Genomic DNA, 57671 nt, shown 5'->3' on the forward strand with positions numbered 1-57671 from the left:
GAACTAAAAGAAGAATTATTACAATATTTATATTACTATAATCACGAAAGACCACATCAGGGAATTGATGGAAAAAAGCCAATTGAAATGATAAATCCGTTACCGAAATAAGTGACTTTTACAATTTCGACGAAGGAGAAATCTTAGCAAGTAACTCCGCAACGAGAATCCAATCTTTGTCGAGCTTCTCGTGGAGATTTCTCCTTCGTCGAAATGACAAAACAAGCGTTGATTGGAATCTGTCACCAAGTGACAACAAATTGCTGAAGGATTTTGTTTAATTTAGAAGTTTAAATTTTCGAATCATGAAAAACGAAGAATTACAAGCCATAGCCTCTCAATTAAAACATCCAACAGGAGAAAAAGGAATCGAAATGGCCAATATGATGAACGAAACGAACATCAATATGACCAAACATTCGATTCAAAATCTGAATATTTCAAAAGAAAATAGAATTCTAGAATTAGGTCACGGAAACGCTGGGCACGTAGAATTTCTATTCGAACAAGCAGAAAAAATTAAATACTACGGACTGGAAATGTCGGAACTGATGTTTCAGGAAGCGCGTCAGATCAACCGAAATTTTGTTTCTCAAAAACAAGCTTTCTTTTCTCTTTATGATGGGAATACAATTCCGTTTGAGGATGGATTATTCGATAAAATATTTACTGTAAATACAATCTATTTTTGGCAGAAACCCGAAGAATTGCTTTCAGAGATTTACAGAGTTTTAAAACCAAATGGAAATTTCTGTTTGACATTTGCAGAAGAAGATTTTATGAAAAAACTGCCGTTTACGCAATTCGAATTTGAATTGTATAGTACAGAAAAAGCGCAGGAGTTGATCAAAAAATCAGATTTTAAAATCGTCTATACAGAAACACAGACTGAAAAAGTAAAAAGCAAAACCGGCGACTTGGTTGATAGAGCTTTTACAACTATTGTTCTGGAGAAGTAGTTGAAATTTTAAACACATAGAAACATAGATTTTTCTTAATTTTAGTTGAGAAGAATTAAAAGAAAAATACATTTTTCACACATAGCTATGTTTGTTTTAAATAAGTGAAACGCCTTTATAGACAAAGAGAACGTTTCTATGTGTTAAAAAATAAAGGTTGCTGAATTCTAAACCCTTGTATCATTATGGAAGTTAAGAAAATCAATTTTTTACAGAGTTACAGCAGCATTTTATGGCTTCTTGGCGGAATTATAACTGGAAGTATTTTTGGATTGGTTTTCGGAGAAAAAGTTTTAATTATAAAACCACTTGGGGATATTTTTCTAAACTTACTTTTTACAGCCATTATTCCCCTTATCTTTTTTACAATTGGTTCTTCGATAGCGAATCTGGAAAGAACGGAGAAATTAGGGAAACTGTTTATCATCATGATTCTAGTTTTTCTAGGGACAATTTTGATATCAGCAATTGTAATGATCTGCGCTGTTTATCTTTTTCCAATTCATGAAGATATTGCTATTGCCAAAGTTCCGTTTGAAGAAGTAGCATCAGGATCAGCAGGAGATCAGATTGCAAAACTGCTTACAGCAAATGATTTCTTTGAATTATTATCTCGAAAAAGCATGCTAGCCTTGATCATTTTCTCCTTTTTAGTCGGTTTTTCCACTTTACAGTCAGGAGAAAAAGGAAATGCTTTCAAAAGTTTTCTAGATTCAGGAAACGAGGTAATGAAACAGCTTCTGAACATCATAATGAAATTTGCACCAATTGGTTTAGGAGCTTATTTTGCTTATCAAGTTGGCGTTTTTGGACCGCAATTGTTGGGAGTTTATGCAAAACCGATGGCAGTTTATTATGCAGCTTGTGTTTTCTATTTCTTTGTGTTCTTTAGCTTATATGCTTTTGTCTCTGGCGGGAAAAGAGCTTTTAAAGTTTTCTGGAGTAATAATATAGCACCGTCATTAACAGCAGTAGGAACTTGTAGCAGTATTGCGACTATTCCAGCCAATTTAGCTGCAGCAGAAAAAATGGGAATTCCGGCTCACGTACGTAATTTGGTAATTCCGCTTGGAGCACCTTTGCATAAAGATGGATCGAGTATGTCGTCCATCTTAAAAATAACTTTTTTGTTTGCCATGTTTGGTAAAGATTTTTCAGATCCGATGACGATTCTTTTAGCACTCGGGATTACAGTTGTAGTTTCAATTGTCGAAGGAGGAATTCCAAACGGAGGTTATATTGGAGAAATTTTAGCCATTACGGTTTATGGTTTTCCGATGGAGCAAGCTTTGCCAGTGGCTATGATCTTGGGGACATTGGTTGACCCAATTGCTACGTTATTAAACGCCAATGGAGATGTAATCTGTTCTATGATGGTTTCGAGATTCTCTGAAAAGACGAAGTGGTAGCTGTTCTTTAAAACAATCAAAATTTTTATTAATCTTCCTTATCCGCGCAATCTGCGCGACATAACTAATACAACAAACTTATGAATTCAAAATTACAGCATGATCTCAACGATTTTGAGAATATCTTAGAAAAAACAAAACAGCACGGAATTGGTTTTCTGAATAATATCGAAAATATTCCAACGTCTAATACCTATTCAATAGATCCTAAAACGGAGCTAAACGATTTAGGTTTAGGATCTATTGAAGCTTTGAAGGAGTTTAATGAAAGATTAGCTCCATTGATGGTTTCTTCGCCAGGGCCGAGATATTGGGGATTTGTTACTGGCGGCTCAACACCTGCGTCTATTGTAGGCGATTGGCTAGCGACTGTGTATGATCAGAATACTCAAGCTGTAAAGGCACAAGGAGGAGCATCGGCATTAATAGAGTTTGAAACCATCAATTTATTATTGCAATTGTTAGAACTTCCTGATTCATTTTTAGGCGGATTCGTTACTGGCGCTACTATGTCAAATTTTACATCTCTTGGTGTTGCCAGACAATGGTTTGGTAAGCAATTCGGGAAAGATTTCGCTAAAGACGGAATTTCAGAAACTGTCAATATTCTAACAGCAACGCCGCATTCTTCTTCTATAAAATGTTTATCGCTTTTAGGAATTGGAAGCCAAAATTATACAACTGTAAAAACAATCGAAGGAAATCGTGAAGCTCTTGATATTGCTGATTTGGAAGAAAATATAAAGAAGTTAGAAGGAAAACCTTTCATCTTGATTTCTAGTGCAGGAACTGTAAATACTGCCGATTTTGACGATTTTGAAGCAATTGCTGCATTAAAAGAAAAGTACAATTTCTGGTGGCATATTGATGGCGCTTTCGGTGGATTTGCAGCGGTTTCAGATAAATATAATCATTTGGTAAAAGGTTGGGAAGGGGCAGACAGTATTACGATCGATTGTCATAAGTGGCTCAATGTACCTTATGAAAGTGCTTTTTATTTAGTTAAAAAAGACCATATAAATCTGCAGATTGAAACATTCCAAAATTCTAATGCACCATATTTAGCTAATCCGCTGGAGAATTTTAATTACTTGAATGTTCTTCCTGAAAATTCACGTCGTTTGCGTGCGTTGCCTGTATGGTTTTCGCTTAAAGCTTATGGGAAAGAAGGCTTTAGAGATATTGTCGAAAATAGTACAGCATTGGCTTTGCATTTTGGAAATGCTCTAATAGAAAATGATTTTGAGCTGTTGGCACCAATTCGTTTAAATAATGTCTGCTTTACACTCAAAGGAGAACACAATCAAGAAAAAGTAAGTCAGTTTTTATCTGTTTTGAATGATACAGGAAAGGTATTTATGACACCAACGGTTTATCAAGGTAAAAAAGGAATCAGGGCTTCTTTTGTTAACTGGAGAACTACAGAAGATGATGTCAAACTTGTAATTGAGGAAATGCGAGAAGTCCTTTCAGAGTTATAAACTTTATAAAAGTAGAAGAGCCTGTTTGAAGGAACAGGCTCTTGACTAACACAAAAAAAACAAAAAACAAGGTATTTAAAGAACGAAATTTTAAATTCGGTATGTAAATGCAATTGTCGCAATACGATTATCTAACTCATATCTTTTATCAATAGTAGTTTGAGCAACTGCAGATTTAATAGTAAAATTGTTGGTATTGAAAACATCGGTAAAATTGAGTTTGATGTTTCCTTTTTTGGCTAATATTTGTTTTGAAATCCCAATGCTGAAATCAAAGAAGCTATCTCTCTGGTAAATTCCAAGATTTGATTTGGACTGATATTGTGCATTTCCTTCCGCTTTCAGAGTTTCAGTTATAGCAAAAGAATTTTGCACGCTTACATTCAAAGTCATCATAGGATCGATTGTATTGCTGTTTAAAATGTCTCCCATAAATTTATTTTCAAAAACATTGAATAAAGTGTTTACAGACCACCATTTGTTTAGCTCAGACGTATTGGTAATATTGATCCCATAATTGTATGATTTATCAACATTTATTTGCGTTGTGACAGTGGTGTTAGTGTCAGGATTGTAATTGTACACTTCCGTGAAAACGTCTTTGGTGCTATTAAAATAAAGAGAAGCCATAAAATTGCTTTTCCATGCATAACCAATTTCCATAGCATGAGTAATCTCTGGAATCAAGTTCGGATTTCCTTGTGAATAGTTGAACGAGTCATCATAAAAACGAAATGGATTCAAATCAAACTGGCTTGGTCTATTAATTCTTTTACTGTAAGATGCATGTGCAGAATGATTACTCGTGAATTCATACTTTAAGGAAAGACTCGGGAACCATTTCAAATAATCATCTTTGTGTTCTTCATTCAATGTTTTCTGATCAATATTGATTGCGGTGTATTCACTTCTTAAACCTGCTTGAATGTTTAATTTTTCTAACTGATATTTGTAGTTGGCGTAAGCCGCGTAAATCTGTTCATTATATTCAAAATGATTGGTCGAATTAAAATCGATAAGCCATTCCTTATTTTCATAGTATTCGTAAACAGATGGATTATCATTATTTTTAATGCTGGCTTTGAAACCCCATTCAATAGATTGTTTTTCCTTGAATGGATTTACAAAATCAAGTTTTCCAGTAAAAACTTTTAACTGAGAAGGGATGTAACCACGTCGGTCATTTACAACAGTAGCATTTGCTGTATTATCTGCGCTTTGAAATTGGTTCGATCTAAACTTTGATGTTTCGTATTCAAAGTCAAAAGACATGTTTTTTCCTTCTGTATTAAATTTATGAACTCCAGAAAAAGCATACGTATAATCATTCCATTTTTCTTTGCTATCGTTATAAGTCAAAGCATCAAAAATGGGCTGATTTGAAGTATTAAATACTGTATTTGTTCCATCAGCCATATTTTCATATCGTCCGATTTTGGCATCTACATAAAATTCCAAATTTGTTTTAGGGGAAACCTCATATTGTGTTCCGATCTTGAAATTATTAGAAGTTAAAGGTTCATCTGTAATTGATGTTTGGTGGTTTTTAGATATAATTTCCTGATGCGTAAGATCTGTATATTGAGTCTGATCGAATTTTTTATGTTCTTCTTCGCCTCTAAAAGTATAGCTGTAATTTCCGAAAACGCCCCACTTGTCCTTATTATAATTTAAGTTGAAGCCAGAATTGGTTCTGTTTTTTCGCCCTCTTCCATAACTCGCAAAAGCAGTGCCTTTTAAGCCCGAAGCATTTGGTTTTTTGAGGATAATATTAATGATGCCCGCTTTTCCTGCTGCATCATATTTAGAAGAAGGATTGGTAATTACTTCAATTTGTTTGATGTTGGAAGAGGTTGTAGCCTTTAGATAATTCGCCAATTCTTTTTGAGAAAGCTGTGTCAGTTTACCGTTTATCATTACAGCAACACCTTGCTGTCCGCGAATAGACAAATCGCCATCCTGAGACACGACAACGCCTGGCGCACGAGATAAGACGTCAAGCGCGGTCCCGCCTTCAGAAACGATGCTGTTTTCTACATTGAAAACAAGACGATCCGATTTTTGAGTATAAAGTACTTTCTTTTTAGTAATCACGATTTCATCTAAAGCATTTATAGCTGTTTCAACAATACTATCTGTTTCTTTTTCTTCTGTCTGTGAATATCCATATACCGAAAAAGCAAGCATCATGGAGGTTATAATTTTTTTCATGCTGTTTTAATTTGACCGATTCTAATCTTGTTTTTTATCAGATTTATTGAAGAACAATTCGTTCCAATTCTTCTGAAAACTTTTTTTGAAGGTTTAACGCTTGATTTAAAACAACTGAAATGCGTTTTTTAAGGATATGGAGTATATGTAACATACTGTGGCATTTAAAATTTGATATGCCAAATATATAACTATTTATAATAAGTCTAAATAAAAATAGAATTAATTTTTCTAGTTTTAACGTAATTTCTTGATTATAAGAAGTGAATAAATAAAAAAAGCGGTTTGTTTTATTTAAAACAAACCGCTTTTCTAACTGTTAACCGTGACTGCGACTGAAAACTTACTTAGTAATTTCTCTAAAAACAGCTTCCAGATTTTTATTTTTCTGATTCAATTGTAATGTTTTTAAACCATTTTCGTTCGCAAAGTCAAAAATAGCTGGGCGCATATCTTTATCTGTAACAAAAGTCAACTCCCATGTCATGTCATGCGTATTAATGTAAGAAGAGATGTTTTCAAGTTTAGCCAAAAGCTGTTCTTCAACTTTGTAATCAAACTCTACTTCAATAACTTGCTCTTTATCTGCAGTAACTAAATGATCTAATTTATTGTCTGCAACAATTTGTCCTTTGTCAATAATTATGACACGATCGCAAATTGCTTCCACTTCCTGCATAATATGTGTAGATAAAAAAACAGTTTTATTTTTCCCCGCATTTTTAATCACATTTCGAATTTCCATTAACTGATTCGGATCCAGTCCTGTAGTTGGTTCATCTAAAATTAAGACTTCTGGATCATGAAGTAGAGCGTTTGCCAAACCAACGCGTTGGCGATATCCTTTAGAAAGCTGCCCAATCTTTTTATGGCTTTCTGGTGTCAGTCCTGTCAGTTGAATTACCTCTTCGATTCTTGATTTGGGGACTTTATAAACATCGGCATTAAATGCCAAATATTCACGAACATACAAATCTAAATACAAAGGATTGTGCTCTGGCAAGTACCCAATTGAGCGTTGTACTTCTTTTGCGTTTGTCATGACATCGTGACCATTTACAAGGGCTGAGCCACTATCGGCAAGTAAATAAGTGGTCAAAATTTTCATCAAAGTAGATTTTCCAGCTCCGTTAGGACCAAGAAATCCCACGATTTCCCCTTTCTCAATTTTAAAAGAAATTTCATTTAAAGCTTTTTGCTCTCCGTAACTTTTTGATATACTGTTTACTTCTATCGACATGACTTTTTATTTGTTACAAAAGTAAACAGAAATAGTCTCTATTGCTAAAAATTTGTCTCCTAAAGTGATTATAAAAAAAACAGCAGCACCAGTATTTCACGGCATCGTTATTGTTAAAGGAATGCTAAAATTACAATAAAACCCAAATCATGAAAAAATTTTTAGTGATGGCTGCTTTAGCTATCTGCAGTTTTGCAAACGCACAAAAAGGAACAGTATTAGTTGGTGGAAACATCTCTTATTCTTCTGAAACAAGAGATTACGGTAATGCTGAAAGAAAATCAAACGAATTTGCTTTTTCTCCAAAAGTAGGTTACCAATTTCACGAAAACTGGACAGTTGGAGGTGAGTTTACAGTTGCTTCTTCAAAAGATGATCAAGGTGTAAATGAATACAAAACTAATACTTCTAGATTTGGTGCATTCGTTCGTTACACTATGCCATTAAGCCAAACTTTCTCAGTATTCGCAGATTTAGGAGCTGGTTTCCAAAACAGAACTGAAAAAGATTACATCGGAGCAAACTACTCAAAAGCTAAAGGAGATGGAATGTACATTGGTGTAGTTCCAGCTCTTTTCATTAACATGAAAAAAGGTTTTGGTCTTAACTTTAGCATTGGAGGTTTAGGATACGAAACATTAAATTATGACAACAACGGTCCAGATGTAAGCAAATTTAATTTCAACTTTGGTAAAACAGCAAGTATTGGAATTTCTAAAAACTTCTAATCTTTAGTTTTATATTCAATTTCAGAGAGCGCTCCAAACGGAGCGCTTTTTTTTATAACCATTTCTTGTTGTTATTTTAATTTCTAAGCTATTTAAGTTGAGTTGTTTTTAATTAATCGTTAAGAAAATAACTACAGTTATGTATTGGTATTTTAATTGTTTGTTGTATGTGAAATCTTAATAAATATCACAAATGAAAAAAATGCTACTTATTCTTGCATTAGCTATGGTTAGCTTTGCAAATGCCCAAAAGGGAACAATTTTAGTTGGAGGAAATATTGGTTATACTTCTTCAAATAGAGATTTTCTAACATCAAATGAAAAATACCGTGATTTTGGTTTTTCTCCTAAAGTAGGTTACCAGTTTCATGATAATTGGACTGTCGGAGGAGAATTCTCGATTGGTTCTTCGAGAACTGAAATTGAAGGTAGAATGACTGGAAAAGCAAATAATTTTAAAGCGGGTGCTTTTTTACGTTATTCTGTTCCTTTGACTGAAACTTTTTCGGTATTTGCTGATTTAGGTGCTGGTTTTCAAAATCAAAAAAGAACTGTCACTTCAGTAGACGCAGAGAACGAATTCAAAGGAGATGGTTTTTACACGGCTATTATTCCGTCTCTTTTTATTAATATGAAAAAAGGTTTTGGATTAAATTTTAGTATTGGAGGTATTGGTTATCAAACTTGGAGTTTTGATAATGAAGGACAAAAAAATAAGGAGTTTAATTTCAATTTTGGAAAAACAGTAAACATCGGAATTTCTAAAAACTTCTAGGTTTAAGTTTTAGCTAAACATGAAAAAGCGCTCCAATTGGGGCGCTTTTTTTTGCTAAAGTTCTTCTGAAAATTAAACTTGAGGTTTAGCCCCGATAGAAGCGGTATCCTTTTTCTGGCTTCTTTAGCCAGGAAAAGATATAGCGTATAGCGGGACAGAAGCTGTTTTGAAAACTAAAATTTTCTGCTTCTAAAAAATAATACCAGCAAAATGTAGCCGAACCGAATCATAACTAATATTCGGCCTCATTTGCTGGCATAAAAAACAAAAATATATTCTAGGTAAAACTATTAAGTAACAGGATTTTCTACTGCAGCTCTCATTTCCTGAGCTGCATTTACCATTTCGATTAAAGCTTTTTTAGTTTCATCCCAATGACGGGTTTTTAAACCGCAATCTGGATTTACCCAAAGCTGGTCAACAGGAATTACAGCAGAAGCTTTTTCTAATAAACGAACCATTTCTGCACTTGATGGAACACGTGGTGAGTGAATGTCATAAACTCCAGGGCCAATTTCGTTTGGATATTTAAAGTTTGCAAAAGCATCTAAGAGTTCCATTTGAGAACGTGAGCATTCGATTGTGATTACATCAGCATCCATATCGGCAATATTTTGGATGATGTCGTTGAACTCGCTGTAACACATGTGTGTATGAATTTGAGTATCGTCGTTTACACCACTTGCAGAAATTCGGAATGCTTTTACAGCCCAATCTAAATATTTTGCCCATTCTTCTTTTCTTAACGGAAGACCTTCACGAATGGCTGGCTCATCGATTTGAATGATTTTGATTCCTGCTTTTTCTAAATCGACAACTTCATCGCGAATTGCCAAAGCGATTTGCGTACAAGTTTCAGAACGCGGCTGGTCATTACGTACAAAAGACCATTGCAATATTGTTACAGGTCCTGTCAACATTCCTTTTACCCATTTTGAAGTTAAAGATTGTGCATATTGAGACCATTTTACAGTCATTGGGTTTGGTCTTGAAACATCGCCGTAAATAACAGGAGGTTTCACGCAACGGCTTCCGTAACTCTGCACCCAACCGTTTTTTGTAAAAGTGAATCCGTCCAATTGCTCACCGAAATACTCAACCATATCGTTACGCTCAAACTCACCATGGACTAAAACGTCGATTCCAGTCTCTTCCTGAAAACGAATAGTTGCTTCGGTTTCTTTTTCGATTAAATCATTGTATTCTTGAGCTGTTAATTCTCCTTTTTTGAATCTCGCTCTCCAGCTTCTTACTTCTGCTGTTTGAGGGAAAGATCCAATTGTTGTAGTTGGAAATAATGGCAGTTTTAAAGCCTGAATCTGACTTTTTCTTCTAATGGCAAACGCGCTATTGCGTTTGTCGTCTGAAGCTGTGATTCCGGCTACTCGAGCTTTAACTTCATTATTATGAATTAATTTTGAAGTTTTACGGTTTTCGTTTGCCTGAACATTTTCTTTATAAGTGGCTGAGTTTTCTAGGTTCACTTCATTTGAAGCAAATTGTTTTAAAAGTACAATTTCGTTGATTTTCTGCTTAGCAAAAGCCAGCCATTGTTTGATTTCGGGAGTTAAGGTCTGATCGTTTGTTTCTAAATCTAAATCGCACGGGCTATGAATTAATGAACAAGAAGGCGCAACTAAAATTCTATTTTTGCCTAAAGCATCAGTGGCTCTTTTGATTAATTCTAAAGATTTTTTAAAATCATTTTTCCAGATGTTTCTTCCGTCAACAACTCCTAAAGAAAGATTTACGTTTGGAGCCAGTTTCCCTGATTCTAAAATATCATCTAACTGAAGCGGACAGCGAACTAAATCTAAATGCAAAGTATCAACTGGCAGAGCCAGAGCTGTTTCTAGATTTTCTCCAAAACAATCAAAATAGTTTGCTAAAATGATTTTAAGTTTTGGGAAACGAGTATTAATTTCGTTATACACTTTCGTGAAAGCACTTCTTTCCTTATCGGTTAAATTTAAAGCTAAGAAAGGTTCGTCAATCTGAATGTATTCTGCCTTTTCTGCTTGTAATTTTTCAAGAATTTCAAAGTATACAGGAAGTAAATTATCAAGAAGATCAATTCGGTTAAAGCCTTCTTCTTTTTCTTTTCCTAACAAAAGATAAGAAACGGGTCCAATTAAAACAGGTTTTGTCTTAATTCCTAGAACATTTGCTTCTTTAAACTCGTTGATTATTTTTTCTGAAAACAATTCGAACTTTTGGTTTTTTGTGAATTCAGGAACTATATAATGGTAATTGGTATCAAACCATTTTGTCATTTCCATCGCCACAACATCTTGTCCGTTCTTTTGAGATCCTCTTGCCATCGCAAAATACAAATCCAGAGCCGAATTGTTTTTTGCTAATTCGTGATAACGAGCAGGAATTGCTCCAAGAGTCAACGTAAGGTCTAAAACCTGATCATAAAAAGAAAAATCATTAGACGGAATTAAATCTACTCCTGCTTCAGCTTGTAATTTCCAGTTTTTAAGACGGATTTCTTTTCCTGTTTCAATAAGTTCGTCAGCAGAAATTTTTTCCGCCCAATACAATTCAGATGCTTTTTTGAGCTCTCTGTTGCTTCCAATTCGTGGATAACCTAAGTTGTTTGTTTTCATTTTTGATTCAGTATTTTTTACTGAACAAATTTACGTTCTTGGTTTTTATAACTTATATTTGGTCTTTATTTCAGTAAAATGCGTTTTTAAAATACTATTTTAAAGATTATTTTTCTGTATAGATGTCTGAAATTAACTTTTGGCAGTAAAAAAAACTATGGAAAATCTAGACAAAACCGATTTGTTGATCTTGAAATACCTTCAAGAAGACTGCAATATCAATACAAAAGACCTTGCGAGTAAATTATTTCTAACCGTTACGCCCGTTTATGAGAGAATTAAAAGATTGGAAAGAGACGGTTATATTACTAAATATGTTGCTCTTTTGGACAAGCAGAAAATGAACAGAGGGATGACTGTTTTTTGTAATGTGAGATTAAAAGAACACGCCAAAAATGTTGGAAGCAATTTTGTTAAAGATATTGTGGCACTTCCAGAAATTATAGAATGTTATAACATAGCTGGAGATTACGATTTTATGCTCAAGATTTTGGTGCAAGACATGGCTAGTTATCAGGATTTTGTAATGAATAAATTGTCTACGATTGAGAATATCGGGAATACCAATAGTATTTTTGTGATGGGAGAAATCAAGCACAGTACTGCTTTAGAATTTTAAAGGAGAAGAAAATCCTAAAATAAAATGTATTTTTGAAGTCTTAAATCAAGATTTAGATCATCAATCTAAAATCTTTAATCATCAATCTAAAATCAAATGAACTGGGAACAGCTATTATCATTAAAACGTCAAGGCGATACAAGCAAAAGATTACGTGTAGAACAAGATGATACTCGTTTGGGATTTGAAGTAGATTATGATCGAATTATTTTTTCTGCAGCTTTTAGAAGTTTACAAGATAAAACACAGGTTATTCCGCTTTCTAAAACAGATTTCGTTCACACACGCTTAACGCACAGTTTGGAAGTTTCGGTTGTTGGGCGCTCGCTAGGGCGTTTGGTTGGAAAAAAAATCATTGAGAAATATCCTTACCTGAAAGAAGTTCACGGTTATCACATGAACGATTTTGGAGCGATTGTAGCCGCAGCTTCGTTGGCGCATGATATTGGAAATCCGCCTTTTGGGCACTCTGGTGAAAAAGCAATTGGAGAATATTTTTCTATCGGAAATGGACAAAAATATAGAAATCAGCTTACAGATAAACAATGGCAGGATTTGATTGATTTTGAAGGAAATGCCAACGGATTTTCAGTTCTTACAGCAAGCCGTCCGGGAATTGAAGGTGGACTTCGTATTTCGTATGCAACTTTAGGAGCTTTTATGAAATACCCGAAAGAAAGTCTTCCGAAAAAGCCAACCAATAAAATTTCTGATAAAAAATATGGATTCTTTCAGTCTGATAAATTATTTTTTGAGGAAGTAGCCAAAGACATGGGAATGATAGCCAATAAATCTGGTGAAGATATTGGTTTCGAAAGACATCCTTTGGCTTATTTAGTCGAGGCTGCAGATGATATTTGCTACACCATTATCGACTTTGAAGACGGAATTAATTTAGGTTTGGTATCTGAAGATTTTGCTTTAGAATATTTGATTAATCTCGTAAAAGACAATATTGGGGTTTCTAAATACAAATCATTAACCACAAAAGAAGACCGTATTAGTTATTTACGAGCTTTGGCTATCGGAACTTTAATTAATGATGCTGTAAATGTCTTTGTTGAAAATGAAGAAGCAATTCTTGCAGGAAACTTTCCGTATGCTTTAACAGACAAAAGCAAATACAAAGCGCAGATGAATGATATCATTAAACTGAGTGTTGAGAAAATCTACCAAAGCCGTGAAGTGATAGAAAAAGAAATTGTAGGTTATCAAATCATTCAAACATTATTGGATAAGTTCATCACAGCATTCAATAATAAATATGAAGGAACGGCTTCAAATTATGACAAATTGATTTTGAAAATGCTGCCAGAGAAACACCATTTAGATAAAACTAATTTATACGAACGTTTATTGCATATTTGTCACTACGTTTCGCTTCTTACAGACGGAAACGCACTTGAATTATACGAAACAATTCAAGGACAGAAAAAGCGTTAAATCGATTCTTCTACAATAAAAAATGCCTCTTTCAAAATTAACGAAAGAGGCATTTTTTATTATTCTTATTTTATTTATTTGAAAGCGTAAACCAGACCAACTCCTAGAACTTGTCTTAATTGCATTCTTGGCCCGTCATTTACCTGAGTTGTTGTTCCTGTAGTTGGATCAACAACATCTTTTTTGGTTTTAATATCATCATCATAAATTAAGTGAACACCGATATTAGCTTTTACATAAGCGTTAACAACAAGATCAAGACGCGTATCATAATCAATATCGACATTTCCGAATTTGTTTAAGTAATCGGTATATAAACTTAATCTGTTTTCGTAAAAAACGTTTTTATAGATTTCGTTTTTCATATAAGCTGTAAAAAGAATACCAAATTCGGCTTTTACCTTTTGGCCATTTTCAATCAATATTTGCTGAGTAGGATCTAATGGGTCTGGTGCGTAAACCGCTTTTTTAACCCCGAAAGAACCTTGGTCTGCAAGATATTGATCAAGTACTAAAGTGGTTTTTAATGTAATAGGAGAGAAGTAAAATACTCTGTTTTTTTCTTTGTTTGAATTCTCTGCTCCGGCTCCTAGAAAGATATAAGCTGGTGCGAAAGGTTTAGAAATGGCAACATCACGGTTTGGATAATTATAACCATCTGTAAATTGTGTGTTGAAATTTAATTTAGAAGAGTAGTACCAGTCTGAAGCAGTATCTTTTCTGAAACCATAAGTAGAGTTAAACTGAAAGGCGTCGTCTGTTTTTCTTAACTCAATTCCGTCTTGTTTATTTAAGCCATATTTTACAATAAGCTCGTTTACCCATTTATGATTTTTCTTGGTGTAGGTTCTTCCAAATTCACCTTTAAATAATCCTGAAATAGAACTTGTTCCCCCCGCGCTCCAGTTTACAAAAGCAATTTCGGAAATGTCAAAACCAACCTGATTCTTTCTGCTCCAGTTGGATGGCGGTTTAGGTGCTTGATTCGGACTTAAAGTTGTTTGTATAATCTGGGCAAAGTTATTAGAAGTACACAAAAGCAATAATAGCAAAAGGGTAGAACGCAATAATTTCATTAGGTAATTTTTTTTTTGGTGTCGCAAAATAATTATTTTGAACCGTTAGAAAAAAGATTTATTAAACTTTTAACGTCAATTTTACACAATTGTTGCAGTTGGTTTACCGTTCCATGTTCGATAAACTCGTCAGGAACACCCATAATTTCAATAGAATTTCTAAAATTATTTGATGCTGCAAACTCCAAAATTGCACTTCCAAAACCGCCATTTTTAACCCCTTCTTCGATTGTAATAATACGTTCGAAAGTTGAAAAAACAGAGTTTAATGTGTTGTAATCTAGTGGTTTAATAAAGCTAAAGTTATAATGCGCAATCTCTTCAGAATTTATTGATTCTTTAAGTGCTTCTATAACATTATTTCCAATTGTTCCGGCCGATAGCACAGCAACTTTCGTACCATCTTTCAGGCATTTTGCCTCGCCCCAGTTTATTTTTTCGTAATGTCCGAAATTTTCTATTTCCCAATTTGGCAAGACTCCTCGGCCTCTTGGATATCGAATTGCGATAGGATGTTCTATTCCTAATTGAACGGTATACAAAATATTTTGAAGTTCAATTTCGTTTAGCGGAGCATAAATAACCATATTCGGAATTGATCTCAGATACGCGATATCAAAAACACCATGATGCGTTGCGCCATCTTCGCCAACTAAACCTGCACGATCCAAACAAAAAATTACAGGTAAATTTTGCAAAGCTACATCATGAATTACCTGATCGTAGGCACGTTGCAAAAATGTGGAGTAAATGTTGCAATATACAATCATGCCCTGAGTTGCCATTCCTGCTGCCAGCGTTACGGCGTGTTGCTCAGCAATTCCAACATCAAAAGCGCGTTCTGGGAATTCATCCATCATAAATTTTAAGGAACTTCCAGATGGCATGGCAGGAGTGATTCCTATTATTTTTTCATTCTTTTTGGCTAAATCTAAAATAGTCAAGCCAAAAACATCCTGATATTTAGGCGGAAGATTTTCTTCCGATTTTAAATGAATTTCTCCAGTTGAAGCGTCAAATTTTCCAGGCGCATGATATTTTACCTGATTTTCCTCAGCCTGCTGCAATCCTTTTCCTTTTGTAGTTACAATATGAAGGAATTTTGGACCTTTTATCTTTTTAAGACGATTTAATTCTTTGATTAATTTAGGAAGGTCATGACCGTCTATTGGTCCTGAGTAATCAAAATTCAAAGATTTAATGATATTATTCTGGCGTGGATTTTTGCCATTTTTAACCGTAGTAAGGTATTTTTTTAAAGCACCAACACTCGGATCAATTCCGATGGCATTATCGTTTAGAATCACCAAAATATTGGCATCAGTTACTCCGGCATGATTTAAACCTTCAAAAGCCATTCCGCTGGCAATAGAAGCGTCTCCAATAACGGCAATATGTTCTTTGTCGAAATCACCTTGTAGTTTAGAAGCAATCGCCATTCCAAGTGCGGCAGAAATAGAAGTGGAAGAATGCCCAACGCCAAAAGTATCGTAAACACTTTCGCTTCTTTTCGGAAATCCGGAAATTCCTCCGATCTGTCTGTTGGTATGAAAAATTTCTCTTCTTTCGGTCAATATTTTATGCCCGTATGCCTGATGCCCAACATCCCAAACCAATAAATCATCTGGAGTATTAAAAACGTAGTGTAAAGCAATGGTGAGTTCTACAACGCCTAAACTTGCGCCTAAATGACCTTCTTTTACAGAAACGATATCAATAATAAACTGACGAAGTTCTTGAGCAACTTGAGTAAGCTGTTCTTCTTTTAAAAGACGCAAATCGGCAGGATTGTATATGTTGGAAAGTAAATCGCTTTTCATTGTAAGGTAAAAAGCAAATTTACGGTTTTAAATTTAATTTTCTTGCGGAGTCTTATTTCAATAAAATAGGCACAGAATATTGCATTCTAACTTTTTTTCCGTTCGATTCTCCAGGCTGCCATTTAGGGCATAAACTTAAAACTCTGATAATTTCTTTTTGTAGTGGTTCTTCAACGGCTGGCGAACATTCAAGAAAAGATACTGAACCGTTTTTTTCTACTGCAAATGCGAGAGTGAAATTAAGTTTCCAATAGTTTACGTCTTCTGGTTTTTTATATTCTTTCATGAAGAAGTTATGAAATTGTTCAATACCGCCAGGGAACTCAGCATTTGTATTTGAGATGGGTTTTAGAGTTGATGAAGAATCATCTTTTTTTACTGTATTCTGTTCAGAGATTTTATTCTTAGTAGATTCTCCAGATACTGTTGGTATAGTTTTCTTTAATTCAACTTGTTCAACTTTTAGCGCAGACGATTGTGTTTGTTCTAATGTCTTTCTGTTTATAGTCGTATCTAAAGAATGTAATTTTACTGCTGTCGTATCTGTGACAACTTCAAAATTGTCAATTTTCGATTTTTTATCTTCTTTGTTTTGGCAGCCGAAAAAAAGTACAGTTATAACCGCAAACAGTATTGGCAGAATCAATTTGTAGTTTGTTTGAACAGTTATTCTATGTTTTCTTTCCATTATTCTATATATCACGATTTAAAAGTAATAAAAAATAAGTTCTAAAACCCTATTTTTGCAAGTATGATAAATCCTTTCACCGACGAGTATTTTATGAAAAAAGCTTTGCAGGAAGCAGAAATTGCTTACGAAAAAGGCGAAATTCCTGTTGGAGCTATAATTGTTGTGGCTGATAAAGTAATTGCAAGAAGTCATAACTTGACAGAATTATTAAATGATGTTACAGCTCATGCCGAAATGCAGTCTATAACCGCAGCGGCAAACTTTCTGGGCGGAAAATATTTAAAAGACTGTACACTTTATGTAACGCTCGAACCTTGCCAAATGTGTGCAGGTGCTTTATACTGGAGCCAGATTTCAAAGATTGTTTTCGGTGCACGCGACGAACAGCGCGGATTTTTGAATATGGGAACAAAATTGCATCCCAAAACTACTGTTGTTTCTGGTGTAATGGCAAATGAAGCTGCAGATTTAATGAAACGTTTTTTCTTGGAAAGACGTAAATAATCGTTGAGTATCTCTACAGTAGTCTGTATCCTTCAACAAAAGTTAAATATTTTTATTTCGGAATTTTCTTCTTAAAATAAGAGGAAAATATTTTACTTTTATCGTAATTTAATTTGTATTTTGGTGTTAAGGCTTTTAGCGCTAAATCGTATTAAATTCTCAATTTGTTAACCAATAACTCTAGATAAAAGTGAAGGCAAAAGGATTATTTCTCGTATTTTTTGTGTTTTTTATTTTTCAATCCTGCGGGCGCAAATCAGCGGCCGATTTTAATTCCGATTTTTCATTATTCAAAGACTACATTACTAGTTTTACTAGCGGTATCGTTTCTGCAGATTCTGATATTCGTGTAGTTTTGGCTTTCGATAAAAACGATTGGAAACCTAATCAGGAATTAGATGACGATTTGTTTGATATTTCGCCAAGTGTTCACGGAAAAGTCATAGCGCTTTCAACAAATACTTTAGCTTTTATTCCAGAGAAAAAACTCAAAATGGGAACAGAATATCAGGTTACTTTAAACTTAGATAAACTGACAGCCATTCCAAAAGAGAAAGAAAAAGAGCTTTCTAAATTCAACTTTACAGTTAAAACGGTTAAACAGGATTTTACCATCAATACTGGAGATATTCAATCTTACAGTAAAGAATATCAATATTTAAACTGTGTTTTGAAAACAGCAGATAATATTGATTTGGAAACGGCTCAAAAACTTGTTGAAGCCAAGCATAATGGAAATAATCTTAAAATTAAGTTTGAGAAAACAAACGGACCTGCAAAAGAGTTTCGTTTTATAATTGACAGTATTCAGCGTCAATCAGAAGTTTCAAATCTAGAAATTATTTACGACGGAAATGATTTTGATATTGAACAAAAAGGTCAAATTGATTTTCCAATTACGAGTATCAACGAATTTAAAGTTATAAAAGTTGAAGTTCCAGACGGAAACAATCAGCAGGTTTTAATTAATTTCTCTGAACCATTAGAAAAAGGTCAGGACTTTGCTGGATTGGTTTCAATTCAAAATACCAATAACTTGAAGTTTTCTACACAAGGAAATTTACTAAAAGTATATTTTACCAATCAAAATGCACCTAAAAAAGCAGAGCCAGTAACAGTTGTTGCACAAGAGCCAGTTGCCGTCGCTGTAGATTCGGCTGCAGTTATGGTAGATTCGGCCGCAGTAGCAGTAGACTCAGCTGCTGCTGTTGTAGAAGATGCTGTAGAATATGTGCCAGATGAGGAACCAGAACAAGTTATTACAGGAGAATTATTGCTAGAAGTCTTTCAGGGAATAGAAAGCCAATATGGTAAAAAACTGGAAAACAATTATAGCGAGAAAATCTCTTTTGATCAGATAAAACCAAATGTTCGTTTTATTAAAAATGGAACTATTCTGCCAAGTTCAAACAATTTAAAACTGAATTTTGAGGCCGTAAATCTGAGTGCGGTTGATGTAAAGGTGTATAAAATTTACAAAAACAACATTCTGCAATTTCTTCAATACAACGAATTAAATGGCGGACAGAATCTCAAAAAAGTAGCGCAGCCAATTGCCAAAACCACTTTAAATTTAAGAGAAAGCACGCTTGTAAATCTGGCAAAATGGAATACGTATGCTTTAGATTTATCTAAAATTATTAAACCAGAACCAGGAGCAATTTACAGAGTTGAATTTGTCTACAAAAAGAAATACTCGCTTTATAAATGCGAAACATCAGAAGGAAATAACGATGAAACGGAGGAAGAAGAAGTTGATGAAAACGACGTAAATTACAGTGGCAACTCTTATGATGATTACTCTTACTATGATGATTATGATTGGAGAGAAAGTGAGGATCCTTGTACAGGTTCTTATTTCTACAATGCCAGAATTGCGACTAATATTTTAGCATCAGATTTAGGTGTTATTGCAAAAAGAGGTGAAAATAAATCGTACTTGTTTGCTGTAAATAATATTGTTACAACTGAGCCAGTTTCAAACGCAAGAGTTGATTTATACAATTTCCAACAGCAAAAAATAGCAACAGCAGCAACAAGTAGCGAAGGAATTGCATCTTTCCAATTGGACAAATTCGCTTATTTTGCAATTGTAACTTTAGGAGATCAGTCGACTTACGTGAAATTAGATGACGGACTTTCACTGTCTGTAAGTAATTTTGATGTTGCGGGAGAGACTTTGCAAAAAGGTTTAAAAGGATTTATTTACGGAGAAAGAGGTGTTTGGCGTCCGGGAGATAATCTGTATCTGTCATTTATTTTGAACGATGCCGCGAATAAACTTCCGAAATCACATCCAATTAAATTCCGTTTAAATGATCCGAATGGTAAAACAGTTTATCAGACCGTTCAAAAAACGAATGATTTAAACCATTATGCTTTTATAGTGCCAACAAACCAAGATGCGCCAACAGGAAACTGGGAAGCAATGGTGAGCGTTGGAGGAGCGAAATTCTATAAAAGCATTAAGATTGAAACCATCAAGCCAAATCGTTTAAAAATTAAGAATACGTTTAGCAGAAAAACACTTTCGGCTTCGTATCCAAATACAGACAATCTAGAAGTAACATGGCTTCATGGTGCAATTGCTAAGAATTTGAATGTAGAAATGCAGGCGAAATTTTCTCAGCAAGCCACAACTTTCAAAGGATATGAAAAATATACTTTTGATGATTTAGCGCGTCAGTTTAGTACAGAAGAAATCAATATTTTCTCTGGAAAATTAAATGAAAGCGGAAAGGCTTCAGTAAATATTCAGCCAAGATTGCAAGGTCAGGCACCTGGAATGTTGCGTGCATCATTCATTACAAAAGTATATGAAGAAGGAGGAGATTTTAGTACAGATGTAATGTCAACAACTTATTCTCCGTACAAAACATACGTTGGAGTTAAAACGCCAGAATTGAATAAGTATAGTATGCTTGAAACGAGAACAAACAATCGTTTTGAAGTGGTTACTGTTGATGAAAACGGAAGACCAAAATCAGTTCGTAATCTCGAAGTAAGAGTTTACAAAGTAGATTGGAGATGGTGGTGGGATTCTTCGAGTGATAATTTATCAAATTACAACTCATCGAATGCAACGACTTCATACAAAACCTTTGTAATCAACACCGATTCTAACGGAAAAGGAAGTTTTCAGTTTGCTTTGACAGATGAAGAATGGGGACGTTATTTAATTCGTGTTGCCGATCAGCAAGATGGTCATGCAACATCTTTGACTGTAAATATCGACTGGCCAATCTGGTCTGGAAAAACAAGAAATAGAGATGCTTCTACAGCCAATATGTTAGTTTTTTCTACCGATAAAAAGAATTACGCAGTTGGAGAAAAAGCGCAGATTTCTTTCCCTTCAAGTGAAGGCGGACGTGCACTAATTTCTATCGAAAACGGATCAAGAGTTGTGCAGACTATTTGGGCTGAAACTAAAAACGGAGAAACAAAAGTGGAGGTTCCAATTACAGGAGCAATGGCACCAAACGTATATTTTAATATTACATTATTACAGCCTCACGCTTCTACCAAAAACGATTCGCCAATTCGTATGTACGGAATTGTGCCGATTGAAGTGGTAGATAAAAACACCATTTTGGCACCAACTCTTAATATGCCAGATGTTTTAAGACCAGAACAGCCGTTTACAGTAAAAGTAGGCGAAAAATCAGGAAAAGAAATGACGTATACAATTGCGGTTGTAGATGAAGGTCTTTTGGATTTAACTCGCTTTAAAACACCAAATGCATGGGATAGTTTCTATGTTCGTGAAGCTTTAGGTGTAAAAACTTGGGATGTTTACGATGATGTAATTGGTGCGTATGGCGGAAAAATAAATCAGATTTTCAGTATTGGTGGTGATCAGGATTTAGGAGGCGGAAAAGCTAAAAAAGCCAACCGTTTTAAACCTGTAGTATTGTATTATGGACCATTTAAATTAGGAAAAGGAGAAACAAAATCGCATGAATTAAAACTCCCTAAATATATTGGTTCTGTTAGAACAATGGTTGTAGCGGGAGATGCAAATACAAGCGCTTACGGAAGCGTTGAAAAAGCAACTCAGGTTAAGAGTCCGTTAATGGTATTAGCTTCGTTACCAAGAAAAATTTCGCCATCAGAAAAAGTAACATTGCCAGTAACTGTTTTTGCAACTGAAAATAAAATTAAAAACGTAACAATTCAGGTTAAAACCAGCAACGGATTGAAAGTTATGGGAAGTGCAGTTCAAAAACTAAATTTTGCACAGCCTGATGAAAAAATGGCCTATTTTAATTTGGTTGTAGGATCCGCAACTGGAATTGCAAAAGTTCAAGTAATTGCGACATCTGGAAGCGAGAAATCAACTTATGATGTTGAGATCGATATGACGAATCCAAATCGGGTTACGAGTACTTTTACAGATGTTGTTTTAACGCCAAATAGTACGAAGACAATTTCATGGAAAACGTTTGGAATTGCAGGGAGCAACAAAGCAAGATTGGAAGTTTCGTCTATGCCATCAATGAATTTGAACGGAAGATTACAATTCTTAATTCAGTATCCGCATGGATGTGTAGAACAAACGACTTCATCAGTTTTTCCTCAATTGTATTTGGGAGATGTGGCCGATATTGATGCGAAACGAAAAGATCTGATTCAGAAAAACATTGCGGCAGGAATTGCAAGATTGGGTAATTTCCAGTTGTCAAATGGAGGAATGCCTTACTGGCAAGGAAATGCAATTGCAGACGATTGGGGAACTTCTTATGCTGGACATTTCTTGATTGAAGCAGAGAAAAAAGGATATGTGTTACCAATTAATTTCAAATCGAAATGGTTAGGTTATCAGCAAAAAGAAGCAAAACAATGGCGTTTTGAGCCGAAATACGGAAATGATTTAGCTCAGGCGTATCGTTTGTATACTTTAGCTTTAGCTGGAAATGCCGATTTATCATCAATGAATAGATTACGTGAAACTAAAGGCATTTCGAATGAAAGTATGCTTCGTTTGGCAGCAGCTTATGTTTTAGCAGGACAAAAATCAGCTGGGCAAAGTTTGTTCTTGAAAACCAGTATTGATGGAAGTTCAGATGAATACAGCTATTACTATTATGGTTCAAGTGAAAGAAACAGAGCAATGGCTCTTGAAACCATGCTTTTATTAGACCAGAAACAAAAAGCATTTGTAACCGCTACAAAACTAGCCAAAGAAATGTCTGCAAATCAATGGATGAGTACGCAGACAACGGCTTATTGTTTGTATGCAATGTCGAAATTTGCTGTGAGCAATGGACCAAAAGGAATCAATATTCAGTTTAGTAAAAACGGAAAAGGAGAGACGATAAATACTGGTAAATCGGTTGCAGATCGCAGTTTGTCTGTGGCTTCTGGAACAAATAGTATTACACTGAAAAACAATAAAGCAAATACCGTTTATGTTCGTGTATTGAACACGGGAATATTGCCTATTGGACAAGAAAATGCTGTTCAAAGTGATGTTATGGCTTCTATAGTTTTCAAAAACAGAAAAGGAAGCGTAATCAATGTTTCAAGAATCAATCAGGGAACTGAATTTGTTGCAGAGGTTACGATTAAAAACCAAAGAGGAGAAAGCGTTCAAAACGTAGCGTTATCACAAATTCTGCCTTCAGGATTCGAAATTGTAAATACTCGTTTTACAGATTACGGAGATGCTGTAAATAACATTGCAGATTATATTGACATTCGTGATGACAGAACTAATTTCTATTTCGGAATGAAGGCCAGAGAAACCAAAGTTTTCAGAATTCTGCTAAATGCGTCGTATTTAGGAAACTATTATTTACCTGGATTGCAATGCGAAGCAATGTATGATAATACTTTCCTAGCCCGAACAAAAGGATTTTGGGTTGAGGTTGTGAAGTAATTTTTTTTGCTACAGATTATACAGATTAGCACAGATTTTAAAATCTTTTTTAATTCTTTAAGCTGTGGCAAAAAAACTTTGAGAACTTAGCAAAAAATGTTTCCCGCAGATTTTGCAGATCAAGTAGATAATATAAGATTTCCTGAATCTGCGAGAAAAAACTTTGTGTCCCGATAGCTGTCGGGATTGCGTAAATCTTTGCGTCTTTGCGGTTAAAAAAATAAGGATTGAAAAATAAAATAAAAGCGTTTCTTCAACGCATCATAAACTGGATAAAAAGAAATAAGATTAAATCAGCAATTGCATTTCTGCTCTTGCTGATTTACTATTTTTCAATACCTCGAACTTTGTTCAAAGAACCATACTCTACCGTTATAGAAAGTAAAGAAGGAGAACTCCTCGGGGCTAAAATTGCACGAGATGGGCAATGGCGTTTTCCAGCTCAGGACAGCGTTCCTGATAAATTCAAGAAATGTATTGTTTATTTTGAAGACGAATATTTTTATAAACATCCCGGTTTTAATCCCGGCGCGATGATTAATGCTTTTAAACAAAATAGAAAAGCAGGAAAAGTTATCAGAGGCGGAAGTACATTGACTCAGCAAGTAATCAGACTTTCCCGTAAAGGAAAAAATAGAACCTATTTCGAAAAAATAATAGAAATTATTCTCGCTACAAGATTAGAGTTAGGTTATTCTAAAAATGAAATTCTTGAAATGTACGCTGCACATGCGCCATTTGGAGGAAATGTTGTGGGATTAGAAATGGCTTCATGGCGTTATTTTGGTGTTCAGTCCAATCAATTGTCTTGGGCAGAAAATGCAGTTTTGGCAGTTTTGCCGAATGCGCCAAGTTTAATTTATCCTGGAAAAAATCAAATAAAATTATTGAATAAAAGAAACCGCCTTTTATTAAAACTGCATCAGGAAGGAATAATAGACAAACAGACGTACGAACTATCTATAGAAGAAGCTCTTCCTCAAAAGCCATACAATCTTCCTCAAATAGCACCGCATTTGTTGCAGAGAGTGGCGAAAAATGAAGAAGGAACAAGAGTAAAAACTACAATTGATTATGCTTTACAAAATCGTGTCAATCAAATTGCGAGATATTATTACAATCAGTACAAGCAGAATGAAGTTCATAATTTAGCTATTTTAGTAATCGATGTTCATAATAGAAACGTAATGAGCTATGTTGGGAATTCTCCAGCAGATTCGGATCATCAAAAAGATGTTGATATTATTGATGCGCCAAGAAGTACTGGAAGTATCTTAAAACCGCTTTTATACGGCGCAATGCTCGATGATGGCGAATTGCTGCCGAATACTTTAGTAGCCGATATTCCAACACAGATTTCAGGATATACACCGCAAAACTTTAATCTGACGTTTGATGGTGCTGTTCCAGCACATCGCGCTTTATCACGTTCGTTGAATATTCCTGCGGTTTTGATGCTTCAGGAATTTACTGTAAACAAGTTTTATGAAGAATTACAGAAATTCAAATTAAAAAACATCAATAAAACTCCTGATCATTATGGTTTGTCTCTGATTTTGGGAGGTGCTGAAAGTAATTTGTGGGATTTATGTCGAACATATGCAAATCTTTCATCAACGATCAATTATTATACTAAAAATAAGAGCAAGTATCGAACTAATGAATTTACCGAACTTAACTACAAAAACGATTTTAAGCCCGATTTTGGATCAGAAACCGATCAGAAGAATATTTTGGGCGCTGGATCAATTTGGTTAACGTATAATGCAATGGAAGAGGTGAATAGGCCAGAAGGAGATGAAGCTTGGAAATTTTATGACAGTTCTCTTAAAATTGCATGGAAAACAGGAACGAGCTTTGGGAATCGTGACGCTTGGGCTATTGGAACCAATTCAAAATATGTGGTCGGAATTTGGGTAGGAAATGCGACGGGAGAAGGAAGACCAACCTTAACAGGAGTAACCAGCGCAGCGCCAATTTTATTTGACGTTTTTAATTTACTTCCAAGGCAAAGATGGTTTGATACTCCGTATAATGATTTAGCCGAAGTTGAGGTTTGCCGTTTAAGTGGTTATTTGGCAAAAGACAATTGTCCGAAAATTAAGCAATGGGTTGCTAAAAAAGGAAAAACGACTAAAGTTTGTCCATATCACAGAACAATTCATTTAGATAAGGCAGAACAATTTCAGGTCAACAGCAGTTGTGAAAGCGTAGAAAATATTGTGACTAAAAATTGGTTTGTTTTGCCTCCTGTTATGGCATGGTATTACAAAAGTCAGCATATCGAATATTTGCCGCTTCCTCCATTCAAAGAGGGTTGCGAAGGAACGCAAACCACTACAATGGATTTTATTTATCCAAAAGCAAACAGCAAAATCTACTTAACAAAAGATTTTAACAGCAATGTTCAGCCAGTGATTTTAAAAGTAGCTTATTCTGAAAGAGATAAAGAATTGTTTTGGTATGTAGATGATGTTTATAAAGCAACAACAAAAACATTTCATGAATTGCCAATTACTCCCAGAACTGGAACACATTACATAACAGTTGTAGATGCTAGTGGAAATGAAATTAGAAGGAAAATTGAAATTGTAAGGGATTAGAGTTTATTGTATGATATTGAGTTTTGTATAAATATCTTTATTTTTAGTAAATCGAAATGAGATTGAAGCTGTAAATCCTTCATAAGTTGGAATCTTTTCTTTATTGTATGGAAACGAATATCCTAAGCCTAAATCTATCATATTAAATACGGTTAAACCGCCTACTGCATAAGCATTCTTAGAGGAGCCGCCAGCTTTTATAAACAGAAGATATTCTGAATTATATGATAAATGTACATCTGGAAGACCATAATAGTTACCATCATAGCTATTAGTAATTCCATATCCCGCACCCAAAAAGAGTTTGTTTTTGCTTTGAGTTAGGCAAAATTCAAGACCACCCGTAAAGAGACTTTTATTAGCAATTGAATAATTCAAATATAGGATAGGCCATTCTGGAATTTTAAATTTTGAGTTATTAGTGTTTTTCTTGTAATTAAAATTGTTGGCGTCAATCATTTTTCCATCAACATTAAACCATTCAGCTTTGCCAATTAAGTATTTAGCTTCATGGTCACTTGAATAGCACTGAAATTGTAACTGATTATTGTCTAGATAATAATCTTTAATTACAAAAAGAGAATCGACTTTTTCTATTTTGTATCCAACGGCTTTTTTTGTGTTTATTTTTACAGGTTTAATTCGGTAATAAAAAGCTGTTTCTTTGTTACTCAATTTCCAATTTTTATTAAAATAAATTGTGTCGTTTTGAGCTGTTATTTTAATTGAAAATAATAGAATGACAACTATGATAACGTATGTTTTCATTTTTAAATTGTTTAATATCCTATAAATTGGCTGTAAACTTTTCTGTTTCTTGTAAATCTTAAATTAAGACTCATCGTAAATCCTTCAAATGCTGGAGCTTTGTCTGGGGTATACGGTAATGAATATCCAAATCCTAAATCTATGAAATTCATTAATGTTAATCCGCCTAATAGATAACTATTTTTGTGTGTTGTTCCAATTTTTGCAAATAAAATAGAGACATTATAAGATAGATGAAGATCGGGCAGACCATAATATTGTCCGTTATAACTATTAGTAACGCCGTATCCAAGACCTAAAAATAATTTTTTAGGAGTTTGACAGTCCAAACAAAATTCATAACCTGCAGTTAGAAGACTTTTATCAGCAATGCTATAATTTATATAAGTGATTGGCGGACTAGGAACTCTAAATGTGCCGGGAGCTGGTTTGCTGAAATCTCTTGAGTAAAGAACTGTTCCGTCTTCTTTGTACCATTTGGCTTTTCCAACATTATTGTTTCCTTCTGTATCTTTTGTGTAGCCTTTGAATTGTAGAGCATTATTTTTTATGTAGTAATCTTTAATAATATAAAGAGAATCTGCATATTGTATTTTTCGTCCAACAGCTTTTTTTGTTTTTATTTTAACTGGCTTTAGTCTGTAATAAACAGCTGAGTCTTTAACAGTTGTTTTCCAAGCTGAATTAAAGAAAATAGTATCATTTTGAGCAGATAGTTTTAAAGAAAGCAAAAAAAGGATAGTCAATAAGCGATTGATTTTTTTTGTTTTAAATAGCGAAAAAAGACTTGTTGTGATTGTCATAAAATTCGATTGAAATTTAGCAAACATACTTCACAGTCAAGAAAGACATGGTTGTAAGAAGTTTTTTTTGTGCCATTATAAGACATGAAAATATTTTGCGAAAAGGCACAAAAAAACCGCCAATCTTTCGAAAGGCGGTTTAGTTTTTTATTCTGTAATAACATTTCCTTTTTTGTCGTAGAAATGGTATTCTAAATACGTGTAAGCGTCACGAGGTATGATTTTCACCCATTTCTTATGTTCAAAAAACCATTTTGAACGTAATGATGGAAAACCTTTACTGAGGTATGCAGCCACAAATGGGTGTGTGTTAAGCACAACTTTATTGTGGGTTTTTAAAAGTCTTTCTAAATCAGCGGTGATCTTATCAATGATTAAAATGGGAGCTTCGATTTCACCATTATGTTTGTTAGGATCTTCTTCTCTGGTTTTGATATTAACTTCTGGTCTTACTCGCTGTCTTGTAATCTGGACCAAACCAAATTTACTCGGCGGTAATATTTTATGTTTTGCTTTATCGTCGCTCATTTCTTCTCGCAAGAAGTCGAACAAAACTTTCCTATTTTCAGGATTAGACATATCGATAAAATCAACTACGATTATACCACCCATATCACGAAGACGAAGTTGTCTTGCGATTTCTGCAGCGGCAATCATATTAACTTCCATGGCAGTGTCTTCTTGGTTGGTTGCTTTATTGGAACGGTTTCCGCTGTTTACGTCTATAACGTGTAGAGCTTCAGTGTGTTCTATAATAAGATAAGCACCTTTACTCATGGAAACAGTTCGGCCAAAAGAAGTTTTGATTTGTCTCTCTATATTGTATTTCTCGAAAATTGGGGTGTCATTTGATTGATAAAACTTAACAATCGATTGTTTTGAAGGAGCAATTTCTTGCAGATATTCCTTCGTTTGATGGTACAACTCTTCATCATCTATTTGAATACCGCTGAAGGTATCATTGAATACATCTCTTAATATCGAAGAAGCTCTGTTAAGCTCTCCTAATACTTTTGATGGATGATGAGCAGTTGGTAATTTTTTACACATTGCAGACCATCTGCCTAGCAGGTTCTGCAAATCTTTTTCTAATTCGGCTACGTTTTTGCCTTCGGCTACTGTACGAACAATAACACCAAATCCTTTAGGTTTGATCGATAGAACAAGTTTTTTTAGACGATCCTTTTCTTTTTTGTCTTCTATTTTTTGAGAAATAGAAACACGATCAGAAAAAGGAACTAGAACGATAAATCTTCCGGCAAGAGAAAGCTCAGCACTTATTCTTGGACCTTTGGTCGATATCGGCTCTTTAACTACTTGAACTAAGACAGATTGATTGGCACTTAAAATATCAGTAATGATGCCATCTTTGTCAATCTCTTTTTCAAACTGAAAGGTTTTTAGGGAGAAATCTTTTAATTTACCTGCGCTTACAAGTTTTATGAATTTCAGCTGAGAAGCTAGATTTGGACCCAAATCGTGATAATGTAAAAAGGCATCTTTTTCGAAGCCTACATTTACAAAAGCAGCATTAAGTCCGGCAACTGGTTTTCTGATTTTGGCAATAAAAATATCACCAACCTGAAAGTTGCTTTTTTCTTCTTCTTTGTGTAATTCAATTAGTTTTCCATCTTTTAATAAGGCAAAATCTACTGCTTCAGAACTAGATCTAATGATTAATTCTTTATTCACACTGTAAATTTTTATCCGTGAATTGGTTGTCGGTTGTTTGTTGATAGTTGTTGGTAAAAAAACCAAAAACCAAAAACCAAAAACCATCAACTTCTACAAGGATGGATTAAACAATATTTTTAACAGGTATTGAACCCGGGGAAAATCAGCAGGCAGTTTGCAGTTCTAAGTAATCAGTAAACTGAATACTAAAATCTGATGACTGAACACTAATCTTCAATTTCAATGAACGTTTAAAAAGAAAAAAGTAGTTTAAAACTACTTTTTCTTTTTGTGGCGGTTAGCTCTCGCTCTTTTTTTACGTTTGTGAGTAGCTACCTTATGTCTCTTTCTTTTTTTACCACTTGGCATATTGTGTCGATTTATGTTAATTAATATTATTTTGCTTCGTTGTTTGTTTTAACCCCTTCTACAAAAACTTTTGCAGGTTTAAACGCAGGAATGTTGTGTGCTGGAATTTTAATAGTAGTGTTTTTAGAAATGTTTCTTCCAGTTTTTTCAGCTCTAGTTTTAACGATAAAACTACCGAAACCTCTAAGGTATACATTGTCTCCAGTTTCTAAAGAAGTCTTAACTTCTTCCATAAAAGTTTCTACTGTTGCTTGAACGTCTCCTTTTTCAAGACCTAGTTTCTCTGAAATCTTCGCTACGATATCTGCTTTCGTCATTTTCTTTCCTATTTTATTTTATAAATGGTGTACTATTTTTTTGAGTTTGCAAATATAGGAATTAAAAAAATAATTAATCAAGCTAATTCGTTAAATTTTAATTACATAAACATTTACTTTTGCAATCTAAGTATTTTGCAATGGATTTTTATAACATATTGATAAAATGGTATTTACAGAACAAGCGTGATTTACCGTGGCGAAAAACGGTCGATCCGTACCAAATTTGGCTCTCAGAAATTATGCTTCAGCAGACACGAGTTGCGCAAGGAATGCCCTATTTTTTTTCATTTACCAAAGAATTTCCTACAGTAAAAGATTTAGCAGATGCTTCAGAAGAGAAAGTTTTGAAGCTTTGGCAAGGTTTGGGGTATTATTCTCGTGCGCGAAATCTTCATAAAACAGCTCAATATATAAGTAATGATTTAAATGGTGTTTTTCCTGATTCTTATAAAGAACTTTTAAAACTAAAAGGAGTTGGAGAATACACTGCAGCAGCAATTGCTTCTTTTTCTTATAACGAATCGGTTCCTGTAGTAGATGGAAATGTGTTTCGGGTATTGTCGCGTTATTTTGATATTGAGTCTGATATTGCACTTCTGGCAACCAAAAAAGAGTTTGCAGCCTTGGCTGAGGAATTAATGCCTAAAGATAATCCTGCAATTTTTAATCAGTCGATAATGGAGTTTGGTGCGTTGCAATGCGTGCCCAAAAGTCCTGATTGTTCTATTTGCGTTTTTAACGAAAGCTGCGCCGCATTGCAAAAAGGAAAAGTAAATATGCTTCCCGTGAAATCTAAAAAACTTAAAGTAAGCAATCGTTACTTTAATTATTTGATTTTAGAAGATGTTTTAGGGAATACGCTAATTCAAAAAAGAACGGCAAAAGGAATCTGGCATAATTTATATGAGTTTCCTTTGTTAGAAACAGAAACTATTGCCGATTTTGATTTGGTTTCTAAAAAAGCTAAGAACGAAATTTTTTCAGATTATACCATTATAAGTATAGAGGATTACAGCGAATCGACCTTGATACATAAACTTTCGCATCAGCACCTGCACATACAATTCTGGAAAATTAAAGTAAAAGAGGAAATTAAAAACGGAGTGGATTCTCAAAAATTAAAAACTTTTCCTTTTCCTATTGCGATATATAATTTTATAGAAAAGCAATAATTTCATTTAAAAAAGTATCCGTTTCTTGTCTCATATGCGTATAGAAGCATTTTTAAAAATATAAAAAAGAAAAAACCACCAATAGCCATTTCGCAAGCCGAGGACGCTGCTTTATGTTGTGCATTTCTTTTTTTTAAATAAATTAAAATGCCTAATAAGGGAATTAAAAATGATAGTATTTTTAAAATAGGATGTAGATCTTTTTCGGATTGATGGCTGTTAAATTCGTAATTCATAAATAAAATTTTAATAAAAATACAGTTCTGTAAAAGTAAGAAAAATACTAAAATATAATTAATTGAATTTGATAAGTTTTAGAAGATTTGTACATAAATGAACGGAATAATTTATCAAAAGTAAATTATTAGTCAATTAGGCTAGGAAATATAGAGTATATAATAAAATAAAAATCTGGATATATAAATTAAGAAAAGCAAGAAATAAATTGCTAAAAAAATGTATCTTTGGGAGAAATACCACCAAAAACTATGAACGGAACATTAAATAAAGTGATGCTTATTGGCCATTTGGGCGATGATGTAAAGATGCATTATTTTGATGGAGGAAACTGCATCGGACGTTTTCAACTGGCTACCAATGAGGTGTATATCAATAAAACGACCAACGAAAAGATTACTTCTACAGAATGGCATAATTTGGTTGTGCGTAATAAAGCTGCAGAAATTTGCGAAAAATATCTTTCTAAAGGAGATAAAATTTATGTCGAGGGAAGAATAAAATCTCGTCAGTGGCAGACAGAAGATGGAACGACAAAATATACTACAGAAATTCAAGTTACAGAGTTTACTTTTCTGACTACCAAAAAAGAAACTGCATATACAAAACAAAACCAAGATGTAGAGTCAGCAAAAAATACTAACTTTGATGCTGCTAATGAAGGGCTTCCGATTAATGATCTGCCTTTCTAATAGATGTCTAACTAATTTTATGCAATTTGGACCCAGAGCCCAGTTTACTTTTTTCTACCAATCTTGACGCCAATCTAATTATTGGTTTCGTCGGAATATTTATTTTGTTATTTCTTTCAGCAATTGTTTCAGGAGCTGAAGTTGCTCTTTTTTCTTTATCACAGCAAGACATAGATGAGACTTTAAACGATAATCTTGCAAAAGGAAAAATTATTTCAAATTTATTAGAGAAGCCTAAAAAGCTTCTCGCTACATTATTGGTTGCCAATAACTTCTTTAATATTGGTGTAGTAATCTTATTTGCTTACTTGGGACAGAATATTTTTGCCAATGTAAGTTCGCCAGCTTTTAAATTTACGCTCGAAGTGATTTTGGTTACTTTTCTTATTTTACTATTTGGCGAAGTGCTTCCTAAAGTTTATGCAAGCAGAAATAGCGTTCGTTTTGCTAAACGTGTTGCTTATCCATTGGCATTTTTAGACAAAGTGCTTACTCCGATCAGTTTGCCAATGCGTGCTGTTACGATATATTTTCAAAATAAATTAGGAAAGCAAAAAAGCAATTTTTCTGTCAATCAACTTTCTCAGGCATTGGAACTTACAGATTCGGAAGGAACTTCAACAGAAGAACAAAAGATTTTGGAAGGAATTGTTTCTTTTGGAAATACCGATACAAAACAGGTAATGAGTCCAAGAATTGATATTTTTGCATTGGAAATATCAGAAACATTTCAAGAAATTTATCCTAAAATAATAGAAACAGGTTTTTCGAGAATTCCGGTTTATCGAGATAATATTGATCAGATTGAAGGTGTACTTTTTGTAAAAGACTTATTGCCTCATATTGATAAAGAAGAATTTGACTGGACTTCTTTAATTAGAGAAGCGTTTTTTGTTCCTGAGAATAAAAAACTAGATAATCTATTAAAGGATTTTCAAAGCTTGAAAAGTCACTTAGCAATTGTAGTTGATGAATATGGCGGAACTTCGGGATTGGTTTCTTTAGAAGATGTTATTGAGGAAATTGTTGGTGATATTAGTGATGAATTTGATGATGAAAATTTGAACTTCTCGCAAATAGATGAAAATAATTTTCTTTTTGAAGGAAAAATAAACCTGAAAGATTTCTACAGAATTGTAGATGTTGACGAAGATGTTTTTGAAGCCCACAAAGGTGAAGCCGAAACATTAGCTGGATTTATTCTGGAGATTTTAGGTAATTTCCCGAAGAAAGATCAAAAAATACCTTTCGAAAACTGTATTTTCACCGTGGAAACAGTTGATAAAAAGCGTGTAAAACAAATAAAAGTAACCATAAATTAAAATGCTTAATAAAATACTTTCAATATCGGCAATTTTGCTTGCGCTAACGGTTATAAGCTGTAAAAATGATGTTTTGCCAAAACCAGCGAGTTATCTGCGATTAGATTATCCAGAAGCAAAATATGTGAATTTTGAAAACACTTGTCCGTTTACTTTTCAAATGAATGAGGATGCTATTATAAAAGGAGAAAAAGAATGCGGTTTTGCAATTACTTATCCAAAGATGAAAGCGACCATTTATTTGACGTACAAGCCAGTAAATGGCAATATTGATAAATTACTACGCGATGCTCAAAAACTAACGTACGAGCATGTTATTAAAGCTGATGATATTCTGGAACAGCCGTACTTAAATCCACAGAAAAAAGTATATGGAATGTTTTACCAAGTAGACGGAAATGCAGCTACAAACTCTCAGTTCTACGTTACCGACAGTACAAAACATTTTTTAATTGGTTCGATGTATTTTTATGCAAAACCAAACTTTGATTCGATTATGCCTGCGGCGAGTTATGTTAAAAACGATATGCAGCGTTTGATGGAAACATTAAAATGGAAATAAAAAACAAGCTGTCTCAAAAGGATGTTTTTTATGAGCTTCAGAGAAGCGAAATATTTATAGTAAAGGGTAAAATGTTTACAGCATAAAGCTCCGGAGGAGTGACATATTTTAATACAACCTAAATATGTCACTCCTGCGGAGCTTTTTTTATTTGCATTATCGTGATTCTATAAATATTTTACCCCGCTGGGGTTTTATCAATAAAGAATGTTTCACCCAACAAAAAAGTTGCCCTTTTGAGACAGCCTGTTTTTATTATTTATGATGTTAATAGGTTTGTTTAAGACTTAAAGTTCGAAACCTTATATGTTTTTCCGTCTCCAGTTTCTTGAACCACTTTTGTCAAAGATTCTGAGTTTTGAATTGTTTTGTCAAAACTTACCGTTGCTGTTTTCTTGTCAAAATCGACAGTTGCTTTTTCAACTCCGTCAAGGTTGGCTAATTCTTCTTCAATGGTTTTAGCGCATCCAACAGCGCAAGTCATTCCGTCAATGGTAAAACTTGCAGTTTGAAGATTTTCAGCTGCGATTGGTTTGTGTTCTTTTGGAGCACTTTTTTCTTTATTTACCACTTCAAGACTTTTGTCTTCTGCTTTTTTACAGCCAACAAATACTAAACCAGCGATTGCTGCAGCGAATAAGATTTTTGAAATTTTCATTATATATAAATTTAAAAATTGCGAATAAGATTCTTGCAAAATTAATAAAAAGAGAATGCTTAGTTCGTAAAATAATTACAAATTTGCAGTAAAATGCGATTTATGGAAACAAAACAGTTAAAGTGGATTTACTTAACTATTCTTTCTCTTATTTGGGGAAGTTCTTTTATTCTGATAAAAAAAGGATTGATAGGCTTAAGCGCTGTTCAGGTAGGATCGTTCCGAATTATTTTTGCTGCTTTGTTTTTGCTGATTGTAGGTTTTAATAGTTTAAAGAAGATTTCGCGCCGTCAATGGAAATTTGTTGCTATAACTTCGCTTTTTGGAACTTTTATGCCAGCGTATCTTTTTGCTATTGCCGAAACCCAAGTAAATAGTTCTGTTGTAGCGATTTTAAATTCGTTAACACCTTTAAATACTTTAGTTTTAGGAATTATAGCGTTTGGAATTCAGTTTCAAAAACGACAAGTTTTGGGCGTTTTTGTCGGACTTGTAGGCTGTCTGCTTTTGGTTTTAAGCGGCGATTCTGCAAGCGGAACTCAAAATTATCTTTATGTTTTATTGGTGGTTATTGCAACGCTTAGTTATGCGATCAACGTAAATTTGATTAAAAAGTATTTGCATGATTTAAATTCTGTAAGTATCACAACAGGAAATTTTGCGGTTTTGCTTTTGCCGGCATTAATCATTTTAAGTACAACCGATATTAGCCAAAAAATACATTTTGCAGAAACGCAGTATTCTATACTTTTTGTGGCTATTTTAGGTGTTCTTGGAACTGGAATTGCCAATATTCTTTTCTTTAAACTGATTCAAATGTCATCGCCTGTTTTTGCAACATCAGTAACATATTTAATTCCGATCGTAGCATTTTTCTGGGGATTGTTAGATAACGAATTCCTGACACCAATTCAATCTGTAGGTGCTTTTATTATTTTGATTGGGGTTTATTTGTCGGCTAAGAAGTGATTTTTTTGAGTTATGAGTTATAAGTTATGAATGGCTTTCGACTCCGCTCAACTTGACAAAGCCTAGTAAATAAAAAAGCTTTGTCAAAGTTTCAAACTTTGACAAAGCCTTAAAATATTAAACACTTAAGAACTTAGTGGCTTAGTATCTCAGAACCTTAGCATCTTAAAGAAAATCTTTCTCAGAAACTCCTTCGTTAATTTTAATATCAGACATTTTGATGTCTAATTCAAAACCAACATTCTGAACTAAGTTAAAAGGAACTTTAACACCTTTTACTTCTTTGTAATCATTGAAATTAGTGATTTGTTCAACTGATTTTCCGCCTTGCTCGCGAACTTTAGATTCGGCAGTTTTTAGGCCTGATTTAACGTCGTAATAATATTTTGTTTTACCATCTTTAATTACGTAAGCATCGCTTCCATTGATTGGTTCGATTCCTTCTACTTTAAGATCAGTTCTTTTTACAAGTTGCAGTTCTTCAAATGGAGCTGCATTAGCTTTCATTTCGGCTAAATCTTCACCTTCAAGGTTTTTTCTCTGGCCTTGCTGTTCAACATATGCGCCTTTTTCATTAACTACCTGTTTCATTAAATTCATTGTTCCCATAGAAAGTGAAACCATCATTTTTCCTTTAGAGTCTAATTTAGAAGTAAAAGTTAATGGAGTAGGAGCCTGCGGAATTGTTGTTGAACCGTTCATGTATAATGTTTTTACGGCTGAAACTGCTTTTTCTCCGCCAATGGCATTGATGTAGTTTTCGAAAACTGTTTTTGCACTAATATCTTTTGGTGCTTCTTTTTTTGTTGAAGGTTTTTCAACTGGATTTCCATATTTGTCGAAATATGAAATCGGAATCTGCAGTTTTTCTAATCCAGGAAGTACATCAGAACCTTTTCCGACAATTACAATACGCATATTATCCAATAAAAAGTATTTGTTAGCAACGCGATAAATATCGTCAGCAGTAACATTATTGATGGTTTGAATGTATTTTTCGTAGAAATCTGCAGGAAGTTTTTCTGTTTCAATGTTTAGCGCATAACGTGCAACAGCTTGAGGTTTTTCAACCTGCATTACAAATCTTCCTATATAACCTGCTTTTACGTTTCTTAAAACTTCTGGATCAACTCTTTCGGTTCTAATTCGTTTAATTTCTTTTACAAACTGAACAACTGCACTATCTGTAACTGTATTTCTAACAGCCGAAGAAGCTTTAAATTTAGTTACATATTTACCGCTTCCAATACTTGAGTTGGCTCCGTATGTCCAAGCGTGCTGCTCACGAAGATTCATGTTTAAATAACTGTTGAAATCACCTCCAAGAATTTGATTAGCAATAACCGCTGGGAAAAAATCTGGATCGCTCATTTTTAAATTTAAAGTATTTACCAATGAGATTTCAGATTGAACTGCGTTTGGAACATCTACAAAATCAATCTGCAAATTTGAAGGATTTGTAGGATTTGGATAAGTGTTTTTTGGAGCACTTTGTTTTTTCCATCCGCTGAAAAGTTTTTCAACAGCCGTTTTAACCTCTTTAAATTTAACATCGCCAATAACGACCAAATAAGCATTTTCAGGAACAAAATAAGTGTTGTAATTGTTTTGAACATCTGCAAGCGTTACGTTTTTTACAGTTTCTTCAGAAAGATATTCTCCGTTAGGATGGTTTTTTCCAAATGCTAAAACATCAACCACTCTGTTTGAAATGGCAGGAACGCTTTTTTCATCGGCCTTTAAACCTTCTAAAAGTTTTGCTTTTTCTTTATCGAATTCTGTTTGAGTGAAATTTGGCTGTAAAGCACCTTCTGCCAAAAGTTCTAAAACACGTCCAGAATATTTTGATAATGTACTAGCATAAGCACCTTGAGAAGTAAAATTGATATTAGCTCCGTAAAAATCAATTTCTTCGTTAAAAGCTTCTTTAGTTGTTTTTTTTGTTCCATTTCCAATCAGACTGCTGGTCAATTCGTCAACCCCTTTTTTATTGCCTTCAGTAAATGGAGCATTGTCTAAAGTAAGCGTGTAGCTCACTCTAGGTAATTTGTGGTTTTCAACAACTAAAACTTTCATTCCGTTTGATAAAACAAAGGTCTGCGGTTTTTTGATGTTGACTACTGGGGCATTTCCTGGTTTGGGTTGTGGACGATCTTGTGCTTGCATAATTCCAGTTAGGAAAATAAGGATTAAAAAAGTATATATTTTTTTCATGATTCGATATTCTTAGTTTTGAGATTTGGCTGTCGGAATATAATCTAAAATCAAACGCTGATTCGGGTTCAAATACTTCTTAGCAACTTCTCTGATTTCTTCTCTTGTAATAGAATGATAGATGTCAATTTCAGTATTGATTAAATTGACATCGCCATACAGAAGATAGTAAGAAGCTAGATTTTCTGCAATTCCCTCTACGCTTGCATTGGCATTTACGTAATTGTTATCGAATTTGTTTTGTAATTTTTCGTAATCTTTTTCAGAAATAAGATCGGTTTGTATTTTTACAATTTCCTCATCTATTTCTTTTAAAATATCATCAATTGTGTATGGAGCCATTGGCAGACCGTAAAGAATATACGTTCCATAATCTTCTTGGCTAAATCCTACAGCACCAATCTGTAGCGCCATTTTTTTGTCGTCAACTATTTTTTTGTAAAGTTTAGAGCTTTTTCCATCACTTAAATAAGATGAAATTAGGTCTAAAACTCTGGCGTCTCTAGTTTTCATTGAAGGTGTTCTGTATGAGGCAACAATCATTGGAATCTGAATGTTCGGATCTTCATAAGTAGCTTTAATGGTTTGTGTGATTGGTTCTTCTGTAAAAGTTTGTTTTTTAACTTCTTCACCTTTTGGAATTGGTCCAAAATATTTCTGAATCCATTCTTTTGTTTTTGCTTTTTCGAAATCCCCAGCAACAACCAAAACAGCATTGTTTGGTGTATAGAATTTTTTATTGAATGCCTGAAATTCTTCAAGAGTTGCGGCGTCCAAATCTTTCATGGAACCAATAGTTGTCCATCTGTAAGGGTGGTTTTTGAACATGTTTTTCTTAACCTCTGCCAGAATATTTCCGTACGGCTGATTATCGTAACGCATTCTTTTTTCTTCTTTTACAACTTCGTTTTGCGTGTCAACACCCACCTTATTTATAATAGGATGCATTAATCTTTCAGATTCCATCCATAAACCAAGCTCTAGGCTGTTAGAAGGAAAAACTTCATAATAATACGTTCTGTCATCAGATGTGTTAGCATTGTTAACTCCTCCATTTGCAGTAACGATTTTCATCCATTCCCCACGTTTTATGTTTTGGGTTCCTTCAAATAATAAATGCTCAAAGAAGTGTGCAAAACCTGTTCGGTCGGGACGTTCATCTTTTGATCCAACATGGTACATTACTGAAGTGATCACAACTGGAGCAGATGGATCATTGTGTAAAATGACATGCAGTCCGTTGTCTAAATCGTATTCTTCAAAAGCTACTTTTTGGGCATGAGCCACTCCGCCAAGCATTAATGCAGCACTTAACATCATTATTGATTTTTTCATAAAGATTAATAATTTTAAAATATCAACAAGAGTAGGTCGACAAGAGTTGATTTTGGTTACATCAAAAATAGTTTTTTTTAGTTATGTATTGCAGAATTGTTTTTAAATAAACACTATTTTAACAATCTTTTACTTTAAATTAATTTTGTTTTATATGCAGAACTGCTTGAAAAACAAGGTTTTTTCAGGTAGAAATATTTTTGCTTTTATAGGTTGCATAGTAAATTATTAGTTGTATATTTGCAACCTTAAAATTCAATAAATCAATTTGATATGTATGCAATCGTAGAGATAGCAGGGCAACAATTTAAAGTAAGCAAAGACTTAAAGGTTTATGTTCACCGTTTAGCTAATGAAGAAGGTTCAAAAGTTTCTTTTGACAAAGTTCTTTTATTAGATGATAATGGAAATGTAACTTTAGGCGCCCCAGCTATAGAAGGTGCTTCAGTAGAAGCTAAAGTGTTACAACACTTAAAAGGAGATAAAGTTATCGTTTTCAAAAAGAAAAGAAGAAAAGGATACAAAAAAAGAAATGGTCACAGACAATATCTTACTCAAATTGTAATTGAAGGTATTACTGCAGCAGGAGGAACAAAAAAAGCAGCAGCTAAAAAAGCGGTTGTAGCAGAAGATGCAGCAGCTACTGAAGAAGTAGAAGCAGCTCCAAAAGCAAAAAAAGCAGCTCCAAAAGCAAAAAAAGAGACTACTAAAGAATAATAACAATATTTAAACTCATACGTCATGGCTCACAAGAAAGGTGTCGGTAGTTCGAAGAATGGTAGAGAATCAGAATCAAAACGTTTAGGCGTTAAGATTTATGGTGGTCAAGCTGCTATTGCTGGGAACATCATCGTTAGACAAAGAGGTTCAAAACACAATCCAGGTGAAAACGTTTACATTAGTAAAGATCACACTCTTCACGCAAGAGTTGCTGGAGTTGTTAAGTTCCAAAAGAAAAGAGATAACAAATCTTATGTATCTATTATTCCATTCGAGGCATAATAATCATAGATTACTTTTTATAAAAAACCCGTTCTGAAAAGATCGGGTTTTTTGTTTTTAACTTAAGACGGTTTAGTTAAAATTTGTATTTGCATGACTGAGGATAATTAGATATCTTCAAACTCTTAAATATTATAAGTTGAAAAAAATAGTCCTATTTGCCCTTTTGTTCTGTATAAGCACTTACGGTAAAGTCATGTCAGATAGTGTTGCCATTCATTTGAGTGTGCTAAATGGTAAGCAGAAAAATGTTTTGTATGAATTTGAAGTTATAAAAAATAATGGTTTCAATACAGATCAGTTTTGGAAGGCGCATAAAAATGAATTTCCTCGTTTAAGTGATAATCTGAGAGACGAATTAGCAAAGGAAGTTTTTCTAAATTCAGATATTGTATATGCACCGCAAAAAGATTCTACGGTGCAATTGTGGATGCAAACAAAATTGCTGACCAATTGGATGTTTTATCTTTCTGCATTTATAGCTATATGTGCTATTGTTGCTCTGTTTAAAAGGTATTGGAGTCTGCTCATTCAGTTTTTAATTCGTCATATTACTCCGATATTAAAGATTTTGTTTTCGCCAGTTTTACTGACTATTGAATTGCTTTTAGTTGGAATAGCTTGTGTAATTTGTGGCTGTATTATTGAGGAATTTGTGCTACGAACTGTAGTGATACATTTAGGCTTGTTTTTGTTATGGAGCCAGTCTACGGCTTTATTTACAAAAGAATATTGGATTAAGAAATATGTTTACGAAATAGAAAATAACTTTTGGGGTAAAGATTCTTGGGAAACCATAAAAACAATATGTTTTCCAGCTTTTATAGTTGCAATTGCGCTTTTATATGTATTGTATAAAGTTTCTACCGATGCTTTTTATAACTACGAAGTGGTTTTGTCGGCAATCGCAGCGGTTTATGCTTTGCCTTTCTGGCGTTCATTAGAAAAGTATATTTATCCTGTTTTATTTCCTTTTTATAAAGAAAATTATAGAGAGAGAAGTGTTAATTCTCTAGCTGCATGCACTGTTGTTGCGATTGTTGTCACAATACTATTTGTGCTGCAAGAAAATCTTATTTTTAGTAATATTATTTCGGCTCTACTAAGTTTATTGATTCTGTCATTTTTAATTTTGTCATTAAAAATGAATCATAAACACAGTTTAAGAAACTATTATTTTATACAATTTGTAACGTTTCTTTTTCTTAGTGCAGTTTTTATGTACGGGTTTTATTTTCAGTTAAACGAAGTTATTTGGTTTGCGATTATAGGATCAACCTTATTTGTAATAGTAAAGTATATGGAAGCTTTTTCTTTTTTCTCAGATTGGAAAAGAGGAAGAGGCTGGGCTTGGAAATTGCTTGGTTTAGCTTTGTTGTTATGGCTTATGGGTAAAGGAATTTTATATGTTTCGAAACAAATATTTATACTCTAATTTTCTGTAAAGGAAAAAACCTTTGTCAAAGTTTAAAACTTTAACAAAGGTCTATAGTGAAAATTGGAATTTAGAATTTCCAGAATTAGAGTTTTATTTATTCGGTATCTTTGGTTTCTTCCAAATCTTCCGTTTTCTTACCGACTTTTACTTTTGGATTATCCTGAGTTCCAGTTACAGTCAATGGAATTCCGAAAATGCCAAAAGGCGGAAGTCCTAAACGCATTTTTAAGTTTAATTTTCCGTCTAGGCTTGTTGTTCCTTCAATTCTTGGTCTAAAGCCTGCGAACTTAAATTTAAAGCGCTCTACAGTTATGATATTGTTCTTAACTGTCGTTTTGATGTCAACTTTAGAAAGATCTGGGTTTTTCATAGATTCAGAATTGGTTTGTTTGCTTACAGCATTAAACATTTTCAAACCTCTTACTTTTACATCTTTTACAGAAAGAGTTCCACCTCCAACAAGGGAAGGGTAAACAGGATCCATATTTCCATTTAAACGGCCTTTTAACTGATAATCTAAAGAAACAATTCCCTGTGCTTTCTCTGCAGCGCTTGCCATTTTTCTGAAAACTTCAATCTCGTTATAAGCTCTCTTGATGTCAAAATCTGTAGCTTTTATGGCGTAATCAAAATTAGCTTTTTGTGGCGTTACAGCTTGGTAATTGGCATTCATGGAAACGTTGCATCCAATTAAATTAAAACCAGTATTTTGCATGGTTAATTTGCCATTTTTCATAGACAAATTTCCAGTTGCATTTTGAAGATTTAATTTGTCAAAATATACTTTTTGAGCGTTGGCAAATAATTGTAAATTTAAATTGGTTGGAATAATTATAACACCAGTCTGAGTGTTTTCAGATGGTTTCGTTTCGGTTTTAGGAGTAGAACTCTGTGTTACTGGTGTGTTTGGATCAACGCTTGACATGAATTCGTCTACATTGATATATCGAGAAGTAACTTTAAAAGAACCTTTTAAAACGCCTGTATTTGTGGTAACGTAATTGATGACATTTTGCAAATATCCATTCATTTTAAAATCAGACTGCCCGTATGCAGCTAGGAAATTATTGAAGGACATTTTATCCTGATTGATTTTAAAAATTCCTTCCTTAATGATGAATTTTTTCGGAAGATATTCAGAAGCTATTCCAATATTTCTTAACTCAAGCGTTCCTTTGTTGTTTAATTTGCTGTAATTTCCTTTTTCGGCATCACTTTGTTTTCCTTTTAAGACTAAATCGGCTTTTACAAAACCATCTAAATCAAGACCTTTTTGCGAAAAGACTTTATAAATTCTGCTAATATCCAATTCACCTTTGGCTTTTACATCATAACTCAAATCGTCAAAATTGCTTAAATCGGCTTGTACAAAAACAGGTTTTCCTTCAAAAGTAAATTGCGTTGGCTGTAAATTTACTTTCAGGTCGGCAAATGTTCCTTTCTGGTTTTCTATTTTCGATTTAATCGTAATGTCAGTAATCGGATTTGGATAATATGGAGTTTTTAAATATCCATTTTCCAAATTAAGAACTCCGTTTGTAACAGGAAAACGCTTGTTCTTTTGGTCAAATATTCCGTTTGTTTTTACGTCGCCAGTCAAAGTTCCTTTCAGTTCAATATCTGGAATTCCAAGCGCTTTAAGTAGTTTTTCAAGATCGATTTTGGCCTTGAAATCAGCATTAATATCTGGTGTGTTTACACCTTTAACCAAAAATTTCGATTTTAAATAATCCTGATTGATATTTAGCGATAAGTTTTTTGCGTCAACAATTACCAAATCTGGATTTAAAGAAGGAACAGTTGTTTTAACATCTAAATTTAAGTTTGAAACCGGAAATGCGCTTTTGTTATAATTGACAAAACCATCAGTTACTTTTACATCCAAATCTAGATCGGGTGCTATATTTTCAGAAGTAATATACTTTCCTTTTAAAGTCAGCAGCAGATTTGTGTTTCCTTTTAATTCGGTTTTAGAAAGCCAAGTAATATATTTTGGAGGTAACGCTGTAAAAACATCATACAGCTTACTGTTTTCAGATTTAATTACAAAATCCATATTATAACCATCTTTCAAAAAATCAAATTTCCCTTTAAAATCGACTAGTAGCTGGTTGATTTTTAGATTGTTTTGTTGAAAAAAGAAAGAAAGTGAGTTGATGTTTACTTTTGTAATTAAATCTGCATCAACCTTTTTATTCATTAAATAAGGTTCATCTTCATAAACAATATTTAATTTTTCGATGTTTGCTTTAGAATATAAGTCAAAAACGGCTTTGTTTAAATCTCCTTTTCCTAAATAGTTAAATCCGTATGCGTCAAAATGGACTTTAGTAGACTTATCATCATAAACAATTTTGCTGTTTAAAATTTCAATTCGTTCCAGTTTAAGCGCGGTATCACTGCTGTCTTTGGCTTTAGAAGCTTGTTCTTGCGATTTGTAAATGTTGTAATTCGCTTCTCCGTTTGCATTTACTTTTACATTTATAAAAGAATCCGATAAATAAATCTGATCAATTTTTACCGATTTGCTGAAAATTAGACTTGCCACATTTATTCCAAAAGAAACCTCTTTTGCGGTTATGAATTTTTCTTTTGTATACGGAGCTGAGCCATTAAGGCTTAAGTTGTTTAAGGTTAAAGTGAGTGAGGGGAAATGGTGGAAGAATGATACCGAAACATCAGAATAATTCAGTTCTGCGCTTAATCTTTCGTTGGCTGTTTTCTTTATTTGTTCTTTAATCTGGTCCTCAAAGACGATAGGCGTTAAAAATAGTAATGCTATAATAACTGCGAAAGTTATTCCGGTATACTTCGCAATTTTAAAAACGATTGATCTCGATTTACTTTTTTGCATAACGAATTTTGGTTTTTTAAATAAAAAAAAATAGAGTTGAAAAAAGAGCGTAATTTATCCGTGAACGGTTTCTTGTTTACCATAATTGGTAATGATAGAACCTTCATATTCAATCCATTCTTTCCAGCGTTTATCAATGTCGATGTTATCTTGATATTTTCTGGCAAATCCTAAAAAAGTAGTATAATGTCCTGCTTCAGAAATCATTAAATCTCGGTAGAATTTAGCTAATTCTTCATCTTTAATATTCTCCGAAAGCACTTTAAAACGTTCGCAGCTTCTGGCCTCAATCATTGCAGAGAATAATAATCGGTCGCACAGAGCATCTCTTCGGCTTCCGTCTTTTTTCATGAATTTAAAAAGCTCATTTACATAATGATCTTTTCGTTCACGTCCTAAAGTAAGTCCGCGCTGCTTTATAATGTTGTGAACCATCTGAAAATGTTCTAGTTCTTCTCTGGCAATTTCTAGCATTTCTGTTACCAATTCTTCAATTTCAGAATTGTAAGTAACGATACTAATCGCGTTTGAAGCCGCTTTTTGTTCGCACCAAGCATGATCCGTTAAAATTTCTTCGATATTTGACTCAACGATATTTACCCAGCGAGGGTCTGTAGCTAATTTTAATCCCAACATAATTTCCCAGCATTTAGATTTTGCAAAATTAGTGATTTTTTACGTCCGAATATCTGGAAGTTGGGTGCAAATCCGCGGAAAAAAGCATTATTTTGTAATATGAAACAAAGATTATGAATCAAATCAAAAAACTTTTAATTATTGGGTTTGTTTGGCCCGAGCCAAAGTCTTCTGCAGCAGGTGGAAGAATGATGCAATTGATTTCTATTTTCAAAGAAAATGGATTTGAAATTACATTTGCAAGTGCGGCTCAGGATAGCAATTTTATGGTTGATTTGTCTGAATTTGGAGTAATAAAAAAAAGCATCGAACTTAATTCTTCAAGTTTTGATAATTTTGTAGCCGAATTAAATCCAGATGTTGTCTTGTTTGATCGCTTTATGGTCGAAGAACAATTTGGATGGAGAGTAATTGAAAAGTGTCCGAAAGCAATTAGAATTCTAGATACTGAAGATTTACATTGTTTAAGAACTGCAAGACAAAAAGCCTTTAAAGAAAAACGAAATTTTGAAATTCATGATTTGTTGTCTGAGGAAGTGGCAAAACGTGAAATTGCCAGTATTTTAAGATGTGATTTATCTTTGATTATTTCAGAGTTTGAAATGAATATTCTGAAAGATATTTTTAAAATTAATCAAGATTTACTTTTTTATCTTCCCTTTTTGGTTGATGAAATGAAAGAAGAAGATTTGTTAGAATTGCCTTCTTTTGAAAACCGAAGTGATTTTGTTTTTATTGGAAATTTTCTTCATGAACCAAATTGGAATACCGTTCAATATTTGAAAGAAGCAATTTGGCCTTCTATAAAAAAAGATTTTCCAGAAGCGGTTTTGAAGGTTTATGGTGCTTATCCTTCGCAGAAAGTATTGCAGTTGCATCAGCCTAAAAACGGTTTTTACATTATGGGAAGGGCAGAAGATGCCAACGAAATAGTAAAAAACACAAAAGTGGTTTTAGCGCCAATTCGGTTTGGAGCAGGATTAAAAGGAAAATTATTAGAAGCTATGCAGTGCGGAACGCCAAGTATAACCACTTCAATAGGTTCCGAAGCTATGCATGAAAATTTGCCTTGGAATGGTTTTATTGAAGATGATCCAGCTGAATTTGCTAAAAAAGCGATTGAGCTTTACCAGAATGAAAATCTTTGGAAACAATCACAAAAAAACGGAATCGAAATCATTAATAAATGCTATCAAAAAAGCGATTATTCAGATAAATTGATTTCATTGATAAATTCGCTTTTGGTTGATTCAAAAAAACATCGTCTTCATAATTTTATGGGTAATTTGCTCCAGCACCATGCGTTCAAAAGCACAATGTATATGTCAAAATGGATTGAAGCAAAGAATAAATAGTCGCAGTTTTCAGTCACAGTTTTCAAGTCTGTAGTTACTGAAGACTGCGACTGAAAACTGCGACTCTAAACTAAGCTTCCATTTTACCAAATCCTACCGTTTCGCGATAAATTTGAGGTGAAACATCAGCGTTTGTTTTAAAGAAACGACTGAAATAATGTTCGTCTTCATAACCTAATTCGTATGCAATTTCTTTGACGGTTTTGTTGGTTAAATAAAGTTCTCTTTTAGCTTCAATAATGATTCTTTCCGAAATTAAATCGGTTAAGGTTTTGTTGAAATAATTCTTAGACAATTTTGCCAATGCTTTCGGAGAAATATTTAATAATTCGGCATAATTTCCAGCTGAGTGTTTGGTTTTAAAATTCAGTTCAATCGCATCTTTCAAATTTTGAAGAATTATAGGTTCTTTTGAATCTGGAACTGATTTCATTTCTTCTAATTGTTCTGTTTTTAATCTCGAAGCGGTAATTAAAAAAATCTTCAAATAAGAAATAAGCAATTCATATTGCGCCAATTCAGCATTTTGAATTTCGGCTTTCATTTGATCAATAATCATATTAAAAGTTTGCGAAGCTTGTTCTGTAACCTGAACATACGGCGGTTGATAAATATTATTGAACAAAACACCATTGCACGAAACTTCTTTTTGATGCATGTGAATGCAATAAAAATCGGGATGAAAATGAATCGCAATTCCTTCAATTGGCTCATTTACACAAAGCATAAAAGGCTGATAAGGCGAAAAGGCGAGAAGTGAGTTTTCTTCAAAATGATGTTCTGCAAAATCAGCTTTTACTTTGCCTTTTCCTTTAGTTACCCAAATTAGAGAGTAATAATTGTTTCGCTGCAAATGATCAAAATGACTATTGTCTTCAAAAGGAAGAATCTTAAAAGCTAAATTTCCATTCTGCGGATTGATTAAAGTAAAAACATTTTGAGAACTCATAAATTGTTTTGTTTTTTGAAAGTATAAAGATAGCCATGAAATAAATCCACAGCTATCTTTATAAATTGTTTTTTGTTATAGTGAATATGTAGATTTTGATTAAACTGTAGGAAAGTCAATTTCAGTATTTGCTACATTGTTAAAGTAGTTTGTTAAAACGTTTAATGCTACATGACCAATAGTTTCTGCAATTTCAGCGTCAGAAACTCCTGCATTTTTGGCTTTGTTTACATCTTCATCATTTACCAAACCACCTTTGCTGATTAATATTTTTGCCAATTGTAAAATAGCTTCTGTTTTCGCGTCAGCAGAATTTCCTGATCTTGCTGCTTTTAAAATTGCTGGATCTGCTTTTACTAATTTCTCTCCAATAAAAGTATGTGCTGCTAAACAGTAATCACAAGAGTTGCTTTCTGAAACTGCCAGAGCGATTAATTCTCCTGTTTTTGCACTTAGTTTTCCGTGGCTCAAAGCTCCGCTTAAGTTTAAATATCCTTCAAGAACTGCTGGGGAATTTCCCATTGTTTTCATCATGTTTGGTACAACGCCCAGTTTTGCTTGAACTGCGTTGAATAAATCTTTAGTTTTTCCTGTTACTTCTTCTGGGTTTAAAGCTGTTAATCGTGTCATTTTATTTAATTTTTAAAGTTGTTATTTGTTGTTGTCTTTTGACATTACAAAGTTGCGACGATTGAAGATTTTAAAACATGGAGAATGTACGCTATGTGATGGATAATTTTCCCTGCTAGTTTTTTAGGAGCTATTTCCCGCTATTCGTTCCAATCTTTTGTGCCGAACCCCGGCACAAAAGGATTTCCACTTCTATTGGGGCTAGGACTCTCGTTTTTATAAGATTGTTTTTCAGTAGTTTGCCATCCTGGCGAAGGAAGGATCGCACTCAGAAATTCTGCAAACAATTAACACAATCTTGTCATTTCGACGAAGGAGAAATCTTCGCGAGTAACTCCGCAATGATAATCCGATCTTTGTCGAGCTTCTCGTGAAGATTTCTCCTTCGTAGAAATGACAAATAAGGCGTAAAAAAAAGAGGCTGTTCCTAAAGAACAGCCTCTTTTTAGAGTTATAATCTTGAAAAAACTATTTCAAAACACTTGCAGCATCTTGAATAGTCGTTGCGTGATAACCAGATTTAGCTTTATCAAAAACTTTTTTAGCCCAAACTTTTCCTTCTGGAGTTTTAACCATTTCTTTATAAAGCATCATGATAGAGCCAGTTCTGCTGCTTCCAATTAAAAATTGTTCAATTGCAGGATCGGCAGCTTTATATTGATGGCGAATTGCTTGAACGAACCATTGGCGTTTAATGATGAAATTACCGCCCTTAGTAAAGTTGAATTCTTTATCGATCGCTTCCATTTCTTTTACGGTAATATCAGCAGGAAGATGGTCAATAAAATGCTGTTTTTCTGCGGTAGTTGTGATTTTTTTGCTCAAACCTGCAACGCCGGTTTCTCTCCAGCTTTTTTGGATTGCGTCAATAGCGTCAAATTCTGCTGAGCTAACAGGAACAATGTTTGATGGAATTCCTGGTTTGTAAATCCAGTTGTCTAATTGGATTTTATCTGCTAAAGCTTTGTCTCCCTTGATAAGATTTTCGTTTAAATACTTTACAAAATCTTCTGTTGTGATAGATTGGAAAGCATGAGAATCGAAATAGTTTTTAATAAACGGATCGAATTTATCGCGACCAACTGCATTTTCGATAACTCTTAAAAAAGAATATCCTTTTACATAAGGAATCATGCTGATTCCGTCATCAGGATTTCTTCCTGTCAGACTAACTTTTAATCTTGTATCTGGATTTGTATCTCCGTATTCAGCAACATTATCAACCAATTCTTTATTGGTGATAACGTTTTGCATATCAAATTCTTTTTTGCCAAAAATTGCTTCTCCAATTCTGTGCTCAACGTAAGTAGTAAAACCTTCGTTTAACCAAATGTCATCCCAAGTAGCATTTGTGACTAAGTTTCCGCTCCAGCTATGGCCTAATTCGTGTGCTAGTAAACTTGTAAGCGAACGATCTCCAGCAAGTACTCCTGGAGTTAAAAAAGTCAAGTTTGGATTCTCCATTCCGCCATAAGGGAAACTTGGTGGCAAAACCAAAACATCATAACGTCCCCATCTGTATGGTCCGTATAATTTTTCAGCAGCATTTACCATTTTTCCTAATTCAGCAAATTCATAAGCAGCGCTTTTTAGAACAGATGGTTCTGCATAAACTCCAGTTCTGTTGTCGATTGCTTTAAATTCGATATCTCCAACTGCGATTGCCATTAAGTAAGACGGAATCGCTTTGTCTTGTTTGAAAGTATAAACTCCGGTATCATTTTTCTTCTGCGGATTTACAGCGCTCATAACGGCTAATAAATCTTTAGGAACTGTAACTTTAGCATTATAAGTAAAACGAATTCCTGGCGAATCCTGACACGGAATCCAGGTTCTAGACCAAACGCTTTCTCCTTGAGAGAAAACAAAAGGTTTCTTTTTGTCTGCAGTTTGCTCTGGTTTAAGCCATTGTAACGCAACGCCATCTTTAGTTGTGTTGTAGTAAATGTTTACTTTAGTTGTGTTTGGCTCGATTGTAATGTGAAGTGGTTTTCCATGAAATTCCGTGTCTTTTCCAAGCTCGAATTTGGTTTCTTTTTCTTCGTCGCCTAAAGTTACTTTTGTAATATCTAAAGTGTTTTCGTCGAAAATAATTTCATTTCCTTTACTGATGTTGTCAATTGTCCAAGATGCTTTTCCTGAAATAGTTTGCGTGTCAAAATCAACTTTGATATCAAGATCAAGATGTTTTGCAACAGCAAGTTCTGGTTTAGAGTAACTGTGTTCGTCTGTAATAGTAGCTGTTTTTTCTGTTTGCTCTTTTTTCTGGCAAGCAATTGCTGTCAGAAATAAAGCGACAAGAATTAGTTTCTTCATTTTGTGAGGTTTTGAATTTGAAGATGAAAATTAAACAAAAAATCCCGTTTTGAATAAACAAAACGGGATTTAATTATAAAATTAACAACGATTACGCCAACATTGTAACTGGGCTTTCGATGTATTGTTTTAATGTTTGTAAGAACTGAGCTCCAGTTGCACCGTCAATTGTTCTGTGGTCGCAAGCTAATGATAACATCATTGTGTTTCCAACTACAATTTGGCCGTTTTTAACTACTGGTTTCTCAACAATTGCACCTACAGAAAGGATAGCCGAGTTTGGTTGGTTGATAATTGAATTGAATTCAGTAATACCAAACATGCCAAGGTTAGATACTGTAAAAGTACTTCCTTCCATTTCTTGTGGTCCAAGTTTTTTGTTTTTAGCTCTTCCAGCAAGATCTCTTACTGAACCGCCAATTTGAGATAAACTCATAGCGTCAGTAAATTTCAATACAGGAACTACTAATCCGTCTTCAACAGCTACAGCAACACCAATGTTTACGTGGTGGTTGATTATAATTGCGTCTTCTTTCCAAGTAGAGTTGATTTTTGGGTGTTTTTTCAATGCTAAAGCACAAGCTTTGATTACCATATCGTTGAAAGATACTTTTGTATCAGGAACGCTGTTGATAGCAGCTCTAGCTTGCATTGCTTCGTCCATGCTTACCTCGATCACTAAGTTGTAGTGAGGAGCAGTGAATAAAGATTCAGAAAGACGTTTTGCAATGATTTTACGCATTTGAGAGTTTTTAATCTCTTCTGTGTAAACTTCACCAGCAGGAACAAAAACTTTTGGTGCAGCAGGAGCAGATGCTTCTTGTTTAGCAGCTGGTGCAGAAGCAGCAGTTTGTGCTTGAGCAGATGGAGTGAAGTTCTCGATATCGCTTTTCACGATACGTCCGTTTTCTCCAGAACCTTTAACTTGAGATAACTGGATTCCTTTGTCAGAAGCAATTTTCTTAGCTAATGGAGAAGCTAAAATTCTTCCTCCATTTGAAGCTTCAGCAACAGCTTGTGGTGCTTTTTCAGCAGCAGGTGCAGCTTTTTCTTCTGCGGCAGGAGCACTTGCGGTTGCAGCGCCTCCAGCAGTAAAGTTATCAGCAACTCCAGAAATATCAGTTCCTGCAGGTCCGATGATAGCTAATAAGCTGTCAACTGGAGCAGTGCTTCCTTCTTGAATTCCGATGTATAATAAAGTTCCAGCATTGAAAGACTCAAACTCCATTGTAGCTTTGTCTGTTTCAATTTCTGCTAAAATATCTCCTTCAGCTACAGTATCGCCAACTTTTTTCAACCAAGTTGCTACAGTACCTTCAGTCATTGTATCGCTCAAACGTGGCATAGTTACAACTATAACACCTTTTGGTAATTCAGCAGCAGCTTTTGCAGGAGCAGCAGTTTCAGTTTTTGCTTCAGCAGCAGGAGCATCCGCTTTTGGAGCTTCGGCAGCAGGAGCATCACCACCAGCTAAAAGAGCAGAAATGTCTTCTCCTTCTTTACCAATGATTGCTAATAATGAATCAACAGGAGCAGTTTCTCCTTCTTGAATTCCGATATGTAAAAGAGTTCCTTCGTTAAAAGATTCGAACTCCATTGTTGCTTTGTCTGTTTCGATTTCAGCTAAGATATCACCTTCGCTTACTTTGTCGCCTACTTTTTTAAGCCAAGTTGCTACCGTTCCTTCAGTCATAGTATCGCTCAAACGAGGCATTGTTACTTTAATCGCCATGATATTATAATTTATGAGGTGTAAATGGATAGTCTTCTTGTGCGTATACTACATCGTATAGTTGTTGTAAGTCTGGGTATGGAGATTCTTCAGCGAATTTCGCACACTCTTCAACTAAGTCTTTAACTCTTTGGTCAATTACTTCGATTTCTGCTTCTGTAGCATATTTTTGATCCAAGATTACGTCAAGAACTTGCGTAATTGGGTCGATTTTTTTGTACTCTTCAACCTCTTCTTTAGAACGGTATAATTGTGCATCAGACATAGAGTGTCCTCTGTAGCGGTACGTTTTCATTTCAAGGAAAGTTGGTCCGTCTCCGCGACGCGCTCTTTCGATAGCTTCGTGCATTGCTTCAGCAACTTTTACAGGGTTCATTCCGTCAACAGGCCCACAAGGCATTTCATAACCTAAACCTAATTTCCAGATGTCAGTGTGGTTTGCAGTTCTTTCTACAGAAGTTCCCATTGCATAACCGTTGTTTTCAACGATAAATACAACTGGTAATTTCCATAACATAGCCATGTTGAAAGCTTCGTGAAGAGAACCTTGTCTAGCAGCACCATCACCAAAGTAAGTCATAGTAACACCGCCAGTGTTGAAATATTTGTCTGCGAAAGCAATACCAGCTCCTACAGGAATTTGAGCACCTACAATTCCGTGTCCACCGTAAAAACCGTGTTCTTTAGAGAAAATGTGCATAGAACCTCCCATACCTTTAGAAGTTCCTGTTGCTTTTCCTAAAAGTTCTGCCATTACGTTTCTAGGATCAACTCCCATACCAATTGGCTGAACGTGGTTTCTGTAAGCAGTAATCATTTTGTCTTTGGTCAAATCCATAGCGTGCAGTGCGCCAGCTAATACAGCTTCTTGACCATTATATAGGTGTAGAAAACCTCTAACTTTTTGTTGAATGTATAATGCTGCAAGTTTGTCTTCAAACTTTCTCCAAAGTAGCATGTCCTCATACCACTTTAAATATACCTCTTTTGTAACTTCTTTCATCTGAATTCTTTCTTTTGCTAAAGTTGTTTGTGTTATCGATTATTGTGCCTGTAACGCAAAATAGTTTCCTCCCACAAATTTGCGCCCGAAAGGTCGGGATGCAAAAATAAGACATTACATTTAAGAACTAAAATTAAAACGATACTTTTTGGCTTTTTTTTACAAGAACTTTTTGTCGAACATCAATGGGAGCAAATTTTTTAGGGATGATGATTTGTAAATTTCACCAATTTCTCCCATAAAATAGATTTCAATAGGGGTGTCTTGTTTTATTTCGTATTCTGCTATTGATTGTCGGCACGATCCGCATGGCGGAATAGGGGCAGTAGTTTGATTGGTGTCTGACGCAGCTGTAATTGCCATTTTTAAGATTTTAGCTTCTGGATATGCACTTCCAGCATAAAAAATTGCAGTTCGTTCAGCACAAAGTCCAGACGGATAAGCGGCATTTTCTTGGTTAGAACCTAAGATCACTTTTCCGTTGTCTAAAAGTAGTGCTGCTCCAACTTTAAACTTTGAATAAGGTGCGTAAGCTTTTTTTCTGATTTCGACAGCTTGATTCATTAAGTCCTGAATTTCGGCTGGAAGTTCATTTAAATTATCAAATATTGTAAATGAAGTGGTTATATTGATTTCTTTCATTTGTTTGTAAGGGAAAAAAAATCCAAATTCCTAAAATGCCGGAATTTGGATTGAATTATTTTTATTTTAAACGTTCTCTTTAATAAGTTTCGTATTTGTCTCCAAAGTTAAACGTTAAAGAGAAACGAAGCGTGTTTTCTAAAGGATTTTTTATTTTAGAAGCTGAGAATAGGTATGAAACATCAATTTTCATAATGTTGTATTTAAATCCTGCTCCTAAAGAGAAAAATTGTTTAGCGCCTTTTTCTGGGCTTTCATGATAATATCCTAAACGAAATGCGAAAGCATCTTGGTACATGTATTCTCCGGCAATGCTGTAAGTTACCTCTTTCATTTCTTCTTTAAATCCGCCTGGAGCGTCTCCAAAAGATTTAAAGATTCCCTGAAACCATCCGATATCATTATAGTTTCTGTAACCAATATCGGTTGCTTCTTGTTGTGATATGTCTTCTGGATCATCAAAGTCTCCATCGCCATTTACGTCTACAGGTGTTCCAATGCCTGGAGGAGTTGGAACTAAAAGTTTAGTAAGTTCTGCGCTTAAGGTAAGTTTGTTATAATCGTCAAAAATAAAATCAAATCCTCCACCTAATCTTAAATTGGCAGGTAAGAAATTTGAGCTTATATCATCATGGTCATAACTGATTTTTGGTCCCATGTTTTGAAAGTTGATACCTGCTCTCCATCTCCCATTGAAATCTTGATAAGCAATTTCTTCTGATTGATAAAATGCAGCCACATCTACTGCAAAAGATCTTGCAGATGTAGCATCAACTTCTTCTGAAGCGACTTTTAAATTTGAGCTGATAAAACGTCCTGCAACTGCCATCGAGAATTTTTCGCTTAATTTTAATGAGTAAGATCCGTCTAAGGCAAACTCATTCGGGTTTACTTCTCTTACAGCTTCATTTGGGTCTCCAGTGTATCTTAATTCGATACCTCCGAAACCAAAATAACGAAAACTTCCTGCAAAGGCACTTTTTTCGTTGATTTTGTTGTAATACGTAATCTGTCCTAACGAAATATCATTGGCAAGATCTGTTAAATAAGGGGTGTAACTGATGGAAAGGCCTTGTGCGTCTTCAGAAAATGCATACTTAGCAGGATTCCATTGTTGTGAGAAAACGTCGGCAGAAGTAGCGACACCTTGGTCTGCCAAACCTGCTGCTCTAGCATCGGCAGCGACTAATAAAAATGGTACTCCGGTAACAATAGGTCTTGATTCCTGAGCCCTAGAATTGTAAATACTAAAAATACAAATTAATAAAAGTGATAGTTTTTTCATTTATGGGACTAGTGTTTTTGGTAGTGCAAATATATATAATATTATAGGATGACAAGCTTTTCGTATTTTTCTGCTTTTTTATTTGTTAAATTAGATTTTACAGTCAGTTTGTAAATGTACACTCCTTTTCCGATTCTGTCGCCAAAATCATCTCTTCCGTCCCATGTTATTTCTCTAGATAAAAAGCCTTCTGTTGTAACGGTTTGGTTTTTTGTCCAGACAACTTTTCCTGTAATAGTCATTACCTGTACTTGTACATCTAGTGGTTCGTATGGTCTGTTGTGCGAAAACCAAAATTGGGTATAAGTCGAAAAAGGATTTGGATAATTAAGAACGTGCGATAGTGTCAGAGAATCGTCTCCTACAACTGTAAACTGAATTTCGCTTGTAACAGGATTGTTGTAAACATCCCAAGCGGTAAAACTTATGGTGTGCAGTCCAGGAGCTAAATTTCTAAAAGGAAAACGTAGATTTCCGTTGGTATAATCGTCCAATTTTGTTTGATAATAATCATTCAAAATGTACGGATTGCTTACGTCTCCATCTAAAATAGCGACAATATCGTGTCCGATTCCGCTTGCTGTATTAATTCCATTTTCATCTTCTAAGAAAGCCAAAAGAAATGGCGATTCATTAGTAATTCCTCCAGATACAAAAGTTTCATCGTTCATATATAACTTCACTTTTGGACTAATATTGTCCTGAGGTGCATTTTCGTTAATTCCTCCAATTTTAATGGTGTTGTTGTATCCGGTTTGGTTTTCTGCAACCTCATTTTTTTTCGAATAAAAGCTGATCCTACCGTAGTCAACAGGAATTCGGATGTCTCTAGGGACAACAAAACTGAATTCAAATTGTCCATTGGTAACAGATGCATTTCCTCTAAAAATAGTTTCTCCTAAAGTTTTAAATTGCATTGGAGGACTAAAACCATCATTATTTAAGGTTGTGTTTGTAATTAATTTATCGAAAATGGCTGTGGCTAATTCTCCGTTATAATTGCTTAAAAGCGTATTGTTTTCGTCTGTGATTTCGCCAGAAATTTTAATTTTTGATAATGATTTTAAATCAGGAATTGCCTGCGAAATCACAATGTCATTTACTTTTGTTAGATTAATTCGCGGTTTCGGAATAGCTAGCATTAAAGCTGGATCTCCAATGCAAAAAACAACATTGCTGGAAGAACTTGGGTTTTCGTTTTTAGATATTCTTAATGATTCTGCAATACTATTGTATTGATTTGAACCATAAGAAAGAAGGTTTTTACTGATTGTTTTGTTGAACTCTTCTGCATTTGTTTGTCCAATTTCACGAACTGTAGTCAGCATTGAAATTGCGCCGCCTTTAGGGTTCCAATAGACATATTCTCCGGCTGTAGGCCTTGTTGGATCGTCAAAGCGAGAAAATTCACATGTAATGGTAATGAATAGCGGATATTTATATTGATTAGTAAGATTTTGTCCGTCTGATTTCTCCCAAATTCTCTCGCTGGCTAGTCCGTCCTCACCACCGTGTCCTAAATAATTAAATATTAGAGCACCTTTTTCAAAGGCATTAAAAAAATCGGCTCTTGCTTTTGGATATCGCGATCCGCCTGCTGAAGCTTCTTGTGTGTAAGCATCTAGAAAAATTTTGTCAATATTAAAAAAAGGTTTTTCAGTTGCTATTAGATCTGCAAGAGCATTTTGATTTGCTTGCAAGGTCTGGTCTCCAGCTTTGTCGGAATCATCGCTAATTAAAACAACATTGTTTCTCCAGTTTCCGTATGATTTTGTGTCATAGTATTCAAAAACTTTGTTGACCATTTCCTGTGCTTGAGAATTGTCTGAAACCAACATTCTTCCAACTGCAATATCAATTCCGGCAAGTGATGGAATGATAACACCTTCATTGGCATCCATAAGGCCGTAAAAATCATCCGAGGCAAATGAAGCTTCGCCTACAGTATTGCTTATTAGAGATTGATATATAGGTACGATATTGGTGTTGTTTGAAATTCGATCTTTATAATCAAAAGAAGCATCTCCAAATAAGTTTAAGTAGCGTATTTTTTTTTCTGATGATGATGCGTTGTCATAAATATATTTAATACAATTTCTAATAGCGGCAATATCTTGTTTGCCAGAAGAAAATTCTTGATAGATATTCTCTAGTGCAATAACTTTTACATTTAAATTGGAATTTGTTCGATGAAAACTCGCAAGTCTTTCGGCTTGAGAGACTAATGTTTTTGGAGTTACAATAACATAATCGATATCCTGAAAAGCATTTTGGCTGTTTCTGAAAAGTGTTCCTTTTAAATTTTGATTGGCAATTTTTGACTGATTCTCTTTTAATGGAACATAATAATCGGAAGGGTCAAGGGTAGTGTATTTTCTAACTTCGCCAAGATTAGCTTTAAAGCTAAAAGCATTCTGATTGGCATTCTCTATTTTAGATATATTATATAGGTCTGTAATATCCCAAATTTGAGTTATCGCCGATGCATTTCCAATATTGTAATTGACAATTCCTGCTGTTGAGCCAGCGGCGTTATATTGAAACTGAAATTGTTTACCTGTTCCCAAAAGTTGTCGCTTTGCTGTTAGATTGATGTAATCTAAGTAGCCTTTCGAGCCAGGAACACCGCTATTGTTGTAGATAAGTTTTATTTTGATATTGTCTGCTCCAGTAAATCCAGTATTT

43 protein-coding genes (1 of these 43 running past the window's edge) are annotated in these 57671 nt (G+C 34.2%); 19 read left to right on the forward strand and 24 right to left on the reverse strand.

Annotation, left to right across the window (positions count from 1 at the left end):
- Positions 1–305 precede the first annotated feature (305 nt).
- From AC5ZCW_RS19760 to AC5ZCW_RS19770, 3 genes are all read left to right on the forward strand, one after another.
- Entirely contained in the window at positions 306–959 is a 654-nt protein-coding gene (locus tag AC5ZCW_RS19760) for a class I SAM-dependent methyltransferase (protein WP_496121389.1), read from the forward strand.
- A gap of 185 nt (positions 960–1144) precedes the next feature.
- Positions 1145–2368, forward strand: a complete 1224-nt coding sequence (locus tag AC5ZCW_RS19765) for a dicarboxylate/amino acid:cation symporter (RefSeq protein ID WP_343544358.1) — start codon at positions 1145–1147, stop codon at positions 2366–2368.
- An 80-nt stretch (positions 2369–2448) separates the two neighbouring features.
- Complete coding sequence (locus tag AC5ZCW_RS19770; protein ID WP_496121390.1) at positions 2449–3849, forward strand: pyridoxal phosphate-dependent decarboxylase family protein; 1401 nt, start codon at positions 2449–2451, stop codon at positions 3847–3849.
- A gap of 90 nt (positions 3850–3939) precedes the next feature.
- Here the strand turns inward: AC5ZCW_RS19770 and AC5ZCW_RS19775 are convergent, their stop codons facing one another.
- Together AC5ZCW_RS19775 and gldA are read right to left on the reverse strand one after the other, a co-directional pair.
- Positions 3940–6060 carry a TonB-dependent receptor domain-containing protein gene (locus tag AC5ZCW_RS19775; protein ID WP_496121392.1) on the reverse strand — a complete coding sequence of 707 codons (2121 nt, stop codon included), beginning with the start codon at positions 6058–6060 and terminating at the stop codon, positions 3940–3942.
- A 343-nt stretch (positions 6061–6403) separates the two neighbouring features.
- The gene (gene gldA, locus AC5ZCW_RS19780; RefSeq protein ID WP_496121394.1) at positions 6404–7300 is read right to left on the reverse strand and encodes a gliding motility-associated ABC transporter ATP-binding subunit GldA; all 897 of its coding nucleotides are present in this window, start codon (positions 7298–7300) and stop codon (positions 6404–6406) included.
- 149 nt (positions 7301–7449) lie between these two features.
- On the opposite strand from gldA, the gene AC5ZCW_RS19785 reads away from it, so the two are divergent.
- Together AC5ZCW_RS19785 and AC5ZCW_RS19790 are read left to right on the forward strand one after the other, a co-directional pair.
- The gene (locus AC5ZCW_RS19785) at positions 7450–8028 is read left to right on the forward strand and encodes an outer membrane beta-barrel protein (protein ID WP_496121395.1); all 579 of its coding nucleotides are present in this window, start codon (positions 7450–7452) and stop codon (positions 8026–8028) included.
- A gap of 193 nt (positions 8029–8221) precedes the next feature.
- Complete coding sequence (locus AC5ZCW_RS19790) at positions 8222–8803, forward strand: outer membrane beta-barrel protein (RefSeq protein ID WP_496121397.1); 582 nt, start codon at positions 8222–8224, stop codon at positions 8801–8803.
- A gap of 290 nt (positions 8804–9093) precedes the next feature.
- Here AC5ZCW_RS19790 and metE read toward each other — a convergent pair whose 3' ends face one another.
- Positions 9094–11415: a 5-methyltetrahydropteroyltriglutamate--homocysteine S-methyltransferase gene (gene metE / locus AC5ZCW_RS19795; protein ID WP_496121398.1), complete on the reverse strand. Its 2322-nt coding sequence runs from the start codon at positions 11413–11415 to the stop codon at positions 9094–9096.
- 157 nt (positions 11416–11572) lie between these two features.
- Between metE and AC5ZCW_RS19800 the strand changes: the two genes are divergently transcribed.
- Positions 11573–12034 carry an Lrp/AsnC family transcriptional regulator gene (locus AC5ZCW_RS19800; protein ID WP_201998764.1) on the forward strand — a complete coding sequence of 154 codons (462 nt, stop codon included), beginning with the start codon at positions 11573–11575 and terminating at the stop codon, positions 12032–12034.
- A 96-nt stretch (positions 12035–12130) separates the two neighbouring features.
- Positions 12131–13477 carry a deoxyguanosinetriphosphate triphosphohydrolase gene (locus tag AC5ZCW_RS19805; protein ID WP_496121399.1) on the forward strand — a complete coding sequence of 449 codons (1347 nt, stop codon included), beginning with the start codon at positions 12131–12133 and terminating at the stop codon, positions 13475–13477.
- A 74-nt stretch (positions 13478–13551) separates the two neighbouring features.
- On the opposite strand, the gene AC5ZCW_RS19810 is transcribed toward AC5ZCW_RS19805, so the two are convergent.
- From AC5ZCW_RS19810 to AC5ZCW_RS19820, 3 genes are read right to left on the reverse strand one after another with little or no spacing between them, the layout of a single operon-like run.
- The gene (locus AC5ZCW_RS19810) at positions 13552–14553 is read right to left on the reverse strand and encodes a DUF3078 domain-containing protein (protein WP_281634743.1); all 1002 of its coding nucleotides are present in this window, start codon (positions 14551–14553) and stop codon (positions 13552–13554) included.
- Between the two features lie 32 nt (positions 14554–14585).
- The gene (locus AC5ZCW_RS19815; RefSeq protein WP_496121400.1) at positions 14586–16373 is read right to left on the reverse strand and encodes a 1-deoxy-D-xylulose-5-phosphate synthase; all 1788 of its coding nucleotides are present in this window, start codon (positions 16371–16373) and stop codon (positions 14586–14588) included.
- Positions 16374–16425: 52 nt separating this feature from the next.
- The gene (locus tag AC5ZCW_RS19820) at positions 16426–17061 is read right to left on the reverse strand and encodes a hypothetical protein (protein WP_496121401.1); all 636 of its coding nucleotides are present in this window, start codon (positions 17059–17061) and stop codon (positions 16426–16428) included.
- A gap of 63 nt (positions 17062–17124) precedes the next feature.
- Here AC5ZCW_RS19820 and AC5ZCW_RS19825 point away from each other — a divergent pair, with 63 nt between their 5' ends.
- From AC5ZCW_RS19825 to pbpC, 3 genes are all read left to right on the forward strand, one after another.
- A complete protein-coding gene (locus AC5ZCW_RS19825) occupies positions 17125–17568 on the forward strand; it encodes a nucleoside deaminase (RefSeq protein WP_198854603.1) in 444 nt (147 codons plus the stop codon).
- A gap of 190 nt (positions 17569–17758) precedes the next feature.
- On the forward strand, positions 17759–23446 hold the full coding sequence (locus tag AC5ZCW_RS19830; RefSeq protein WP_496121402.1) for an alpha-2-macroglobulin family protein: 5688 nt from the start codon (positions 17759–17761) through the stop codon (positions 23444–23446).
- Positions 23447–23673: 227 nt separating this feature from the next.
- Entirely contained in the window at positions 23674–26049 is a 2376-nt protein-coding gene (pbpC, locus tag AC5ZCW_RS19835; protein ID WP_496121403.1) for a penicillin-binding protein 1C, read from the forward strand.
- 3 nt (positions 26050–26052) lie between these two features.
- Here pbpC and AC5ZCW_RS19840 read toward each other — a convergent pair whose 3' ends face one another.
- From AC5ZCW_RS19840 to AC5ZCW_RS19855, 4 genes are all read right to left on the reverse strand, one after another.
- On the reverse strand, positions 26053–26817 hold the full coding sequence (locus AC5ZCW_RS19840; RefSeq protein WP_496121404.1) for a hypothetical protein: 765 nt from the start codon (positions 26815–26817) through the stop codon (positions 26053–26055).
- Between the two features lie 11 nt (positions 26818–26828).
- Positions 26829–27620: a hypothetical protein gene (locus AC5ZCW_RS19845; RefSeq protein ID WP_496121405.1), complete on the reverse strand. Its 792-nt coding sequence runs from the start codon at positions 27618–27620 to the stop codon at positions 26829–26831.
- A 147-nt stretch (positions 27621–27767) separates the two neighbouring features.
- Positions 27768–29312 (reverse strand): Rne/Rng family ribonuclease, encoded by a 1545-nt coding sequence (locus AC5ZCW_RS19850; RefSeq protein ID WP_008466642.1) that lies wholly within the window; start codon positions 29310–29312, stop codon positions 27768–27770.
- A 377-nt stretch (positions 29313–29689) separates the two neighbouring features.
- The gene (locus AC5ZCW_RS19855) at positions 29690–29980 is read right to left on the reverse strand and encodes an HU family DNA-binding protein (protein WP_007805026.1); all 291 of its coding nucleotides are present in this window, start codon (positions 29978–29980) and stop codon (positions 29690–29692) included.
- A 140-nt stretch (positions 29981–30120) separates the two neighbouring features.
- On the opposite strand from AC5ZCW_RS19855, the gene mutY reads away from it, so the two are divergent.
- Positions 30121–31155: an A/G-specific adenine glycosylase gene (gene mutY, locus AC5ZCW_RS19860; protein ID WP_343544343.1), complete on the forward strand. Its 1035-nt coding sequence runs from the start codon at positions 30121–30123 to the stop codon at positions 31153–31155.
- A 2-nt stretch (positions 31156–31157) separates the two neighbouring features.
- Here the strand turns inward: mutY and AC5ZCW_RS19865 are convergent, their stop codons facing one another.
- Complete coding sequence (locus tag AC5ZCW_RS19865) at positions 31158–31391, reverse strand: hypothetical protein (RefSeq protein WP_496121407.1); 234 nt, start codon at positions 31389–31391, stop codon at positions 31158–31160.
- A gap of 252 nt (positions 31392–31643) precedes the next feature.
- On the opposite strand from AC5ZCW_RS19865, the gene AC5ZCW_RS19870 reads away from it, so the two are divergent.
- From AC5ZCW_RS19870 to gldD, 3 genes are read left to right on the forward strand one after another with little or no spacing between them, the layout of a single operon-like run.
- The gene (locus AC5ZCW_RS19870; protein ID WP_008466647.1) at positions 31644–32084 is read left to right on the forward strand and encodes a single-stranded DNA-binding protein; all 441 of its coding nucleotides are present in this window, start codon (positions 31644–31646) and stop codon (positions 32082–32084) included.
- Between the two features lie 26 nt (positions 32085–32110).
- Entirely contained in the window at positions 32111–33406 is a 1296-nt protein-coding gene (locus AC5ZCW_RS19875) for a gliding motility-associated protein GldE (RefSeq protein ID WP_343544341.1), read from the forward strand.
- 1 nt (position 33407) lies between these two features.
- A complete protein-coding gene (gene gldD, locus AC5ZCW_RS19880) occupies positions 33408–33968 on the forward strand; it encodes a gliding motility lipoprotein GldD (protein ID WP_343544340.1) in 561 nt (186 codons plus the stop codon).
- Between the two features lie 280 nt (positions 33969–34248).
- Here the strand turns inward: gldD and AC5ZCW_RS19885 are convergent, their stop codons facing one another.
- On the reverse strand, positions 34249–34626 hold the full coding sequence (locus tag AC5ZCW_RS19885; protein ID WP_111379377.1) for a heavy-metal-associated domain-containing protein: 378 nt from the start codon (positions 34624–34626) through the stop codon (positions 34249–34251).
- A 102-nt stretch (positions 34627–34728) separates the two neighbouring features.
- Between AC5ZCW_RS19885 and AC5ZCW_RS19890 the strand changes: the two genes are divergently transcribed.
- Positions 34729–35595 carry a DMT family transporter gene (locus tag AC5ZCW_RS19890; protein WP_343544338.1) on the forward strand — a complete coding sequence of 289 codons (867 nt, stop codon included), beginning with the start codon at positions 34729–34731 and terminating at the stop codon, positions 35593–35595.
- A 165-nt stretch (positions 35596–35760) separates the two neighbouring features.
- Here the strand turns inward: AC5ZCW_RS19890 and AC5ZCW_RS19895 are convergent, their stop codons facing one another.
- Complete coding sequence (locus AC5ZCW_RS19895) at positions 35761–37809, reverse strand: M16 family metallopeptidase (protein WP_496121409.1); 2049 nt, start codon at positions 37807–37809, stop codon at positions 35761–35763.
- A 12-nt stretch (positions 37810–37821) separates the two neighbouring features.
- Positions 37822–39144, reverse strand: coding sequence for a M16 family metallopeptidase (locus tag AC5ZCW_RS19900; RefSeq protein ID WP_177211040.1), 1323 nt, complete (start codon positions 39142–39144; stop codon positions 37822–37824).
- 273 nt (positions 39145–39417) lie between these two features.
- Between AC5ZCW_RS19900 and rplU the strand changes: the two genes are divergently transcribed.
- The 3 genes from rplU to AC5ZCW_RS19915 all read left to right on the forward strand — a co-directional run bounded on the left by rplU (position 39418) and on the right by AC5ZCW_RS19915 (position 41581).
- Positions 39418–39861, forward strand: a complete 444-nt coding sequence (gene rplU, locus AC5ZCW_RS19905; protein WP_008466656.1) for a 50S ribosomal protein L21 — start codon at positions 39418–39420, stop codon at positions 39859–39861.
- Positions 39862–39885: 24 nt separating this feature from the next.
- Positions 39886–40146, forward strand: coding sequence for a 50S ribosomal protein L27 (gene rpmA, locus AC5ZCW_RS19910; RefSeq protein WP_012023622.1), 261 nt, complete (start codon positions 39886–39888; stop codon positions 40144–40146).
- Positions 40147–40285: 139 nt separating this feature from the next.
- Positions 40286–41581, forward strand: a complete 1296-nt coding sequence (locus tag AC5ZCW_RS19915; protein ID WP_496121410.1) for a hypothetical protein — start codon at positions 40286–40288, stop codon at positions 41579–41581.
- 97 nt (positions 41582–41678) lie between these two features.
- Here the strand turns inward: AC5ZCW_RS19915 and AC5ZCW_RS19920 are convergent, their stop codons facing one another.
- Positions 41679–44438 (reverse strand): AsmA family protein, encoded by a 2760-nt coding sequence (locus AC5ZCW_RS19920; RefSeq protein WP_496121411.1) that lies wholly within the window; start codon positions 44436–44438, stop codon positions 41679–41681.
- A gap of 54 nt (positions 44439–44492) precedes the next feature.
- Positions 44493–45074 carry a MiaE family protein gene (locus AC5ZCW_RS19925; RefSeq protein WP_111379367.1) on the reverse strand — a complete coding sequence of 194 codons (582 nt, stop codon included), beginning with the start codon at positions 45072–45074 and terminating at the stop codon, positions 44493–44495.
- A 113-nt stretch (positions 45075–45187) separates the two neighbouring features.
- Between AC5ZCW_RS19925 and AC5ZCW_RS19930 the strand changes: the two genes are divergently transcribed.
- Positions 45188–46429 carry a glycosyltransferase family 4 protein gene (locus tag AC5ZCW_RS19930; RefSeq protein WP_496121413.1) on the forward strand — a complete coding sequence of 414 codons (1242 nt, stop codon included), beginning with the start codon at positions 45188–45190 and terminating at the stop codon, positions 46427–46429.
- Between the two features lie 70 nt (positions 46430–46499).
- On the opposite strand, the gene AC5ZCW_RS19935 is transcribed toward AC5ZCW_RS19930, so the two are convergent.
- The 8 genes from AC5ZCW_RS19935 to porU form a co-directional block, all read right to left on the reverse strand.
- Entirely contained in the window at positions 46500–47378 is an 879-nt protein-coding gene (locus AC5ZCW_RS19935) for a helix-turn-helix domain-containing protein (protein WP_343544332.1), read from the reverse strand.
- A gap of 99 nt (positions 47379–47477) precedes the next feature.
- Positions 47478–48008 carry a carboxymuconolactone decarboxylase family protein gene (locus tag AC5ZCW_RS19940; RefSeq protein ID WP_496121414.1) on the reverse strand — a complete coding sequence of 177 codons (531 nt, stop codon included), beginning with the start codon at positions 48006–48008 and terminating at the stop codon, positions 47478–47480.
- A gap of 468 nt (positions 48009–48476) precedes the next feature.
- On the reverse strand, positions 48477–50324 hold the full coding sequence (locus AC5ZCW_RS19945; protein WP_343544330.1) for a hydrolase/aminopeptidase: 1848 nt from the start codon (positions 50322–50324) through the stop codon (positions 48477–48479).
- A 91-nt stretch (positions 50325–50415) separates the two neighbouring features.
- On the reverse strand, positions 50416–52056 hold the full coding sequence (locus AC5ZCW_RS19950) for a dihydrolipoamide acetyltransferase family protein (protein ID WP_343544329.1): 1641 nt from the start codon (positions 52054–52056) through the stop codon (positions 50416–50418).
- 4 nt (positions 52057–52060) lie between these two features.
- Entirely contained in the window at positions 52061–53059 is a 999-nt protein-coding gene (gene pdhA, locus AC5ZCW_RS19955) for a pyruvate dehydrogenase (acetyl-transferring) E1 component subunit alpha (protein WP_281631067.1), read from the reverse strand.
- Positions 53060–53218: 159 nt separating this feature from the next.
- Entirely contained in the window at positions 53219–53701 is a 483-nt protein-coding gene (gene cdd, locus AC5ZCW_RS19960; RefSeq protein WP_496121415.1) for a cytidine deaminase, read from the reverse strand.
- Positions 53702–53780: 79 nt separating this feature from the next.
- Complete coding sequence (gene porV / locus AC5ZCW_RS19965) at positions 53781–54986, reverse strand: type IX secretion system outer membrane channel protein PorV (protein WP_177211032.1); 1206 nt, start codon at positions 54984–54986, stop codon at positions 53781–53783.
- Positions 54987–55027: 41 nt separating this feature from the next.
- Positions 55028–57671: the 3' portion of a type IX secretion system sortase PorU gene (porU, locus tag AC5ZCW_RS19970; RefSeq protein WP_496121416.1), read on the reverse strand. It continues 1190 nt past the right edge of the window; 2644 of the gene's 3834 nt are visible here — the last part of the coding sequence; its start codon lies off the right edge, out of view; the stop codon is at positions 55028–55030.

The sequence above is a fragment of the Flavobacterium sp. PLA-DH12 genome (genome assembly GCF_059511845.1).

Bases quoted from the DNA above. Each gene is read 5' to 3' on its own strand.
- AC5ZCW_RS19865 (WP_496121407.1), bottom strand. From the start codon at position 31,391: ATGAATTACGAATTTAACAGCCATCAATCCGAAAAAGATCTACATCCT.
- rpmA (WP_012023622.1), top strand. From the start codon at position 39,886: ATGGCTCACAAGAAAGGTGTCGGTAGTTCGAAGAATGGTAGAGAATCA.
- AC5ZCW_RS19825 (WP_198854603.1), top strand. From the start codon at position 17,125: ATGATAAATCCTTTCACCGACGAGTATTTTATGAAAAAAGCTTTGCAG.
- gldA (WP_496121394.1), bottom strand. From the start codon at position 7,300: ATGTCGATAGAAGTAAACAGTATATCAAAAAGTTACGGAGAGCAAAAA.
- cdd (WP_496121415.1), bottom strand. From the start codon at position 53,701: ATGAAAGAAATCAATATAACCACTTCATTTACAATATTTGATAATTTA.
- AC5ZCW_RS19790 (WP_496121397.1), top strand. From the start codon at position 8,222: ATGAAAAAAATGCTACTTATTCTTGCATTAGCTATGGTTAGCTTTGCA.
- AC5ZCW_RS19810 (WP_281634743.1), bottom strand. From the start codon at position 14,553: ATGAAATTATTGCGTTCTACCCTTTTGCTATTATTGCTTTTGTGTACT.
- AC5ZCW_RS19760 (WP_496121389.1), top strand. From the start codon at position 306: ATGAAAAACGAAGAATTACAAGCCATAGCCTCTCAATTAAAACATCCA.
- AC5ZCW_RS19820 (WP_496121401.1), bottom strand. From the start codon at position 17,061: ATGGAAAGAAAACATAGAATAACTGTTCAAACAAACTACAAATTGATT.
- AC5ZCW_RS19845 (WP_496121405.1), bottom strand. From the start codon at position 27,620: ATGACAATCACAACAAGTCTTTTTTCGCTATTTAAAACAAAAAAAATC.
- AC5ZCW_RS19815 (WP_496121400.1), bottom strand. From the start codon at position 16,373: ATGAAAAGCGATTTACTTTCCAACATATACAATCCTGCCGATTTGCGT.
- AC5ZCW_RS19805 (WP_496121399.1), top strand. From the start codon at position 12,131: ATGAACTGGGAACAGCTATTATCATTAAAACGTCAAGGCGATACAAGC.
- AC5ZCW_RS19800 (WP_201998764.1), top strand. From the start codon at position 11,573: ATGGAAAATCTAGACAAAACCGATTTGTTGATCTTGAAATACCTTCAA.
- gldD (WP_343544340.1), top strand. From the start codon at position 33,408: ATGCTTAATAAAATACTTTCAATATCGGCAATTTTGCTTGCGCTAACG.
- AC5ZCW_RS19950 (WP_343544329.1), bottom strand. From the start codon at position 52,056: ATGGCGATTAAAGTAACAATGCCTCGTTTGAGCGATACTATGACTGAA.
- AC5ZCW_RS19770 (WP_496121390.1), top strand. From the start codon at position 2,449: ATGAATTCAAAATTACAGCATGATCTCAACGATTTTGAGAATATCTTA.
- mutY (WP_343544343.1), top strand. From the start codon at position 30,121: ATGGATTTTTATAACATATTGATAAAATGGTATTTACAGAACAAGCGT.
- pdhA (WP_281631067.1), bottom strand. From the start codon at position 53,059: ATGAAAGAAGTTACAAAAGAGGTATATTTAAAGTGGTATGAGGACATG.
- AC5ZCW_RS19840 (WP_496121404.1), bottom strand. From the start codon at position 26,817: ATGAAAACATACGTTATCATAGTTGTCATTCTATTATTTTCAATTAAA.
- AC5ZCW_RS19945 (WP_343544330.1), bottom strand. From the start codon at position 50,324: ATGAAGAAACTAATTCTTGTCGCTTTATTTCTGACAGCAATTGCTTGC.
- AC5ZCW_RS19855 (WP_007805026.1), bottom strand. From the start codon at position 29,980: ATGACGAAAGCAGATATCGTAGCGAAGATTTCAGAGAAACTAGGTCTT.
- AC5ZCW_RS19885 (WP_111379377.1), bottom strand. From the start codon at position 34,626: ATGAAAATTTCAAAAATCTTATTCGCTGCAGCAATCGCTGGTTTAGTA.
- AC5ZCW_RS19895 (WP_496121409.1), bottom strand. From the start codon at position 37,809: ATGAAAAAAATATATACTTTTTTAATCCTTATTTTCCTAACTGGAATT.
- porV (WP_177211032.1), bottom strand. From the start codon at position 54,986: ATGAAAAAACTATCACTTTTATTAATTTGTATTTTTAGTATTTACAAT.
- AC5ZCW_RS19890 (WP_343544338.1), top strand. From the start codon at position 34,729: ATGGAAACAAAACAGTTAAAGTGGATTTACTTAACTATTCTTTCTCTT.
- metE (WP_496121398.1), bottom strand. From the start codon at position 11,415: ATGAAAACAAACAACTTAGGTTATCCACGAATTGGAAGCAACAGAGAG.
- rplU (WP_008466656.1), top strand. From the start codon at position 39,418: ATGTATGCAATCGTAGAGATAGCAGGGCAACAATTTAAAGTAAGCAAA.
- AC5ZCW_RS19940 (WP_496121414.1), bottom strand. From the start codon at position 48,008: ATGACACGATTAACAGCTTTAAACCCAGAAGAAGTAACAGGAAAAACT.
- AC5ZCW_RS19765 (WP_343544358.1), top strand. From the start codon at position 1,145: ATGGAAGTTAAGAAAATCAATTTTTTACAGAGTTACAGCAGCATTTTA.
- AC5ZCW_RS19925 (WP_111379367.1), bottom strand. From the start codon at position 45,074: ATGTTGGGATTAAAATTAGCTACAGACCCTCGCTGGGTAAATATCGTT.
- AC5ZCW_RS19785 (WP_496121395.1), top strand. From the start codon at position 7,450: ATGAAAAAATTTTTAGTGATGGCTGCTTTAGCTATCTGCAGTTTTGCA.
- AC5ZCW_RS19900 (WP_177211040.1), bottom strand. From the start codon at position 39,144: ATGAAAAAATCAATAATGATGTTAAGTGCTGCATTAATGCTTGGCGGA.
- AC5ZCW_RS19920 (WP_496121411.1), bottom strand. From the start codon at position 44,438: ATGCAAAAAAGTAAATCGAGATCAATCGTTTTTAAAATTGCGAAGTAT.
- AC5ZCW_RS19930 (WP_496121413.1), top strand. From the start codon at position 45,188: ATGAATCAAATCAAAAAACTTTTAATTATTGGGTTTGTTTGGCCCGAG.
- AC5ZCW_RS19870 (WP_008466647.1), top strand. From the start codon at position 31,644: ATGAACGGAACATTAAATAAAGTGATGCTTATTGGCCATTTGGGCGAT.
- AC5ZCW_RS19775 (WP_496121392.1), bottom strand. From the start codon at position 6,060: ATGAAAAAAATTATAACCTCCATGATGCTTGCTTTTTCGGTATATGGA.
- AC5ZCW_RS19935 (WP_343544332.1), bottom strand. From the start codon at position 47,378: ATGAGTTCTCAAAATGTTTTTACTTTAATCAATCCGCAGAATGGAAAT.